Origin of the sequence: Pseudomonas sp. MYb2 (genome assembly GCF_002979955.1) — a bacterium.
In the GTDB taxonomy this organism is placed as follows: domain Bacteria; phylum Pseudomonadota; class Gammaproteobacteria; order Pseudomonadales; family Pseudomonadaceae; genus Aquipseudomonas.
Window position 1 is genome coordinate 1 of sequence record NZ_PCQC01000021.1, and the last position, 55334, is coordinate 55334.

Annotated in this window: 64 protein-coding genes and 4 tRNA genes (1 of these 68 running past the window's edge); 56 read left to right on the top strand and 12 right to left on the bottom strand. The window is 56.4% G+C overall.

The window, feature by feature from the left end; genetic code table 11:
- Positions 1-198 precede the first annotated feature (198 nt).
- The 50 genes from birA to bfr all read left to right on the top strand — a co-directional run bounded on the left by birA (position 199) and on the right by bfr (position 36774).
- Entirely contained in the window at positions 199-1152 is a 954-nt protein-coding gene (gene birA, locus CQ009_RS25200) for a bifunctional biotin--[acetyl-CoA-carboxylase] ligase/biotin operon repressor BirA (protein WP_105709064.1), read from the top strand.
- Positions 1142-1894, top strand: coding sequence for a pantothenate kinase (locus tag CQ009_RS25205; protein WP_105709065.1), 753 nt, complete (start codon positions 1142-1144; stop codon positions 1892-1894). Before birA ends, CQ009_RS25205 begins: the two co-directional genes overlap by 11 nt.
- 7 nt (positions 1895-1901) lie before the next feature.
- Positions 1902-2333: a hypothetical protein gene (locus CQ009_RS25210; RefSeq protein WP_064392271.1), complete on the top strand. Its 432-nt coding sequence runs from the start codon at positions 1902-1904 to the stop codon at positions 2331-2333.
- A gap of 143 nt (positions 2334-2476) precedes the next feature.
- Positions 2477-2561: transfer RNA gene (locus CQ009_RS25215), tRNA-Tyr, on the top strand.
- A 25-nt stretch (positions 2562-2586) separates the two neighbouring features.
- Positions 2587-2660 (top strand) — tRNA-Gly (locus CQ009_RS25220).
- Positions 2661-2686: 26 nt separating this feature from the next.
- Positions 2687-2762, top strand: a tRNA-Thr gene (locus CQ009_RS25225).
- A gap of 84 nt (positions 2763-2846) precedes the next feature.
- Positions 2847-4040, top strand: coding sequence for an elongation factor Tu (gene tuf, locus CQ009_RS25230; protein WP_064392265.1), 1194 nt, complete (start codon positions 2847-2849; stop codon positions 4038-4040).
- Positions 4041-4093: 53 nt separating this feature from the next.
- Positions 4094-4169, top strand: a tRNA-Trp gene (locus tag CQ009_RS25235).
- A 45-nt stretch (positions 4170-4214) separates the two neighbouring features.
- Positions 4215-4583 (top strand): preprotein translocase subunit SecE, encoded by a 369-nt coding sequence (gene secE / locus CQ009_RS25240; protein WP_007916493.1) that lies wholly within the window; start codon positions 4215-4217, stop codon positions 4581-4583.
- A gap of 9 nt (positions 4584-4592) precedes the next feature.
- Positions 4593-5126 (top strand): transcription termination/antitermination protein NusG, encoded by a 534-nt coding sequence (gene nusG / locus CQ009_RS25245; RefSeq protein ID WP_007916492.1) that lies wholly within the window; start codon positions 4593-4595, stop codon positions 5124-5126.
- A gap of 117 nt (positions 5127-5243) precedes the next feature.
- Positions 5244-5675 carry a 50S ribosomal protein L11 gene (rplK, locus tag CQ009_RS25250; protein ID WP_003228756.1) on the top strand — a complete coding sequence of 144 codons (432 nt, stop codon included), beginning with the start codon at positions 5244-5246 and terminating at the stop codon, positions 5673-5675.
- Positions 5675-6370: a 50S ribosomal protein L1 gene (gene rplA, locus CQ009_RS25255; protein WP_007916481.1), complete on the top strand. Its 696-nt coding sequence runs from the start codon at positions 5675-5677 to the stop codon at positions 6368-6370. Before rplK ends, rplA begins: the two co-directional genes overlap by 1 nt.
- A gap of 200 nt (positions 6371-6570) precedes the next feature.
- Positions 6571-7071, top strand: coding sequence for a 50S ribosomal protein L10 (gene rplJ, locus CQ009_RS25260; RefSeq protein WP_007916479.1), 501 nt, complete (start codon positions 6571-6573; stop codon positions 7069-7071).
- Between the two features lie 78 nt (positions 7072-7149).
- Positions 7150-7515 carry a 50S ribosomal protein L7/L12 gene (rplL, locus tag CQ009_RS25265; protein ID WP_007916477.1) on the top strand — a complete coding sequence of 122 codons (366 nt, stop codon included), beginning with the start codon at positions 7150-7152 and terminating at the stop codon, positions 7513-7515.
- A gap of 221 nt (positions 7516-7736) precedes the next feature.
- Positions 7737-11810, top strand: a complete 4074-nt coding sequence (rpoB, locus tag CQ009_RS25270) for a DNA-directed RNA polymerase subunit beta (RefSeq protein ID WP_064392269.1) — start codon at positions 7737-7739, stop codon at positions 11808-11810.
- Between the two features lie 64 nt (positions 11811-11874).
- Positions 11875-16074: a DNA-directed RNA polymerase subunit beta' gene (rpoC, locus tag CQ009_RS25275; protein WP_016984189.1), complete on the top strand. Its 4200-nt coding sequence runs from the start codon at positions 11875-11877 to the stop codon at positions 16072-16074.
- Positions 16075-16290: 216 nt separating this feature from the next.
- Positions 16291-16662, top strand: coding sequence for a 30S ribosomal protein S12 (gene rpsL / locus CQ009_RS25280; protein WP_003186084.1), 372 nt, complete (start codon positions 16291-16293; stop codon positions 16660-16662).
- Positions 16663-16769: 107 nt separating this feature from the next.
- Positions 16770-17243 carry a 30S ribosomal protein S7 gene (gene rpsG, locus CQ009_RS25285; RefSeq protein ID WP_007916467.1) on the top strand — a complete coding sequence of 158 codons (474 nt, stop codon included), beginning with the start codon at positions 16770-16772 and terminating at the stop codon, positions 17241-17243.
- Between the two features lie 30 nt (positions 17244-17273).
- Positions 17274-19379, top strand: coding sequence for an elongation factor G (gene fusA / locus CQ009_RS25290; RefSeq protein ID WP_064392267.1), 2106 nt, complete (start codon positions 17274-17276; stop codon positions 19377-19379).
- Positions 19380-19410: 31 nt separating this feature from the next.
- Positions 19411-20604, top strand: a complete 1194-nt coding sequence (tuf, locus tag CQ009_RS25295) for an elongation factor Tu (protein WP_064392265.1) — start codon at positions 19411-19413, stop codon at positions 20602-20604.
- A 157-nt stretch (positions 20605-20761) separates the two neighbouring features.
- The gene (gene rpsJ / locus CQ009_RS25300) at positions 20762-21073 is read left to right on the top strand and encodes a 30S ribosomal protein S10 (RefSeq protein ID WP_003186070.1); all 312 of its coding nucleotides are present in this window, start codon (positions 20762-20764) and stop codon (positions 21071-21073) included.
- An 80-nt stretch (positions 21074-21153) separates the two neighbouring features.
- Positions 21154-21789 (top strand): 50S ribosomal protein L3, encoded by a 636-nt coding sequence (rplC, locus tag CQ009_RS25305; RefSeq protein WP_003228738.1) that lies wholly within the window; start codon positions 21154-21156, stop codon positions 21787-21789.
- A gap of 12 nt (positions 21790-21801) precedes the next feature.
- Entirely contained in the window at positions 21802-22404 is a 603-nt protein-coding gene (gene rplD / locus CQ009_RS25310; protein WP_007918468.1) for a 50S ribosomal protein L4, read from the top strand.
- Complete coding sequence (gene rplW / locus CQ009_RS25315) at positions 22401-22700, top strand: 50S ribosomal protein L23 (RefSeq protein ID WP_002555488.1); 300 nt, start codon at positions 22401-22403, stop codon at positions 22698-22700. Before rplD ends, rplW begins: the two co-directional genes overlap by 4 nt.
- 14 nt (positions 22701-22714) lie before the next feature.
- Complete coding sequence (gene rplB, locus CQ009_RS25320) at positions 22715-23539, top strand: 50S ribosomal protein L2 (protein WP_003228734.1); 825 nt, start codon at positions 22715-22717, stop codon at positions 23537-23539.
- Between the two features lie 16 nt (positions 23540-23555).
- The gene (gene rpsS, locus CQ009_RS25325; RefSeq protein ID WP_011336172.1) at positions 23556-23831 is read left to right on the top strand and encodes a 30S ribosomal protein S19; all 276 of its coding nucleotides are present in this window, start codon (positions 23556-23558) and stop codon (positions 23829-23831) included.
- A gap of 11 nt (positions 23832-23842) precedes the next feature.
- On the top strand, positions 23843-24175 hold the full coding sequence (gene rplV, locus CQ009_RS25330; RefSeq protein ID WP_003103908.1) for a 50S ribosomal protein L22: 333 nt from the start codon (positions 23843-23845) through the stop codon (positions 24173-24175).
- Between the two features lie 13 nt (positions 24176-24188).
- Positions 24189-24875 carry a 30S ribosomal protein S3 gene (rpsC, locus tag CQ009_RS25335; RefSeq protein WP_003176422.1) on the top strand — a complete coding sequence of 229 codons (687 nt, stop codon included), beginning with the start codon at positions 24189-24191 and terminating at the stop codon, positions 24873-24875.
- 12 nt (positions 24876-24887) lie between these two features.
- Positions 24888-25301 carry a 50S ribosomal protein L16 gene (gene rplP, locus CQ009_RS25340; protein WP_007896757.1) on the top strand — a complete coding sequence of 138 codons (414 nt, stop codon included), beginning with the start codon at positions 24888-24890 and terminating at the stop codon, positions 25299-25301.
- Positions 25301-25492 carry a 50S ribosomal protein L29 gene (rpmC, locus tag CQ009_RS25345; RefSeq protein WP_002555481.1) on the top strand — a complete coding sequence of 64 codons (192 nt, stop codon included), beginning with the start codon at positions 25301-25303 and terminating at the stop codon, positions 25490-25492. Before rplP ends, rpmC begins: the two co-directional genes overlap by 1 nt.
- Before the next feature lie 2 nt (positions 25493-25494).
- On the top strand, positions 25495-25761 hold the full coding sequence (rpsQ, locus tag CQ009_RS25350; protein ID WP_003176419.1) for a 30S ribosomal protein S17: 267 nt from the start codon (positions 25495-25497) through the stop codon (positions 25759-25761).
- Between the two features lie 23 nt (positions 25762-25784).
- Complete coding sequence (gene rplN / locus CQ009_RS25355) at positions 25785-26153, top strand: 50S ribosomal protein L14 (RefSeq protein WP_002555479.1); 369 nt, start codon at positions 25785-25787, stop codon at positions 26151-26153.
- Positions 26154-26164: 11 nt separating this feature from the next.
- Positions 26165-26479 carry a 50S ribosomal protein L24 gene (gene rplX / locus CQ009_RS25360; protein ID WP_003176416.1) on the top strand — a complete coding sequence of 105 codons (315 nt, stop codon included), beginning with the start codon at positions 26165-26167 and terminating at the stop codon, positions 26477-26479.
- A 20-nt stretch (positions 26480-26499) separates the two neighbouring features.
- The gene (rplE, locus tag CQ009_RS25365; RefSeq protein ID WP_003176415.1) at positions 26500-27039 is read left to right on the top strand and encodes a 50S ribosomal protein L5; all 540 of its coding nucleotides are present in this window, start codon (positions 26500-26502) and stop codon (positions 27037-27039) included.
- A 13-nt stretch (positions 27040-27052) separates the two neighbouring features.
- Entirely contained in the window at positions 27053-27358 is a 306-nt protein-coding gene (gene rpsN / locus CQ009_RS25370; protein ID WP_003228726.1) for a 30S ribosomal protein S14, read from the top strand.
- Between the two features lie 209 nt (positions 27359-27567).
- The gene (gene rpsH / locus CQ009_RS25375; protein WP_016772944.1) at positions 27568-27960 is read left to right on the top strand and encodes a 30S ribosomal protein S8; all 393 of its coding nucleotides are present in this window, start codon (positions 27568-27570) and stop codon (positions 27958-27960) included.
- Between the two features lie 12 nt (positions 27961-27972).
- A complete protein-coding gene (gene rplF / locus CQ009_RS25380; RefSeq protein WP_003176412.1) occupies positions 27973-28506 on the top strand; it encodes a 50S ribosomal protein L6 in 534 nt (177 codons plus the stop codon).
- Positions 28507-28516: 10 nt separating this feature from the next.
- The gene (gene rplR / locus CQ009_RS25385; protein ID WP_003186037.1) at positions 28517-28867 is read left to right on the top strand and encodes a 50S ribosomal protein L18; all 351 of its coding nucleotides are present in this window, start codon (positions 28517-28519) and stop codon (positions 28865-28867) included.
- A gap of 3 nt (positions 28868-28870) precedes the next feature.
- Entirely contained in the window at positions 28871-29371 is a 501-nt protein-coding gene (gene rpsE / locus CQ009_RS25390; protein WP_064392263.1) for a 30S ribosomal protein S5, read from the top strand.
- A 2-nt stretch (positions 29372-29373) separates the two neighbouring features.
- Positions 29374-29550, top strand: a complete 177-nt coding sequence (gene rpmD / locus CQ009_RS25395; protein ID WP_003176408.1) for a 50S ribosomal protein L30 — start codon at positions 29374-29376, stop codon at positions 29548-29550.
- Positions 29551-29553: 3 nt separating this feature from the next.
- Positions 29554-29991, top strand: a complete 438-nt coding sequence (gene rplO / locus CQ009_RS25400) for a 50S ribosomal protein L15 (RefSeq protein WP_011336169.1) — start codon at positions 29554-29556, stop codon at positions 29989-29991.
- Positions 29992-31320: a preprotein translocase subunit SecY gene (gene secY, locus CQ009_RS25405; RefSeq protein WP_003228718.1), complete on the top strand. Its 1329-nt coding sequence runs from the start codon at positions 29992-29994 to the stop codon at positions 31318-31320.
- Positions 31321-31347: 27 nt separating this feature from the next.
- Positions 31348-31464, top strand: a complete 117-nt coding sequence (gene rpmJ, locus CQ009_RS25410) for a 50S ribosomal protein L36 (RefSeq protein ID WP_002555468.1) — start codon at positions 31348-31350, stop codon at positions 31462-31464.
- A 129-nt stretch (positions 31465-31593) separates the two neighbouring features.
- A complete protein-coding gene (gene rpsM / locus CQ009_RS25415) occupies positions 31594-31950 on the top strand; it encodes a 30S ribosomal protein S13 (protein ID WP_009045849.1) in 357 nt (118 codons plus the stop codon).
- A 30-nt stretch (positions 31951-31980) separates the two neighbouring features.
- Positions 31981-32370, top strand: a complete 390-nt coding sequence (gene rpsK / locus CQ009_RS25420; RefSeq protein ID WP_002555466.1) for a 30S ribosomal protein S11 — start codon at positions 31981-31983, stop codon at positions 32368-32370.
- A gap of 18 nt (positions 32371-32388) precedes the next feature.
- Entirely contained in the window at positions 32389-33009 is a 621-nt protein-coding gene (gene rpsD / locus CQ009_RS25425; protein ID WP_003176404.1) for a 30S ribosomal protein S4, read from the top strand.
- Positions 33010-33031: 22 nt separating this feature from the next.
- Positions 33032-34033, top strand: coding sequence for a DNA-directed RNA polymerase subunit alpha (gene rpoA, locus CQ009_RS25430; RefSeq protein WP_003186012.1), 1002 nt, complete (start codon positions 33032-33034; stop codon positions 34031-34033).
- Positions 34034-34075: 42 nt separating this feature from the next.
- Positions 34076-34462: a 50S ribosomal protein L17 gene (gene rplQ / locus CQ009_RS25435; RefSeq protein WP_003176402.1), complete on the top strand. Its 387-nt coding sequence runs from the start codon at positions 34076-34078 to the stop codon at positions 34460-34462.
- 240 nt (positions 34463-34702) lie between these two features.
- Positions 34703-36157: a catalase gene (locus CQ009_RS25440; protein ID WP_105709066.1), complete on the top strand. Its 1455-nt coding sequence runs from the start codon at positions 34703-34705 to the stop codon at positions 36155-36157.
- Between the two features lie 149 nt (positions 36158-36306).
- A complete protein-coding gene (gene bfr / locus CQ009_RS25445) occupies positions 36307-36774 on the top strand; it encodes a bacterioferritin (RefSeq protein WP_007918444.1) in 468 nt (155 codons plus the stop codon).
- Between the two features lie 66 nt (positions 36775-36840).
- Here the strand turns inward: bfr and uvrA are convergent, their stop codons facing one another.
- Entirely contained in the window at positions 36841-39675 is a 2835-nt protein-coding gene (gene uvrA / locus CQ009_RS25450) for an excinuclease ABC subunit UvrA (RefSeq protein WP_105709067.1), read from the bottom strand.
- A gap of 191 nt (positions 39676-39866) precedes the next feature.
- Between uvrA and CQ009_RS25455 the strand changes: the two genes are divergently transcribed.
- Both CQ009_RS25455 and CQ009_RS25460 read left to right on the top strand, forming a co-directional pair.
- Complete coding sequence (locus tag CQ009_RS25455; protein ID WP_105709068.1) at positions 39867-41264, top strand: MFS transporter; 1398 nt, start codon at positions 39867-39869, stop codon at positions 41262-41264.
- Between the two features lie 9 nt (positions 41265-41273).
- Positions 41274-41798 carry a single-stranded DNA-binding protein gene (locus CQ009_RS25460; protein WP_008081898.1) on the top strand — a complete coding sequence of 175 codons (525 nt, stop codon included), beginning with the start codon at positions 41274-41276 and terminating at the stop codon, positions 41796-41798.
- A 106-nt stretch (positions 41799-41904) separates the two neighbouring features.
- On the opposite strand, the gene CQ009_RS25465 is transcribed toward CQ009_RS25460, so the two are convergent.
- The 7 genes from CQ009_RS25465 to CQ009_RS25500 form a co-directional block, all read right to left on the bottom strand.
- Positions 41905-43062: a glutathionylspermidine synthase family protein gene (locus CQ009_RS25465; RefSeq protein WP_064392249.1), complete on the bottom strand. Its 1158-nt coding sequence runs from the start codon at positions 43060-43062 to the stop codon at positions 41905-41907.
- Between the two features lie 2 nt (positions 43063-43064).
- Positions 43065-43760, bottom strand: coding sequence for a DUF1190 domain-containing protein (locus CQ009_RS25470; RefSeq protein WP_105709069.1), 696 nt, complete (start codon positions 43758-43760; stop codon positions 43065-43067).
- A 17-nt stretch (positions 43761-43777) separates the two neighbouring features.
- Positions 43778-44203 (bottom strand): DUF350 domain-containing protein, encoded by a 426-nt coding sequence (locus tag CQ009_RS25475; RefSeq protein ID WP_064392245.1) that lies wholly within the window; start codon positions 44201-44203, stop codon positions 43778-43780.
- A gap of 14 nt (positions 44204-44217) precedes the next feature.
- A complete protein-coding gene (locus CQ009_RS25480) occupies positions 44218-44868 on the bottom strand; it encodes a DUF2491 family protein (RefSeq protein ID WP_105709070.1) in 651 nt (216 codons plus the stop codon).
- A gap of 200 nt (positions 44869-45068) precedes the next feature.
- On the bottom strand, positions 45069-45767 hold the full coding sequence (locus tag CQ009_RS25490; RefSeq protein ID WP_064392241.1) for a PspA/IM30 family protein: 699 nt from the start codon (positions 45765-45767) through the stop codon (positions 45069-45071).
- Between the two features lie 17 nt (positions 45768-45784).
- Positions 45785-46453 carry a YjfI family protein gene (locus CQ009_RS25495; protein WP_105709071.1) on the bottom strand — a complete coding sequence of 223 codons (669 nt, stop codon included), beginning with the start codon at positions 46451-46453 and terminating at the stop codon, positions 45785-45787.
- A 145-nt stretch (positions 46454-46598) separates the two neighbouring features.
- Positions 46599-47153, bottom strand: a complete 555-nt coding sequence (locus CQ009_RS25500) for a cysteine hydrolase family protein (protein ID WP_064392236.1) — start codon at positions 47151-47153, stop codon at positions 46599-46601.
- Between the two features lie 101 nt (positions 47154-47254).
- Here CQ009_RS25500 and CQ009_RS25505 point away from each other — a divergent pair, with 101 nt between their 5' ends.
- The 3 genes from CQ009_RS25505 (at position 47255) to CQ009_RS25515 (ending at position 50389) form a co-directional block, all read left to right on the top strand.
- Positions 47255-48235: a GlxA family transcriptional regulator gene (locus CQ009_RS25505; protein ID WP_105709072.1), complete on the top strand. Its 981-nt coding sequence runs from the start codon at positions 47255-47257 to the stop codon at positions 48233-48235.
- 299 nt (positions 48236-48534) lie between these two features.
- A complete protein-coding gene (locus CQ009_RS25510) occupies positions 48535-49644 on the top strand; it encodes a DUF3182 family protein (protein WP_105709073.1) in 1110 nt (369 codons plus the stop codon).
- Positions 49634-50389, top strand: a complete 756-nt coding sequence (locus CQ009_RS25515) for a S9 family peptidase (RefSeq protein ID WP_064392230.1) — start codon at positions 49634-49636, stop codon at positions 50387-50389. Before CQ009_RS25510 ends, CQ009_RS25515 begins: the two co-directional genes overlap by 11 nt.
- Positions 50390-50476: 87 nt before the next feature.
- Here CQ009_RS25515 and CQ009_RS25520 read toward each other — a convergent pair whose 3' ends face one another.
- The 4 genes from CQ009_RS25520 to CQ009_RS25535 are packed head-to-tail and all read right to left on the bottom strand — an operon-like array spanning position 50477 to position 54454.
- Positions 50477-51466, bottom strand: coding sequence for a lysylphosphatidylglycerol synthase domain-containing protein (locus CQ009_RS25520; RefSeq protein ID WP_105709074.1), 990 nt, complete (start codon positions 51464-51466; stop codon positions 50477-50479).
- Positions 51463-52737 carry a cardiolipin synthase ClsB gene (gene clsB, locus CQ009_RS25525; protein WP_064392227.1) on the bottom strand — a complete coding sequence of 425 codons (1275 nt, stop codon included), beginning with the start codon at positions 52735-52737 and terminating at the stop codon, positions 51463-51465. The genes CQ009_RS25520 and clsB overlap by 4 nt, the downstream gene beginning before the upstream one ends.
- Entirely contained in the window at positions 52734-53531 is a 798-nt protein-coding gene (locus CQ009_RS25530; RefSeq protein WP_105709075.1) for an endonuclease/exonuclease/phosphatase family protein, read from the bottom strand. Before CQ009_RS25530 ends, clsB begins: the two co-directional genes overlap by 4 nt.
- Entirely contained in the window at positions 53528-54454 is a 927-nt protein-coding gene (locus tag CQ009_RS25535; protein ID WP_105709076.1) for a DUF72 domain-containing protein, read from the bottom strand. Before CQ009_RS25535 ends, CQ009_RS25530 begins: the two co-directional genes overlap by 4 nt.
- 411 nt (positions 54455-54865) lie before the next feature.
- On the opposite strand from CQ009_RS25535, the gene CQ009_RS25545 reads away from it, so the two are divergent.
- Positions 54866-55334, top strand: partial view of a mechanosensitive ion channel family protein gene (locus CQ009_RS25545; RefSeq protein ID WP_105709078.1) — the 5' end (the start) only. 1625 nt of this gene lie beyond the right edge of the window; only the first 469 of its 2094 coding nucleotides appear in the window; its start codon is at positions 54866-54868; its stop codon lies beyond the right edge, outside the window.

A 55334-nucleotide genomic window follows, 5' to 3' on the forward strand; every position in this document is an offset into this window, starting at 1 on the left:
AGTGAAACGATGCATCGCCGATGGTAGTGTGGGGTTTCCCCATGTGAGAGTAGGTCATCGTCAAGATTAAATTCCGAAACCCCAATTGCGAAAGCAGTTGGGGTTTTGTTTTGCTCGTTAGAAAAGCGCTTGCTTGATTTCTATGCAACGGCGCGGGGCATGGCTATTATTCGGGCCTCATTGTGAGGCGAGACCTGCATGCTGACGTTGTTGAATCTTCTGAAGGATGGGCGTTTCCATTCTGGTCAGGATCTGGGCGAGGCCCTGGGAATAAGTCGAAGTGCAGTATGGAAGCAGCTTCAGCATCTAGAGGCTGAGCTGGGTTTGTCTATCCATAAAGTCCGGGGGCGGGGCTATCAACTGGCATCGCCATTAATGCTGCTCGACTCTCTAAAGATATCGACAATGGCACCGGATTGGCCGGTGACCGTTCTGGATTCGGTCGACTCGACTAATGCCGAAGCATTGCGTTCTATTGGTCAAGGCAGTCTGGCGCCGTTTTTGGTGCTTGCAGAGCGGCAAGTTTCTGGCCGCGGCCGCAGAGGTCGTAAGTGGGTCAGTCCGTTTGCTGAAAATCTATATTACAGCCTTGTCCTTCGAATCGATGGTGGAATGCGCCAGCTCGAAGGGTTGAGTCTTGTTGTAGGGTTGGCTGTGATGCAGGCGCTGCGAAGATTTGGCGTGGTAAATGCCGGTTTGAAATGGCCCAATGATGTTCTGGTGGGTAACAAGAAAATTGCCGGCATTCTGCTTGAACTCGTTGGCGACCCCGCCGATGTCTGTCATGTGGTGCTGGGTATCGGTATCAATGTGAATATGCAGGTTGCTGATGAGGTCGATCAGCAGTGGACATCTATTCGACTTGAGTCTGGCAGTAGCTGCGATCGTAATGCTTTGGTGGCTGAGCTGAGTAATCAGTTGGACGCCTACATTCGGTGTCATCAGGTGAGTGGTTTTTCGGTCCTTCGGGCGGAATGGGAGGCGAATCACTTGTGGCAGGAGCGATCGGTATCGTTGATTGCCGGTGCCAGTCACATAGATGGTGTGGTGCTCGGAATTGATAATCAAGGTGCTCTGCGCTTGAGGGTGAACGGCGTGGAAAGAGTATTTAGTGGTGGTGAGCTCAGCCTGAGGTTGCGTGATGATTCTTGAGCTCGACTGCGGAAACAGCTTTATAAAATGGCGCGTGCTGAATGCCACGGTCGGCGGCCTGGTCTCGGAAGGGGTCGTCGACTCTGATTTGGCGCTGCTTGAGAGTTTGCGGGCGTTTGACCGGCTTTGTCTGCGTAAATGTCGACTGGTCAGTGTAAGGACCAGTGAAGAAACCGGCGCTCTGATCGAAATTATTGAGCGGGAATTCGGTATTTCGGTGGTGTGCGCGAAATCTGCTCGCGAAATGTCAGGCGTTAGAAATGGTTACGAAGACTATGAGCGCCTTGGGCTTGATCGATGGCTGGCGATGCTGGGTGGGTTTCACCTGTCTTCGGGAAGTGCTTGCCTGGTACTGGATTTCGGTACGGCGGTAACTGCTGATTTTATCGCGGCTGATGGCGAGCATCTGGGCGGCTTTATTTGTCCTGGAATGCCGCTGATGCGAAACCAGTTGCGTACTCATACCCGAAAGATTCGTTATGGGGATTTGGCTGCTGAACGGGCGCTGTCCAGTAACGCGCCGGGGCGGACTACCGTTGAGGCGGTAGAGCGTGGGTGTTCATTGATGTTGCGAGGCTTCGTATTGACGCAGCTGGAAATGGCGCGCTCCTATTGGGGGGCTGACTTCGCTGTCTTTATAACCGGTGGTGATGCTGATCTGGTTGCAGGTGTTGTTCCTGAGGCCAGAATCGTTCCGGACCTGGTGTTTGTGGGGCTGGCTATGGCTTGTCCTTTGTCCTGAGGTTTGTATGCGTTGGTTGTTCCTCCTGCTTCTGGTTCTCAATGTTTTCTATTATGTCTGGCATCAGCAGGAGGCGCCCTTGCGGGCAAAGGATGTGACGCCTCTTAGTTTGTATCGGGGTTCGCAGCAGGATATTCGCCTACTGAGTGAGACGACCGGTGATGTACGGGAGGTGCAGGGGGCGCGGCGCCAAGAGTGCCTCTTTCTCGGGGGCTTTACTCGACAGGAGTCGATTTCAGCTCTTCAGCAGCGTTTGGCTGAAATGGGGGTTAATGGGCAGTCCTCGTCGAAGGGGGCTTTGGGGGCGGGTTATTGGCTGTCTGTTGCGCCTGAGAGCCAGCGTTTGTTGGGGAGTGTGCAATTGCAAAACCTTTCCAAGGAATTCAATGAGTTAAAACATAAAATAATGCTGTGTGAGGGGGTTGCACCTGCCGAATAGTTTGCATAGAATGGCGCCCGCTCCACAGTGAAGACCCAGACGGGGTTTCAAAGTGAAGCGGTGTCAATGCAGCTAAGCTCAGGTTTTTAAATGAGAAAATGCTTGACAGGGGCTTGGCATGATATAGAATGCCGGCCTGATTAGGAGGGGTTCCCGAGCGGCCAAAGGGATCAGACTGTAAATCTGACGTCTACGACTTCGAAGGTTCGAATCCTTCTCCCTCCACCAGATTTAAGCGTGAGCTGCAGGCTCCGCGGGTATAGTTTAGTGGTAGAACCTCAGCCTTCCAAGCTGATGATGCGGGTTCGATTCCCGCTACCCGCTCCAAGTTTGCAGGTTGTGCAAAGTGTTTCGCTCTTGTAGCTCAGTTGGTAGAGCACACCCTTGGTAAGGGTGAGGTCAGCGGTTCAAATCCGCTCAAGAGCTCCATATAACAAGGCAGATATGAAAATATCTGCCTTTGTTTTAATGGCTAATGTTGTTTGCTCAATTCTTCTGTTAAGGGTGATATCGATGGCTAAGGAAAAATTTGATCGTTCCCTGCCGCACGTCAACGTTGGGACCATTGGTCACGTTGACCACGGTAAAACCACTTTGACTGCTGCTCTGACTCGCGTTTGCTCCGAGGTTTTCGGTTCGGCAATCGTTGACTTCGACAAGATCGACAGCGCTCCGGAAGAAAAAGCACGCGGCATTACCATCAATACCGCACACGTTGAGTACAACTCGAAGATCCGTCACTACGCTCACGTTGACTGCCCAGGTCACGCTGACTATGTGAAGAACATGATCACCGGTGCTGCTCAAATGGACGGCGCTATTCTGGTTTGCTCGGCCGCTGATGGTCCGATGCCTCAAACCCGTGAGCACATCCTGCTGTCCCGTCAGGTTGGCGTTCCGTACATCGTGGTTTTCCTGAACAAGGCTGACCTGGTAGACGACGCTGAGCTGCTGGAACTGGTTGAGATGGAGGTTCGCGACCTGCTGTCCACCTACGACTTCCCGGGCGATGACACTCCAATCATCATCGGTTCGGCTCGTATGGCTCTGGAAGGCAAAGACGACAACGAGATGGGCACCACTGCCGTCAAGAAGCTGGTTGAAACTCTGGACAGCTACATCCCAGAACCAGTACGTCTGACCGACAAGCCGTTCCTGATGCCAATCGAAGACGTGTTCTCGATCTCTGGTCGCGGTACTGTTGTGACTGGTCGTATCGAGCGCGGTATCGTTCGCGTTCAGGATCCTCTGGAAATTGTTGGTCTGCGTGACACCACCGTGACTACTTGCACTGGTGTTGAAATGTTCCGCAAGCTGCTCGACGAAGGTCGTGCTGGCGAGAACTGCGGCGTACTGCTGCGTGGCACCAAGCGTGACGACGTTGAGCGTGGTCAGGTTCTGGTTAAGCCGGGTACCGTTAAGCCGCACACCAAGTTCACCGCAGAAGTTTACGTTCTGAGCAAGGAAGAAGGCGGTCGTCATACTCCGTTCTTCAAAGGCTACCGTCCACAGTTCTACTTCCGTACTACTGACGTGACTGGTAACTGCGAGCTGCCAGAAGGCGTTGAAATGGTAATGCCAGGTGACAACATTCAGATGACTGTTACCCTGATCAAAACCATCGCGATGGAAGATGGTCTGCGTTTCGCTATCCGTGAAGGCGGTCGTACCGTCGGCGCTGGCGTCGTAGCTAAAATCATCGAGTAAGTTGTTGTAATGTCTTTTTCGGGCCGGCATAATGGTCGGCCTGATTTTGTTTTAGGTCAGTAGCTCAATTGGCAGAGCGACGGTCTCCAAAACCGTAGGTTGGGGGTTCGATTCCCTCCTGACCTGCCAGATTCACTTCGTGTGTCTGGCTTTCTTTTCACAGGATCTTCATAGATGACTCCTAAAGCTGAAGCTCAAGGCTCTCGCTTCGATCTGCTCAAGTGGCTTGTAGTAGTCGCTTTGGTGGTTGTTGGCGTTGTTGGCAATCAGTATTACTCTGCTTCGCCGATCCTGTACCGTGTACTCGCATTGCTTGTCATTGCTGCTGTAGCTGCCTTTGTAGGCTTGCAAACGGCGAAGGGCAAGTCTTTCTTTGTACTGGTTAAGGAAGCTCGCACCGAAATTCGTAAAGTCGTGTGGCCAACTCGCCAAGAAACCACGCAGACCACCCTTATCGTGGTGGCTGTTGTTCTGGTTATGGCGTTGCTGTTGTGGGGTCTTGATTCCCTGCTCGGCTGGCTTGTTTCCTTGATTGTCGGCTAAGGGTGTCCCGTGGCTAAGCGTTGGTACGTTGTGCATGCTTACTCGGGTTACGAGAAGCATGTAATGCGCTCGCTCGTCGAGCGCGTAAAGCTGGCTGGCATGGAAGATGGCTTCGGCGAGATTCTGGTTCCCACTGAAGAAGTGGTTGAAATGCGTAATGGCCAGAAACGCAAAAGCGAACGAAAGTTCTTTCCAGGCTATGTGCTGGTTCAGATGGATATGAATGAGGGTACTTGGCACTTGGTCAAGGATACTCCTCGGGTGATGGGTTTTATCGGCGGTACTGCTGATAAGCCTGCGCCAATCACCGATAAAGAGGCGGAAGCAATTCTGCGTCGTGTTGCTGATGGTAGCGACAAGCCTAAGCCGAAGACTCTCTTCGAGCCAGGTGAAACGGTGCGAGTCAATGATGGTCCATTTGCTGATTTCAATGGCGTCGTTGAAGAAGTTAACTACGAAAAGAGCCGGATCCAAGTGGCAGTGCTCATTTTCGGTCGCTCTACCCCGGTAGAGTTGGAGTTCAGTCAGGTCGAAAAGGTCTAACTGGACAAGCATCCCAACCCCGCAGCCCTAGGCTGTGGGGTTTTGTCGTCACTGGGATAAACGCGCAAGTAACCGGGGAGCCTTTCGAGGCGTTCGAACCCGTAATTGGAGTGCCTCATGGCCAAGAAAATTACCGCTTACATCAAGCTGCAAGTGAAGGCCGCTCAGGCTAACCCAAGCCCACCTGTTGGTCCTGCTCTGGGTCAGCACGGCGTGAACATCATGGAATTCTGCAAGGCTTTCAACGCCCGTACTCAGGGTCTTGAAGCAGGTCTGCCGACTCCAGTGATCATCACTGTCTACAGCGACCGTAGCTTCACTTTTGAAACCAAATCCACCCCTGCTTCGGTTCTGCTGAAGAAGGCGGCCGGTCTGACCAGCGGTTCCGCTCGTCCGAACACCGTTAAGGTTGGCACTGTTACCCGTGCTCAGCTGGAAGAAATCGCGAAAACCAAAAACGCGGATCTGACTGCAGCTGATATGGATGCAGCCGTGCGTACTATCGCCGGTTCTGCTCGTAGCATGGGCCTTAACGTGGAGGGTGTGTAATGGCTAAGCTGACCAAGCGTCAAAAGGCTATCGCCGGCAAAATCGAAGCAGGCAAGGCCTACAATATTGTAGACGCTGCTGCCCTGCTGGCTGAGCTGTCGACTGTCAAGTTCAGCGAGTCGTTCGACGTTGCTGTAAATCTGGGTGTAGACCCGCGTAAATCCGACCAGGTCGTTCGTAGCGCTACTGTGCTGCCGCACGGCACTGGCAAGACTGTTCGCGTTGCTGTGTTCACCCAGGGTCCGGCTGCTGAAGCCGCTCTGGCTGCCGGCGCTGATCGCGTAGGTATGGACGACCTGGCTGCCGAAATGAAAGGCGGCGACCTGAACTATGACGTAGTGATCGCATCCCCGGATGCCATGCGCGTTGTAGGTCAGCTGGGTCAGATCCTCGGCCCACGTGGTCTGATGCCTAACCCTAAGGTTGGTACCGTAACTCCAGACGTAGCTACCGCGGTTAAAAACGCTAAAGCTGGTCAGGTTCGTTATCGCACCGACAAAAACGGCATCATTCACACTTCCGTTGGCAAGATGGGCTTCGACGCCGTCAAACTGAAGGAAAACGTTGAAGCCCTGATCGCTGATCTGAAGCGTATCAAGCCAGCTTCCTCGAAAGGTATTTACGTCAAGCGCGTTACCCTGAGCACCACTATGGGCCCAGGTCTGGTTATCGACCAGAGCTCGCTGGACGCGTAAGACAAAGGTTGGCGCGATTGTTTTCGCGCCAATTGAAAGATTGGGGTCCCTGCCTGGCGGGGGCTATCCAAGACCGTAGGCGACGCAAGTCTTAAACCATCAGCCTACGCAGATGGTGCTCCCGGTTCCTTACCGAATCAGACACCAAAACGACATTCGGTTCCGATCGAATGAAACGGTAACAAGCAGGAGTTAAACCCGTGGCAATTAATCTCGAAGACAAGAAGGCCATCGTCGCTGAAGTCAACGAGGCTGCCAAAGTCGCTCTGTCCGCTGTCGTGGTTGATGCACGTGGCGTAACAGTAGGCGCAATGACCGGACTCCGTAAAGAGGCTCGTGAAGCTGGCGTTTACGTACGTGTTGTACGTAACACCCTGCTCAAGCGCGCTGTTGCTGACACTGAATACAGTGTTCTCAACGACGTGTTCACCGGCCCGACCTTGATCGCATTCTCCAACGAACACCCGGGCGCTGCTGCTCGTCTGTTCAAAGAGTTCGCTAAAGGTCAGGACAAGTTCGAGATCAAGGCAGCTGCGTTCGAGGGCAAGTTCCTCGCAGCTAATCAGATCGACGTTCTGGCAAGCCTGCCGACCCGTGACGAAGCAATTTCCCAGCTGATGAGCGTGATTCAAGGCGCTACCAGCAAATTGGCTCGTACTCTGGCGGCACTTCGCGACCAGAAAGAAGCTGCTGCAGCCTGAGGCTGAGCGTTTCCTCTCTCGCGTATTTTTGTTTATTTCGATGGCCTCCAGGCTATCCCCCAATTCAGGAAATAAGTCATGTCTCTGACTAACGAACAAATCATCGACGCAATCGGCGAAAAATCGGTTCTGGAAATCGTTGAGCTGATCAAGGCAATGGAAGAGAAGTTCGGCGTATCCGCTGCCGCTGCTTCGGCTGGTCCAGCTGCTGCTGCCGCTGTTGTTGAAGAGCAAACCGAGTTCAACGTTGTTCTGCTGGAAGCCGGCGAGAAGAAGGTTAACGTGATCAAGGCAGTTCGTGAACTGACCGGTCTGGGCCTGAAAGAAGCCAAAGAGAAAGTAGACGGCGCTCCTCAGGTTGTAGCTGAAGGCGTTTCGAAAGAAGCTGCTGAAGACGCCAAGAAGAAGCTGGAAGAAGCAGGCGCTAAAGTCGAGCTGAAATAAGTATCGACTTTGCTCCTCCAGCCCGAGCGTCAAGCGACAGGCTGATGGCTGGTGGCTCTTGCCACCGGCCTTTTTCCGTTATTGGCAGCCGACTGGGTCGGTGCTGATAAAGGCGCTGTAACCACCCGATGCGGTGGCGCAAACCATGGGGTTTGCACGATTTTCTGGCTGCTCCCGTCGGGAGGGGCCAAACAAGCAGGTGACCAAGCTGGGGAACGCTGATGGCTTACTCATATACTGAGAAAAAACGTATCCGCAAGGACTTTAGCAAGTTGCCGGACGTCATGGATGTGCCTTACCTCCTGGCCATCCAGCTGGATTCGTATCGTGAATTCTTGCAAGCGGGAGCGACTAAAGATCAGTTCCGCGACGTGGGCCTGCATGCGGCCTTCAAATCCGTTTTCCCGATCATCAGCTACTCCGGCAATGCTGCGCTGGAGTACGTCGGTTATCGCTTGGGCGAACCGGCATTTGATGTCAAAGAATGCGTATTGCGCGGTGTAACTTTCGCCGTACCTTTGCGGGTAAAAGTGCGCCTGATCATTTTCGACAAAGAATCGTCGAACAAAGCGATCAAGGACATCAAAGAGCAAGAAGTCTACATGGGTGAAATCCCCCTGATGACTGAGAACGGTACCTTCGTAATCAACGGTACCGAGCGTGTAATCGTTTCCCAGCTGCACCGTTCCCCGGGCGTGTTCTTTGACCACGACCGCGGCAAGACGCATAGCTCCGGCAAACTGCTGTACTCCGCGCGCATCATTCCTTACCGCGGTTCGTGGCTGGACTTCGAGTTCGACCCGAAAGACTGCGTGTTCGTGCGTATCGACCGTCGTCGCAAGCTGCCGGCATCGGTACTGCTGCGCGCGCTCGGCTACACCACTGAAGAAGTGCTGGACGCTTTCTACACCACCAACGTTTTCCACCTGAGCGGCGAAACCCTCAGCCTGGAACTGATTGCTTCGCGTCTGCGTGGTGAAATTGCGGTTCTGGACATTCAGGACGAGAAGGGCAAGGTCATTGTTGAAGCGGGCCGCCGTATTACCGCGCGCCACATCAACCAGATCGAAAAAGCCGGTATCAAGACTCTGGAAGTACCTCTGGACTACGTCCTGGGCCGTACTACCGCCAAGGTCATCGTGCACCCGGCTACCGGCGAAATCCTGGCAGAGTGCAACACCGAGCTGAACACCGAGGTCCTGGCAAAAATTGCCAAGTCCGGCGTTGTTCGCATCGAAACTCTGTACACCAACGACATCGACTGCGGTCCGTTCGTTTCCGACACGCTGAAGATCGACTCCACCAGCAACCAATTGGAAGCGCTGGTCGAGATCTATCGCATGATGCGTCCAGGCGAGCCGCCAACCAAGGACGCTGCCGAAACCCTGTTCAACAACCTGTTCTTCAGCCCTGAGCGCTATGACCTGTCTGCGGTCGGCCGGATGAAGTTCAACCGTCGTATCGGTCGTACCGAGATCGAAGGTTCGGGCGTGCTGTGCAAGGAAGACATCGTCGCGGTACTGAAGACTCTGGTCGACATCCGTAACGGTAAAGGCATCGTCGATGACATCGACCACTTGGGTAACCGTCGTGTTCGCTGCGTAGGCGAAATGGCCGAGAACCAGTTCCGCGTTGGCCTGGTACGTGTTGAGCGTGCGGTCAAAGAGCGTCTGTCGATGGCTGAAAGCGAAGGCCTGATGCCGCAAGACCTGATCAACGCCAAGCCAGTGGCTGCGGCGGTGAAAGAGTTCTTCGGTTCCAGTCAGCTCTCGCAGTTCATGGACCAGAACAACCCGCTGTCCGAGATCACCCACAAGCGTCGTGTTTCTGCACTCGGCCCTGGCGGTTTGACTCGTGAGCGCGCAGGCTTTGAAGTTCGTGACGTACACCCGACTCACTACGGTCGCGTATGCCCGATTGAAACGCCGGAAGGTCCGAACATCGGCCTGATCAACTCCCTGGCTGCGTACGCTCGCACCAACCAGTACGGCTTCCTGGAAAGCCCGTACCGCGTGGTGAAAGAGGGTGTGGTCACCGACGAGATCGTGTTCCTGTCCGCCATTGAAGAAGCCGATCACGTGATCGCGCAGGCTTCGGCGACCATGAATGACCAGAAAGTCCTGATCGACGAACTGGTAGCCGTACGTCACCTGAACGAATTCACCGTCAAGGCGCCTGAAGAAGTCACCCTGATGGACGTTTCGCCGAAGCAGGTAGTTTCGGTTGCGGCGTCGCTGATTCCGTTCCTCGAGCACGACGACGCCAACCGTGCGTTGATGGGTTCGAACATGCAGCGTCAAGCTGTACCGACCCTGCGTGCTGACAAGCCGCTGGTAGGTACCGGCATGGAGCGTAACGTAGCCCGTGACTCCGGCGTTTGCGTCGTGGCTCGTCGTGGCGGCGTGATCGACTCCGTCGACGCCAGCCGTATCGTGGTTCGTGTTGCTGATGACGAAGTTGAAACCGGCGAAGCTGGTGTCGACATCTACAACCTGACCAAATACACCCGCTCGAACCAGAACACCTGCATCAACCAGCGTCCGCTGGTGAGCAAGGGTGATCGCGTTCAGCGTAGTGACATCATGGCCGACGGCCCGTCCACCGACATGGGTGAACTGGCGCTGGGTCAGAACATGCGCATCGCGTTCATGGCATGGAACGGCTTCAACTTCGAAGACTCCATCTGCCTGTCCGAGCGTGTGGTTCAGGAAGACCGTTTCACCACGATCCACATTCAGGAACTGACCTGTGTGGCGCGTGACACCAAGCTTGGGCCTGAAGAGATCACTGCAGACATCCCGAACGTGGGTGAAGCTGCACTGAACAAACTGGACGAAGCCGGTATCGTTTACGTAGGTGCTGAAGTCGGCGCAGGCGACATCCTGGTCGGTAAGGTCACTCCGAAAGGCGAGACCCAACTGACTCCGGAAGAAAAACTGCTGCGCGCAATCTTCGGTGAAAAAGCCAGCGACGTTAAAGACACCTCCCTGCGTGTACCTACCGGTACCAAAGGTACTGTCATCGACGTACAGGTCTTCACCCGCGACGGCGTTGAGCGTGATGCTCGTGCACTGTCGATCGAGAAGTCCCAGCTGGACGAGATCCGCAAGGATCTGAACGAAGAGTTCCGTATCGTTGAAGGCGCTACTTTCGAACGTCTGCGCTCTGCTCTGGTAGGCCACAAGGCTGAAGGCGGCGCTGGTCTGAAGAAAGGTCAGGACATCACCGACGAAGTTCTCGACGGTCTTGAGCATGGTCAGTGGTTCAAACTGCGCATGGCTGAAGATGCTCTGAACGAGCAGCTCGAGAAGGCTCAGGCCTATATCGTTGATCGTCGCCGTCTGCTGGACGACAAGTTCGAAGACAAGAAGCGCAAACTGCAGCAGGGCGATGACCTGGCTCCAGGCGTGCTGAAAATCGTCAAGGTTTACCTGGCAATCCGTCGTCGCATCCAGCCGGGCGACAAGATGGCCGGTCGTCACGGTAACAAAGGTGTGGTCTCCGTGATCATGCCGGTTGAAGACATGCCGCACGATGCCAATGGCACCCCGGTCGACGTCGTTCTCAACCCACTGGGCGTACCTTCGCGTATGAACGTTGGTCAGATCCTTGAAACCCACCTGGGCCTCGCGGCCAAAGGTCTGGGCGAGAAGATCAACCGGATGGTCGAAGAGCAGCGTAAAGTTGCTGAGCTGCGCACCTTCCTGGACGAGATCTACAACCAGATCGGCGGTCGCAACGAAGATCTGGACAGCTTCTCCGATCAGGAAATCCTGGATCTGGCGAAGAACCTGCGTGGCGGTGTTCCAATGGCCACCCCAGTGTTCGACGGCGCCAAGGAAAGCGAAATCAAGGCCATGCTGAAACTGGCAGACCTGCCGGAAAGCGGCCAGATGCAGCTGACTGACGGCCGTACCGGCAACAAGTTCGAGCGTCCAGTTACCGTTGGCTACATGTACATGCTGAAGCTGAACCACTTGGTAGACGACAAGATGCACGCGCGTTCTACCGGTTCGTACAGCCTGGTTACCCAGCAGCCGCTGGGTGGTAAGGCGCAGTTCGGTGGTCAGCGTTTCGGGGAGATGGAGGTCTGGGCACTGGAAGCATACGGTGCTGCTTACACTCTGCAAGAAATGCTCACAGTGAAGTCGGACGATGTGAACGGCCGTACCAAGATGTACAAAAACATCGTGGATGGCGATCACCGTATGGAGCCGGGCATGCCCGAGTCCTTCAACGTGTTGATCAAGGAAATTCGTTCCCTCGGCATCGATATCGATCTGGAAACCGAATAACACGTGACGCGAATCGAGAGCGGGGCAGGATTGCCCGCTCTCTGCTCCGCCAGGAGGAAAGGCCTTGAAAGACCTACTGAATTTGCTGAAAAACCAGGGTCAAGTCGAAGAGTTCGACGCCATCCGTATCGGATTGGCCTCGCCTGAGATGATCCGCTCATGGTCGTTCGGTGAAGTTAAAAAGCCGGAAACCATCAACTACCGTACGTTCAAACCTGAGCGTGACGGCCTGTTCTGCGCCAAGATCTTTGGCCCGGTAAAGGATTACGAGTGCCTGTGCGGTAAGTACAAGCGCTTGAAGCACCGTGGTGTGATCTGCGAGAAGTGCGGCGTTGAAGTTGCACTGGCCAAGGTTCGTCGTGAGCGCATGGCGCACATCGAACTGGCTTCGCCAGTTGCCCACATCTGGTTCCTGAAATCGCTGCCGTCCCGTATCGGCTTGCTGATGGACATGACCCTGCGTGATATCGAACGCGTTCTCTACTTCGAGAGCTATGTCGTTATCGATCCAGGCATGACCACCCTTGAAAAAGGTCAGCTGCTGAACGACGAGCAGTACTTCGAAGCGCTGGAAGAGTTCGGTGACGACTTCGACGCCCGCATGGGTGCTGAAGCTGTCCGTGAACTGCTGCACGCTATCGACCTGGAACACGAGATTGGCCGTCTGCGCGAAGAAATTCCGCAAACCAACTCCGAAACCAAGATCAAGAAGCTGTCCAAGCGTCTGAAGTTGATGGAAGCCTTCCAGGGTTCCGGCAACCTGCCGGAGTGGATGGTGCTGACCGTTCTGCCGGTTCTGCCGCCAGATCTGCGTCCACTGGTCCCGCTGGACGGCGGTCGCTTCGCGACTTCCGACCTCAACGATCTGTATCGTCGAGTGATCAACCGTAACAACCGTTTGAAGCGCCTGCTGGATCTGTCCGCTCCGGACATCATCGTGCGCAACGAAAAGCGTATGTTGCAGGAAGCTGTCGATGCTCTGCTCGACAACGGTCGTCGTGGCCGCGCTATCACCGGTTCGAACAAGCGTCCTCTGAAATCCCTGGCCGACATGATCAAGGGTAAGCAAGGTCGTTTCCGTCAGAACTTGCTCGGTAAGCGTGTTGACTACTCCGGTCGTTCGGTAATTACCGTAGGCCCGACCCTGCGTCTGCACCAGTGCGGTCTGCCGAAGAAGATGGCTCTCGAGCTGTTCAAACCGTTCATTTTCGGCAAGCTGGAAATGCGTGGTCTCGCGACCACCATCAAAGCGGCCAAGAAAATGGTCGAGCGCGAACTGCCAGAGGTTTGGGACGTTCTCGCTGAAGTGATTCGCGAACACCCGGTTCTTCTCAACCGTGCACCGACCCTTCACCGTCTGGGTATCCAGGCGTTTGAACCGGTACTGATCGAAGGTAAGGCTATCCAGCTGCACCCGCTGGTCTGCGCCGCGTACAACGCCGACTTCGACGGCGACCAAATGGCCGTGCACGTACCGCTGACACTGGAAGCCCAGTTGGAAGCGCGCGCGTTGATGATGTCGACCAACAACATTCTGTCGCCAGCCAACGGTGAGCCAATCATCGTTCCGTCGCAGGACGTTGTATTGGGTCTGTACTACATGACTCGTGAAGCGATCAACGCCAAAGGCGAAGGCCGTGTGTTCGCGGATCTGCAGGAAGTTGACCGTGTGTTCCGTGCCGGCGAAGCCGCACTGCACGCCAAGGTTAAGGTTCGTATCAACGAAACCGTCAATGACCGTGACGGCAACAGCGTGAGCGGTACCCGTATCGTCGACACCACTGTCGGCCGTGCGCTGCTGTTCCAGGTTGTGCCAAAAGGTCTGTCGTACGACGTCGTCAACCTGCCGATGAAGAAAAAGGCGATCTCCAAGCTGATCAACCAGTGCTACCGCGTGGTTGGTTTGAAAGAGACCGTGATCTTCGCTGACCAGTTGATGTACACCGGTTTCGCTTACTCGACCATCTCCGGCGTTTCCATCGGTGTTAACGACTTCGTTATCCCGGATGAGAAAGCCCGCATCATCGGTGCTGCCACCGACGAAGTGAAAGAGATCGAGAGCCAGTACGCCTCCGGCCTGGTAACCCAGGGCGAGAAGTACAACAAAGTGATCGACCTTTGGTCGAAAGCGAACGACGAAGTTTCCAAGGCAATGATGGCCAACCTCTCGAAAGAGAAGGTTATCGACCGTCACGGCGTTGAAGTCGATCAAGAGTCTTTCAACTCGATGTACATGATGGCTGACTCGGGTGCGCGGGGTTCCGCAGCACAGATTCGTCAGCTGGCCGGTATGCGTGGTCTGATGGCCAAGCCGGACGGTTCCATCATTGAAACGCCGATTACTGCGAACTTCCGTGAAGGTTTGAGCGTACTTCAGTACTTCATCTCCACTCACGGTGCTCGTAAAGGTCTGGCGGATACCGCGTTGAAAACTGCGAACTCCGGTTACTTGACTCGTCGTCTGGTAGACGTGGCGCAGGATCTGGTTGTAACCGAGATCGATTGCGGCACCGAACACGGTCTGCTGATGACTCCGCACATTGAAGGCGGTGACGTTGTAGAGCCGTTGGGTGAACGCGTATTGGGTCGTGTTATTGCCCGTGACGTATTCAAGCCAGGTACCGAGGACGTTATCGTTCCTGCCGGCACTCTGGTAGACGAGAAGTGGGTCGAGTTCATCGAGCTGAACAGCATCGACGAAGTGATCGTGCGTTCGCCGATCAGCTGCGAAACCCGCTATGGCATTTGCGCCAAGTGCTACGGTCGTGACTTGGCTCGTGGTCACCAGGTGAACATCGGTGAAGCGGTCGGCGTTATCGCTGCCCAGTCCATCGGTGAGCCTGGTACCCAGCTGACGATGCGTACGTTCCACATCGGTGGTGCGGCAAGCCGTACTTCCGCAGCCGACAGCGTTCAGGTGAAGAATGGCGGTACCGTCCGTCTGCACAACCTGAAACACGTTGAGCGAGTGGATGGTCACCTGGTGGCTGTGTCCCGTTCCGGTGAGCTGGCCATCGCTGATGACTTCGGTCGTGAGCGCGAGCGTTACAAGCTGCCGTACGGTGCTGTGATTTCGGTTAAAGAGGGTGACAAGGTCGACGCTGGCGCAATCGTGGCCAAGTGGGATCCGCACACTCACCCGATCGTTACCGAAATGAAAGGTACCGTGACCTACGTGGGCATGGAAGAAGGCATCACGATCAAGCGTCAGACTGACGAATTGACCGGTATGACCAACATTGAAGTACTCGACGCGAAAGATCGTCCAGCTGCGGGCAAGGAAATCCGTCCAGCAGTGAAGATGGTCGACGACAACGGCAAGGATCTGTTGCTGCCAGGCACTGACGTTATCGCTCAGTACTTCCTGCCAGCCAACGCCCTGGTCGGTGTTGCGGACGGTGCGAAGATCGCGATCGGTGATGTTATCGCGCGTATCCCGCAAGAAACTTCGAAGACCCGCGACATCACCGGTGGTCTGCCGCGTGTTGCCGACTTGTTCGAAGCTCGTCGTCCGAAAGAAGCGTCGATTCTGGCTGAAGTCAGCGGCACCATCGCGTTCGGTAAAGAAACCAAAGGCAAGCGCCGTCTGGTTATTACCCCGAACGATGGTAGCGATCCGTATGAAGAGCTGATTCCGAAGTGGCGTCACCTGAACGTGTTCGAGGGTGAGCAGGTCAACCGCGGCGAAGTTATCTCCGACGGCCCGAGCGATCCGCACGACATCCTGCGTCTGCTGGGTGTGAGCGCGCTGGCCAAGTACATCGTTAACGAGATCCAGGACGTTTACCGTCTGCAAGGCGTGAAGATCAACGACAAGCACATCGAGACCATCCTGCGTCAGATGTTGCGTAAAGTTGAAATCGCTGAATCCGGCGATTCCAGTTTCATCAAGGGCGACCAGATGGAACTGACTCACGTACTGGTAGAGAACGAGCGTCTGGGCGGCGAAGACAAGTTCGTCTCCAAGTACACTCGCGTTCTGCTGGGTATCACCAAGGCGTCGTTGTCCACCGAATCGTTCATCTCGGCGGCTTCCTTCCAGGAAACCACCCGCGTACTGACCGAAGCGGCAGTCACCGGCAAGCGCGATTACCTGCGCGGCCTGAAAGAAAACGTTGTCGTGGGTCGTCTGATCCCGGCAGGTACCGGCCTGGCATATCACAGCGAGCGCAAGCGTCGTCGTGAAGCAGACAAGCCGTTGCGCGTAAGCGCCAGTGAAGTGGAAGCTGCACTGACCGAAGCGCTGAACTCGAGCGGTAACTGAGTTCTGCGATAAATGAGCGTAAGGCCCTGATCGCTCCGTTCATCGAATCGAGACAATTTGTCGAGGTTCGGGGGGCGGGGAGGTCGGGGCCTTGCCTTGACTGGGGACAAGATCCTCTTTAGACTCTTGATCCCCTAAATTTGGCGGGAATTCGTTCCTGCCATTTTGCTTTTCTTGCAAGACAATAGCGTCGCAAGACAACAGTGGAGCTAGTAGATGGCAACTATCAACCAGCTGGTACGTCAGCCGCGTAAGCGTATCGTCGAGAAATCCGACGTACCTGCGCTGCAGAACTGCCCGCAACGTCGTGGCGTGTGCACCCGTGTGTACACCACTACGCCGAAAAAACCTAACTCGGCACTGCGTAAAGTATGCCGTGTGCGCCTGACCAACGGTTTCGAGGTTTCCTCGTACATCGGTGGTGAAGGTCACAACCTGCAAGAGCACAGCGTGGTACTGATTCGTGGCGGTCGTGTAAAAGACTTGCCAGGTGTTCGTTACCACACCGTTCGCGGCTCCTTGGATACTTCCGGCGTTAAAGGTCGTAACCAGGGTCGTTCGAAGTACGGTACCAAGCGTCCGAAGTAATCGGCCGTTTTGCAGATTTTCATTTTATTGAGTCGATAAGAGTAAGGTCGGGCACGCATCCATTGGATCTGTCCCGAGCTAACCTGAAGACCGCTTGAGGGCTTATCATGCCAAGACGTCGCGTAGCAGCAAAGCGTGAGATTCTGGACGATCCGAAATACGGAAGCCAGATCCTCGCCAAATTCATGAACCACGTTATGGAAAGCGGCAAGAAAGCCGTTGCCGAGCGTATCGTTTATGGTGCCCTGGAAACCGTTGCGACCCGTAAGGCTGGCACCGATCCCCTGGAACTCTTCGAAAAAGCACTCGACGCCATCGCTCCGCTGGTCGAAGTGAAGTCGCGCCGCGTTGGTGGTGCTACTTACCAGGTTCCGGTCGAGGTTCGTCCTTCCCGTCGTAACGCTCTGGCAATGCGCTGGTTGGTAGACTTCGCACGTAAGCGTGGCGAGAAGTCTATGGCTCTGCGTTTGGCTGGCGAACTGCTGGATGCTGCTGAAGGTAAAGGTGCTGCTGTTAAGAAGCGTGAAGACGTGCACCGTATGGCTGAAGCTAACAAAGCTTTCTCGCACTACCGCTTCTAATTTTAGCTTCACTAATTTTGCGAGGGCTTTATGGCTCGTACTACTCCGATTAGCCGCTACCGTAACATCGGTATCGTCGCTCACGTGGATGCTGGCAAAACCACCACCACCGAGCGCGTCCTTTTTTACACCGGCAAAAGTCACAAAATGGGCGAGGTGCATGATGGCGCCGCGACCACAGACTGGATGGTGCAGGAGCAGGAGCGTGGTATTACCATTACTTCTGCTGCTATCACCGCCTTCTGGAAAGGTTCCGAGAAGCAGTACAAGGACGAGCATCGCTTTAACGTAATCGATACCCCGGGCCACGTTGACTTCACTATTGAAGTTGAGCGTTCCCTGCGCGTACTCGACGGCGCTGTCGTTGTGTTCTGCGGTACTTCGGGTGTTGAGCCTCAGTCGGAAACCGTATGGCGTCAAGCCAACAAATACGGCGTTCCACGTCTTGTTTATGTAAACAAGATGGACCGTGCTGGTGCCAACTTCCTGCGCGTGATCGGCCAGATCAAGCAACGTCTGGGTCACACTCCGGTGCCGATCCAGTTGGCTATCGGTTCCGAAGACAACTTCCAGGGTCAGATCGATCTGATCAACATGGAAGCTGTGTACTGGAACGATGCTGACAAAGGTATGGTGCCTGTTCGCAAGCCTATCCCTGCAGAACTGCAGGAGCTGGCTGACGAGTGGCGTAACAACATGGTTGAGGCTGCTGCCGAAGCCAGTGAAGAGCTGATGAACAAGTACCTCGAAGGTGAAGAGCTCACCAACGTGGAAATCAAGGCTGCTCTGCGTCAGCGTACTATCGCTGGTGAGATCGTCTTGGCTGTTTGCGGTTCCTCCTTCAAGAACAAGGGTGTTCCCTTGGTTCTCGACGCCGTTATCGACTACCTGCCTGCTCCAACCGACATTCCTGCTATCAAGGGTACCAACCCTGATAACGAGGAAGAAGAGATGGAGCGTCATGCAGACGACAATGAGCCGTTCTCGGCTCTGGCGTTCAAGATCGCTACCGACCCATTCGTGGGTACTTTGACTTTCGTCCGCGTTTACTCGGGCGTGTTGGCCTCCGGCGACGGCGTGATCAACTCGGTTAAAGGCAAAAAAGAGCGCGTGGGTCGTATGGTGCAAATGCACGCAAACGCCCGTGAAGAGATCAAGGAAGTACGCGCTGGCGACATCGCGGCCCTGATCGGCATGAAGGACGTCACCACTGGTGAAACCCTCTGCAACGCTGACAAGCCAATCATTCTGGTTCGCATGGACTTCCCGGAGCCGGTTATTTCGGTTGCCGTAGAGCCTAAGACCAAGGATGACCAGGAAAAAATGGGTATCGCACTGGGCAAGCTGGCCCAGGAAGACCCGTCTTTCCGCGTTAAAACTGATGAAGAGACTGGTCAAACGATCATCTCCGGCATGGGCGAGCTGCACCTGGACATCCTGGTTGACCGGATGCGCCGTGAGTTCAACGTCGAAGCCAACATCGGCAAGCCTCAGGTTTCGTATCGTGAGCGCATCACGAAGAACTGTGAAATCGAAGGCAAGTTCGTTCGTCAGTCCGGCGGTCGTGGTCAGTTCGGTCACTGCTGGATCCGTTTTGCTCCTGCTGACGAAGGTCAGGAAGGTCTGCAATTCGTGAACGAAGTAGTAGGTGGTGTGGTTCCTAAGGAATACATCCCGGCTATCCAGAAGGGTATCGAAGAGCAGATGAAGAACGGCGTTGTTGCCGGCTATCCGCTGATCGGCCTGAAGGCTACCGTGTTCGATGGTTCTTACCACGACGTCGACTCCAACGAGATGGCGTTTAAAGTGGCTGCCTCCATGGCGACCAAGCAACTGGCCCAGAAGGGCGGTGGTGAGTTGCTTGAGCCGATCATGGCTGTAGAGGTTGTTACGCCTGAAGACTATATGGGTGATGTGATGGGCGACCTTAACCGTCGTCGCGGCATGATCCAGGGTATGGAAGACACAGTGTCCGGCAAGGTTATCCGTGCCGAGGTTCCACTGGGTGAGATGTTCGGTTATGCGACCGACGTTCGTTCCATGTCTCAGGGTCGCGCAAGCTACTCTATGGAATTCAAAAAATACGATACGGCTCCGTCGCACATCGTCGAATCCGTAACCAAAAAACAAGGCTGATTCAGCCCCTTTAGGCTAGGAGTTAATTGTCGTGGCTAAAGAAAAATTTGATCGTTCCCTACCGCACGTCAACGTTGGCACCATCGGTCACGTTGACCACGGTAAAACCACTCTGACTGCTGCTCTGACTCGCGTTTGCTCCGAAGTTTTCGGTTCGGCAATCGTTGACTTCGACAAGATCGACAGCGCACCGGAAGAGAAAGCTCGCGGTATCACCATCAACACCGCACACGTTGAGTACAACTCGAAGATCCGTCACTACGCTCACGTTGACTGCCCAGGTCACGCTGACTATGTGAAGAACATGATCACCGGTGCTGCTCAAATGGACGGCGCTATTCTGGTTTGCTCGGCCGCTGATGGTCCGATGCCTCAAACCCGTGAGCACATCCTGCTGTCCCGTCAGGTTGGCGTTCCGTACATCGTGGTTTTCCTGAACAAGGCTGACCTGGTAGACGACGCTGAGCTGCTGGAACTGGTTGAGATGGAAGTTCGCGACCTGCTGTCCACCTACGACTTCCCGGGCGATGACACTCCAATCATCATCGGTTCGGCTCGTATGGCTCTGGAAGGCAAAGACGACAACGAGATGGGCACCACTGCCGTCAAGAAGCTGGTTGAAACTCTGGACAGCTACATCCCAGAACCAGTACGTCTGACCGACAAGCCGTTCCTGATGCCAATCGAAGACGTATTCTCGATCTCTGGTCGCGGTACTGTTGTGACTGGTCGTATCGAGCGCGGTATCGTTCGTGTTCAGGATCCTCTGGAAATCGTTGGTCTGCGTGACACCACCGTGACTACTTGCACCGGTGTTGAAATGTTCCGCAAGCTGCTCGACGAAGGTCGTGCTGGCGAGAACTGCGGCGTACTGCTGCGTGGCACCAAGCGTGACGACGTTGAGCGTGGTCAGGTTCTGGTTAAGCCGGGTACCGTTAAGCCGCACACCAAGTTCACCGCAGAAGTTTACGTTCTGAGCAAGGAAGAAGGCGGTCGTCATACTCCGTTCTTCAAAGGCTACCGTCCACAGTTCTACTTCCGTACTACTGACGTGACTGGTAACTGCGAGCTGCCAGAAGGCGTTGAAATGGTAATGCCAGGTGACAACATTCAGATGACTGTTACCCTGATCAAAACCATCGCGATGGAAGATGGTCTGCGTTTCGCTATCCGTGAAGGCGGTCGTACCGTCGGCGCTGGCGTCGTAGCCAAAATCATCGAGTAATCTCTTTTATAGAGTTTGCTTGTTGACTTGAGAAAGCCCCCGCTCAGCGGGGGCTTTTTTATTGGGTTGACACCTATCTGGGGCGTCTATAGAATTGCGCCTCCTTTTAACGGGCGTATTGCGCTCGGTGGGAATAGCAGCCGGAGTCTGAAATCCAATGCAAAATCAGCAAATCCGTATCAGGTTGAAGGCTTTTGACCATCGCCTGATCGACCAATCAACCCAGGAAATCGTGGAAACCGCGAAACGTACTGGTGCTCAAGTGCGTGGTCCAATTCCACTGCCTACCCGTAAAGAGCGGTTCACCGTTCTGGTTTCTCCGCACGTCAACAAAGACGCGCGCGACCAGTACGAAATCCGCACTCATAAGCGCGTTCTGGACATCGTCCAGCCAACGGATAAAACCGTTGATGCTCTTATGAAGCTTGATCTTGCGGCCGGTGTGGAAGTGCAGATCAGCCTCGGCTAAGACTCGGTCTTAGTCGTGTAACGCTCTGAAATGGGCGGCCATAGCGGGTGAAAGCCCCGTACACTCATGAGGTTTACAACATGACTATTGGTGTAGTCGGTCGTAAATGCGGTATGACCCGTATTTTCACCGAAGAAGGTGTCTCCATTCCGGTCACGGTCATTGAGATCGAACCGAATCGCGTCACCCAGTTCAAAACTGAAGAGACCGATGGCTATCGTGCAGTGCAAGTCACTGTCGGCGAGCGTCGTGCTTCGCGTGTAACAGCAGCTCAGGCTGGCCACTTCGCTAAAGCGAACGTTGCCGCTGGTCGCACCACCATGGAATTCCGTCTTGAAGAAGGCGAGTACCAGGCTGGCGATCTGATCAACGCTGAAATCTTCGCCGCTGGTCAACTGGTTGATGTAACCGGTCAGTCCAAGGGTAAGGGCTTTCAGGGTACGATCAAGCGTTGGAATTTCCGCGGGCAAGATAACACCCACGGTAACTCCGTATCCCACCGCGTCCCAGGCTCTATCGGCCAGTGCCAGACTCCTGGTCGTGTATTCAAGGGCAAAAAAATGTCCGGTCATATGGGCGCTGAGCGCGTGACCGTGCAGTCCCTGGAAGTAGTGCGCGTGGACGCTGAACGCAATCTGTTGTTGGTCAAGGGTGCTGTTCCTGGCGCTACTGGCGGCAACCTGGTTGTACGTCCAGCAGCCAAGGCTCGCGGTTAAGGGGAAGCTGACATGCAATTAAATGTAAATGACGCTCAAGCGATCGAAGTTTCCGAACTGACATTTGGCGGCGAATTCAACGAGACGCTGGTTCACCAAGCAGTCGTGGCCTACATGGCCGGCGGCCGTCAAGGTACCAAGCAGCAAAAGACCCGTTCCGACGTTCGTGGTGGCGGTAAGCGCCCATGGCGTCAGAAAGGTACTGGCCGTGCTCGTGCCGGTACTATCCGTAGCCCAATCTGGCGTGGCGGCGGTACCACTTTTGCAGCGCGTCCACAGGATCACTCCCAGAAGCTGAACAAGAAGATGTATCGCGCAGCGATGCGCTCCATTCTTGCTGAGCTGGTGCGTACTGATCGTCTGGTCGTGGTTCAGGATTTCGCTGTTGAAACTCCGAAAACCAAAGATCTGCTGGGCAAGCTGAACAACATGAGCCTGACCGACGTTTTGATCGTGTCGGACGCTGTTGATCAGAACCTGTACCTGGCTGCTCGTAACCTGCCGCACGTTGATGTACGTGACGTTCAAGGTTCCGATCCAGTTAGTCTGATCGCATACGACAAGGTGTTGATCACCGTGTCGGCCGTGAAGAAATTCGAGGAGCTGCTGGGATGAACCAGGAACGCGTATTTAAAGTTCTGCTTGGCCCGCACGTTTCCGAGAAGGCTACGGTTCTGGCAGACAAGAAAGGCCAGTTCGTTTTCAAGGTTGCTACTGATGCAACCAAGCTGGAAATCAAGAAGGCCGTCGAAAGCCTGTTCAGCGTGAAAGTAGAGCGCGTCACTACCCTGAACGTTCTGGGTAAGAGCAAGCGCACTGCTCGCGGTCTGGGCAAGCGTAATGACTGGAAGAAGGCAGTTATCTCCCTTCAGCCAGGCCAAGATCTCGATTTCAGCAGCAGTGCTGAGTAAGGAAGGGGTGCATCATGGCAATCGTTAAATGCAAACCGACTTCCCCTGGCCGCCGTTTTGTGGTCAAGGTGGTCAACCAGGAGCTGCATAAAGGCGCTCCTCACGCACCGCTGCTCGAGAAAAAATCGAAGACTGGTGGTCGTAACAACAATGGCCGTATTACCACGCGTCACATCGGTGGTGGTCATAAGCAGCATTATCGTATGGTCGATTTCCGTCGCAACGACAAAGATGGCATCGTCGCCACTGTCGAGCGTATCGAATACGATCCAAACCGTACTGCTCACATCGCACTGCTCTGCTACGCAGACGGCGAGCGCCGCTACATCATCGCCCCTAAAGGCGTGAGTGCTGGCGACCAGCTGATCGCAGGCGCTCTGGCTCCAATCAAGCCAGGCAACGCTCTGCAACTGCGCAACATTCCAGTCGGTTCTACCGTACACGGCATCGAACTGAAGCCAGGTAAAGGCGCACAGATCGCTCGTTCCGCTGGTGCTTCGGCTCAGTTGATCGCTCGTGAAGGCGTGTACGTTACCCTGCGTCTGCGTTCCGGTGAAATGCGTAAAGTCCTGGCTGAATGCCGTGCGACCCTGGGCGAAGTCTCGAACTCCGAGCACAGCCTGCGTTCGCTGGGTAAAGCTGGTGCCAAGCGCTGGCGTGGCGTTCGCCCAACCGTTCGTGGTGTTGCCATGAACCCGGTTGACCACCCACATGGTGGTGGTGAAGGTCGTACCTCTGGTGGTCGTCATCCGGTATCGCCATGGGGCTTCCCGACTAAGGGCGCGAAGACTCGTGGTAATAAGCGTACCGACAAAATGATCGTCCGTCGTCGCAAGTAAATAGAGGGATACGACAGTGCCACGTTCTCTGAAAAAAGGTCCTTTTATTGATCTTCACCTACTGAAGAAGATCGAAGTGGCGGCGGAAAAGAACGATCGCAAACCAATTAAGACTTGGTCGCGTCGTTCGATGATCCTGCCACAAATGGTCGGTCTGACCATCGCAGTACACAACGGTCGTCAGCACGTCCCGGTTCTCGTTAACGAAGACATGGTCGGCCACAAACTGGGCGAGTTCGCCGGTACCCGCAACTATCGCGGGCACGTGGCTGACAAGAAAGCCAAGCGTTAAGGGGTAAGGAAATGGAAGTAGCCGCTAAGTTGTCGGGCGCTCGAATCTCCGCCCAGAAAGCCCGCTTGGTCGCCGACCAGATCCGCGGGAAGAAGGTGGGCGAAGCGCTCAACTTGTTGGCTTTCAGCAGTAAGAAAGCCGCCGAGATCATGAAGAAAGTGCTGGAGTCGGCCGTAGCCAACGCCGAGCATAACGAAGGCGCAGACGTTGATGACCTTAAGGTCAGCACCGTTTTCGTCAACGAAGGGCGTTCGCTGAAGCGCATCATGCCACGTGCCAAAGGCCGTGCTGATCGCATCGTCAAGCGGTCTTGCCATATCACTGTCAAGGTTGCTGACAAGTAACGGAGTCGAAGAGATGGGTCAGAAAGTACATCCCATTGGCATTCGCCTGGGAATCGTCAAGGAGCACACCTCCGTCTGGTACGCAGACGGTCGGACTTATGCGGACTACTTGTTCGCAGATCTGAAAGTGCGTGAGTATCTCCAAGACAAACTAAAAAGCGCGTCCGTAAGCCGTATCGATATCCATCGTCCGGCCCAAACTGCACGTATCACCATCCACACCGCTCGTCCAGGTATCGTTATCGGGAAGAAAGGTGAAGATGTTGAGAAACTGCGTCAGGACCTGACCAAGCAAATGGGTGTGCCTGTGCACATCAATATCGAAGAGATCCGCAAGCCGGAACTCGACGGTATGCTGGTTGCGCAGAGCGTAGCTCAGCAGCTGGAGCGTCGTGTAATGTTCCGTCGCGCTATGAAGCGCGCCGTTCAGAACGCCATGCGCATTGGTGCCAAAGGCATCAAAATCCAAGTGAGCGGTCGTCTCGGCGGTGCTGAAATCGCACGTACTGAATGGTATCGCGAAGGTCGTGTGCCATTGCACACCCTGCGTGCCGACATCGACTATGCCAACTACGAAGCTCACACCACTTACGGTGTGATCGGTGTAAAGGTTTGGATCTTCAAAGGCGAAGTAATTGGTGGTCGCCAAGAAGAGCTGAAACCACAAGCACCAGCGCCTCGTAAAAAAGCTGCTAAGTAAGGGGTACGCCAAATGTTGCAACCTAAGCGTACGAAGTTCCGCAAGCAGATGACAGGCCACAACCGTGGTCTGGCTCAGCGCGGTAGCAAAGTCAGCTTCGGCGAGTTCGCGCTGAAGTCTGTAGCTCGTGGTCGTCTCACCGCTCGTCAGATCGAGTCAGCGCGTCGTGCTCTGACCCGTCACGTTAAACGTGGCGGCAAGATCTGGATCCGTGTATTCCCGGACAAGCCTATTTCCAAGAAGCCACTCGAAGTTCGGATGGGTAAAGGTAAGGGTAGTGTGGAGTACTGGGTTGCCCAGATTCAGCCAGGTAAAGTCCTGTATGAAATCGAGGGTGTTTCTGAAGAGCTGGCGCGTGAGGCTTTTGCCCTGGCTGCTGCAAAGCTGCCGCTCGCCACCGCCTTTGTTAAACGGACGGTGATGTGATGAAAGCGAATGAACTTCGTGAAAAATCCGCACAGCAGCTGAACGAGCAACTGCTCGGCTTGCTGCGCGACCAGTTCAATCTGCGTATGCAGAAAGCAACTGGCCAGTTGGGGCAGTCTCATCTGCTCTCGCAAGTTAAGCGTGACATCGCTCGCGTGAAGACTGTGCTCAACCAGCAGGCAGGTAAGTGATCATGGCTGAAGCCGAAAAAACTGTCCGTACGCTGACTGGCCGTGTTGTCAGCGACAAGATGGACAAAACCATCACCGTACTGATCGAGCGTCGCGTAAAGCACCCGATCTACGGTAAATACGTTAAGCGTTCGACTAAGCTGCACGCGCACGACGAAACCAATCAGTGCCACATCGGCGACAAAGTCACTATTCGTGAAACTCGTCCTTTGGCCAAGACCAAGTCTTGGGCGCTGGTTGATGTTCTCGAACGCGCTGTGGAAGTCTAAGGACTAGGGGTCGGAGAAATTATATGATTCAGACTCAATCCATGCTCGATGTGGCCGATAACAGCGGCGCTCGCCGTGTTATGTGCATCAAGGTGCTGGGTGGCTCCCATCGTCGTTACGCTGGTATCGGTGACATCATCAAAGTTACCGTGAAGGAAGCAATTCCTCGCGGTAAAGTGAAAAAAGGCCAAGTGATGACTGCTGTTGTGGTCCGCACTCGTCACGGCGTACGTCGTGCTGATGGCTCCATTATCCGCTTTGATGGCAACGCTGCTGTTCTTCTGAACAACAAGCAAGAGCCGATCGGCACCCGTATCTTTGGGCCAGTGACCCGTGAACTTCGTACTGAGAAGTTCATGAAGATCGTCTCGCTCGCCCCAGAAGTGCTGTAAGGAGATCCGACATGCAAAAGATTCGTCGTGACGACGAGATCATCGTGATCGCCGGCAAAGACAAAGGTAAGCGCGGTAAGGTGCTTAAGGTTCTCGCAAATAACCGTCTGGTTATTGGCGGTCTGAACCTGGTTAAGCGTCATACCAAGCCTAACCCGATGTCGGGCGTACAAGGCGGTATCGTCGAAAAAGAAGCTCCACTGGACGCTTCTAACGTCGCCATTTTCAACGGCGAAACCAACAAGGCTGACCGCGTTGGTTTCAAAGTAGAAGACGGCAAGAAAATTCGTGTCTTCAAGTCGACCCAAAAAGCGGTTGATGCTTGAACACTGCTAGGTAGAAGACCATGGCACGACTAAAAGAGATTTACTGGAAGGAAATCGCACCGAAACTTAAGGAAGAACTTAAGCTTTCGAACGTGATGGAAGTTCCACGCGTTACAAAAATCACCCTGAACATGGGTCTGGGCGAAGCTGTCGGTGACAAAAAAGTCATCGAGCATGCTGTTGCTGACCTGGAAAAGATCACCGGCCAAAAAGTCGTTGTGACCTACGCTCGTAAATCCATCGCTGGCTTCAAAGTCCGTGAAGGATGGCCGATCGGCGTCAAGGTGACTCTGCGCCGTGAGCGTATGTATGAGTTCCTGGATCGTCTGCTGTCGATCTCCCTGCCTCGGGTTCGCGACTTCCGCGGCCTGAATGCCAAGTCCTTCGATGGTCGTGGTAACTACAGCATGGGCGTGAAAGAGCAGATCATTTTCCCGGAAATCGACTACGACAAGATCGATGCTCTCCGCGGTCTGGACATTACCCTGACCACCACTGCCAAGAACGATGATGAAGGCCGCGCTCTGCTGCGTGCTTTCAAATTCCCGTTCCGCAACTGATTGGAGTAGGAAAATGGCCAAGAAGAGCATGAAAAACCGTGAGCTGAAACGTCAGCTCACCGTTGCCAAGTACGCCACCAAGCGTGCAGCGCTGAAAGCTATCATCGTCGATCTGAACGCAAGTCCAGAAGCGCGTTGGGAAGCTACCGTAGCTCTGCAGAAGCAACCACGTGACGCAAGTGCTTCGCGCATGCGTAACCGTTGCCGCCTGACTGGTCGTCCGCACGGCGTTTACCGCAAGTTCGGCCTTGGCCGTAACAAGCTGCGTGAAGCTGCAATGCGTGGTGACGTACCAGGTCTGGTTAAAGCCAGCTGGTAATTGCTGTCAAAGTCTCGATGTTCGGGTTCGCAAGAACCTGACCATCGGTGGCCTTGAATCTGAATCAAGCCCCTTTTGGGGCTTGATTCATTTCTGGGGTGTGTCTAGAATGACCGGCTCGCCTGAGCCCGTGTTTTTCATGCCCGGAAGTTCTCGGCGACAAGTAGTAGCCGCAAGGCTAATTTTTCTGTATTAGGAGCGTCTAGCCCATGAGTATGCAGGACCCGTTAGCGGACATGCTAACTCGAATCCGTAATGCCCAGATGGCTGAAAAGTCTGTCGTAAGCATGCCGTCTTCCACGTTGAAGGCTGCTGTAGCAAAAGTCCTGAAGGACGAAGGTTACATCGCGGATTTTCAGATCACCACCGACGCTAAGCCGTCGCTGTCCATCTCGCTGAAGTACTTCGAAGGCCGTCCGGTTATCGAAGAAGTGAAGCGCGTTAGTCGTCCAGGCCTGCGTCAGTACAAGTCCGTTGAAGATCTGCCGAAAGTTCGTGGCGGTCTTGGCGTGTCTATCGTCTCCACCAACAAAGGTGTGATGACGGATCGTGCTGCGCGCGCTGCCGGTGTCGGCGGCGAAGTTCTTTGCACTGTGTTCTAAGGGGGGATAAGCATGTCTCGCGTCGCTAAGAACCCCGTTAAGCTGCCAGCCGGTGTCGAAGTAAAATTCGCAGGCCAACAGCTTTCGGTGAAGGGTGCCAAGGGCACTCTTGAACTGAACATCCATTCGTCCGTTGAGATTGTTGAAGAAGCTGGTGAGCTGCGTTTCGCTGCTCGCAATGGCGATCAACAAACTCGCGCAATGGCCGGTACCACGCGTGCGTTGGTAAACAACATGGTCCAAGGCGTAAGCCAAGGCTTCGAGCGCAAGCTCCAGCTGGTCGGTGTTGGTTACAAAGCGCAAGCAAAAGGCACGGTTCTGAACCTTGCCCTTGGCTTCTCGCACCCAGTGGATTACGAACTGCCGGAAGGCATCACCGCTGAGACCCCTAGCCAGACCGATATCCTGATCAAGGGCATCGACAAGCAGCTGGTAGGTCAAGTGGCCGCTGAGATCCGCGACTTCCGTCCACCAGAGCCGTACAAAGGCAAAGGTGTGCGCTACGCGGACGAAGTCGTCCGTCGTAAAGAAGCCAAGAAGAAGTAGGGCATAGCAAATGACCGACAAAAAAGTTACTCGACTGCGTCGCGCTCGCAAAGCACGCCTGAAAATGCACGAACTCGAAGTCGTGCGTCTCTGCGTGTTCCGCTCGTCGCAGCACATCTACGCCCAGGTCATCTCGGCCGACGGCAACAAAGTCCTGGCAAGTGCCTCGACTTTGGATAAAGAACTGCGTGATGGCGCCACTGGCAACATCGACGCGGCCACAAAGGTTGGCCAGCTGGTCGCTACGCGTGCTAAGGCCGCTGGCGTCTCGCAAGTGGCTTTCGACCGCTCTGGCTTCAAGTACCACGGCCGCGTTAAAGCGCTGGCTGATGCTGCTCGTGAAGCTGGGCTGGAGTTCTAAGTTATGTCAAATAACGACCAAAAGCGCGACGAAGGCTACATTGAGAAGCTGGTTCAAGTTAACCGCGTAGCCAAAACCGTTAAAGGCGGCCGTATCTTCACTTTCACCGCGTTGACCGTGGTTGGTGATGGTAAAGGGCGTGTTGGCTTCGGCCGTGGCAAGTCACGTGAAGTGCCTGCTGCGATCCAGAAGGCAATGGAAGCTGCTCGCCGTAACATGATTCAAGTTGACCTGAACGGCACCACCCTGCAGTACGCAATGAAGTCCGGTCACGGCGCTTCGAAGGTGTACATGCAGCCTGCCTCTGAAGGTACCGGTATCATCGCTGGCGGCGCTATGCGTGCTGTCCTCGAAGTTGCTGGCGTTCAGAACGTTCTGGCCAAGTGCTACGGCTCGACTAACCCGGTAAACGTGGTTCACGCCACTTTCAAGGGTCTGAAGGCTATGCAATCTCCTGAGTCCATCGCTGCCAAGCGTGGTCTGACTGTCAAGGAGATCTTCTGATCATGGCTACCGTTAAAGTAACGCTGATCAAAAGCATGACCGGCCGCATCCCTAACCACAAATTGTGCGTTAAGGGTCTGGGTCTGCGTCGCATCGGTCACACTGTAGAAGTCCAGGATACTCCCGAGAATCGCGGGATGATCAATAAGGCTTACTACATGCTGCGTGTCGAGGGTTAATCGATGAAACTCAATGATCTGAGTCCAGCGCCGGGTTCCCGTCGCGAAAAGCATCGTCCGGGCCGTGGTATCGGTAGCGGTTTGGGTAAGACTGGTGGCCGTGGTCACAAAGGTCAGACCTCCCGTTCCGGTGGCACCATCGCTCCAGGCTTTGAAGGCGGTCAACAGCCGCTGCATCGTCGCCTGCCGAAGTTCGGTTTCGTTTCCCTGAAAGCCATGGACCGCGCAGAAGTGCGTCTGTCCGAGCTGGCTAAAGTGGAAGGCGACATCGTCACCGTGCAGTCCCTGAAAGATGCCAACGTGATCAACGTCAACGTACAGCGTGTGAAAATCATGCTGTCCGGTGAAGTGGCTCGCGCTGTCACTATCGGCAAGGGAATCGGCGCCACCAAAGGTGCGCGTGCGGCTATCGAAGCAGCTGGCGGCAAGTTCGAGGAATAAATGGCTAAGCAAGGTGCTCTCTCTGCGCTCGGCAAAGGCGGTATGTCTGAACTCTGGGCTCGTCTGCGTTTTCTGTTCCTGGCGATTATCGTCTACCGAATAGGCGCACACATCCCGGTTCCAGGTATCAACCCGGACCGACTCGCAGACCTGTTTCGACAGAATGAGGGGACCATTCTTAGCTTGTTCAACATGTTCTCCGGCGGTGCGCTGGAACGGATGAGCATCTTTGCGTTGGGGATCATGCCGTACATTTCGGCATCGATCATCATGCAACTGATGACCGCCGTCAGCCCGCAGCTGGAGCAGTTGAAGAAGGAAGGTGAAGCTGGCCGTCGCAAGATCAGCCAGTACACCCGCTACGGCACCGTCGTCCTCGCTCTCGTTCAGGCTATTGGCATGTCCATTGGCCTGGCGGGGCAGGGCGTTGCGTTCACTGGTGACTTTGGCTTCCATTTCGTCGCGGTATCCACTTTTGTGGCTGGTGCGATGTTCATGATGTGGCTGGGTGAGCAGATTACTGAGCGTGGTGTAGGTAACGGTATCTCGATGTTGATTTTTTCGGGTATCGTCGCCGGTCTTCCGAGAGCAATCGGGCAGTCTTTCGAGTCTGCGCGTCAGGGTGATATCAACATCTTCGCCTTGGTTGCCATCGGTTTGCTGGCAGTAGCGATTATCGGTTTTGTGGTGTTCATTGAGCGTGGTCAGCGTCGTATCGCTGTTCACTACGCCAAGCGTCAGCAGGGCCGCAAGGTTTTTGCTGCGCAGACAAGCCACTTGCCGCTGAAAGTGAACATGGCTGGTGTTATTCCGGCTATTTTCGCGAGCAGCATTTTGCTGTTCCCGGCTTCGCTGGGTGCCTGGTTCGGTCAGTCTGAAGGTATGGGCTGGTTGCAGGACATCTCGCAGTCGATCGCTCCTGGTCAGCCGTTGAATATTCTGCTGTTTAGTGCAGGGATTATTTTCTTCTGCTTCTTCTATACGGCGTTGATGTTCAATCCGAAAGACGTAGCGGAAAACCTGAAGAAGTCCGGTGCCTTTATTCCGGGCATCCGTCCAGGTGAGCAGTCTGCGCGCTACATTGATGGCGTTCTGACCCGCTTGACCATGTTCGGTGCTCTATACATGACGGCCGTATGCCTGTTGCCCCAGTTCCTGGTGGTTGCAGCAAACGTTCCGTTCTACCTTGGCGGGACCTCGTTGCTGATCGTGGTCGTGGTTGTGATGGACTTCATGTCCCAAGTACAATCGCACCTCGTTTCGCACCAGTACGAATCCCTGATGAAGAAAGCCAACCTGAAGGGTTACGGCAGCGGCATGTTGCGCTGAGTACCCATAAGGTTCGAGGAGTTGGTGATGAAAGTTCGTGCATCGGTGAAAAAGCTGTGCCGTAACTGCAAGATTATTCGCCGCGAAGGTGTTGTTCGAGTAATTTGCAGCGCGGAACCGCGTCACAAACAGCGCCAAGGCTGAGTGTGATCCGCTTGAAGCCCGGCAGCTAGTGCGCTGCCGGGTTGATTATTTGTTATTACAGCGATATTATCTCGCGCCCTATTTCTTGGCTTCCGGGGCGTAGGTAGCTGTCAATTGGAGTCCCACTGAATGGCCCGTATTGCAGGCGTTAACATTCCAGATAACAAGCACACTGTTATCTCGCTGACCTACATCTATGGTGTTGGTCGCACTACTGCGCAGAAAATTTGCGCAGAGACTGGGGTAAACCCAGCCGCAAAGATCAAAGATCTGAGCGACGAGCAGATTGAGCAATTGCGTGGCGAAGTGGCGAAGTTCACCACTGAAGGTGACCTGCGTCGCGAAATCAACATGAAAATCAAGCGTTTGATGGACCTCGGTTGCTACCGTGGTCTGCGTCATCGTCGTGGTCTTCCAGTACGCGGTCAGCGTACCAAGACTAACGCGCGTACCCGTAAAGGTCCGCGTAAGCCGATCCGCAAGTAATCGCCCACGCGAATCGACAGGAAATTAATCATGGCAAAACCTGCTGCTCGTCCTCGTAAAAAAGTTAAAAAGACAGTGGTTGATGGCATCGCCCACATCCATGCTTCTTTTAACAACACCATCGTGACCATCACCGACCGTCAAGGTAACGCGCTTTCTTGGGCTACCTCCGGTGGTTCGGGTTTCCGCGGTTCCCGCAAGTCCACTCCGTTTGCTGCTCAAGTAGCTGCTGAACGTGCTGGTCAAGCTGCGCTGGAATATGGCCTGAAAAACCTCGACGTTAACGTCAAAGGTCCAGGTCCAGGTCGTGAGTCCGCTGTCCGTGCATTGAACGGCTGTGGCTATAAGATCGCCAGCATCACCGACGTGACGCCAATCCCGCACAACGGGTGCCGTCCGCCGAAGAAGCGCCGCGTGTAATCCAGGAGATTGTAAAGAATGGCTCGTTACATTGGTCCAAAATGCAAACTCGCTCGTCGCGAAGGCACCGATCTCTTCCTGAAGAGCGGCGTGCGCGCGATCGAATCGAAGTGCAACATTGAAGCAGCACCTGGTATCCACGGCCAACGCCGCGGTCGCCAGTCCGACTACGGCACCCAACTGCGTGAAAAGCAGAAGGTCCGTCGTATCTACGGCGTTCTCGAGCGTCAGTTCAGCGGCTACTACAAAGAAGCTGCTGGCAAGAAAGGTGCAACCGGTGAAAACCTGCTGCAACTGCTCGAATGCCGTCTGGACAACGTTGTATACCGTATGGGCTTTGGTTCGACTCGTGCCGAATCCCGCCAGCTGGTATCGCACAAGTCGATCAGCGTTAACGGTCAGACCGTAAACGTTCCGTCGTATCAGGTTCGTGCTGGTGACGTGGTTGCAGTTCGCGAGAAAGCAAAAAACCAACTTCGCATTGTCCAAGCTCTCGATCTGTGTGCCCAACGTGGCCGCGTAGAATGGGTAGAAGTAGACACTGAGAAGAAGTCGGGCGTTTTCAAGAACGTTCCTGCTCGCAGTGATCTGTCCGCCGACATCAACGAAAGCCTGATTGTCGAGCTCTACTCCAAGTAAGGGCTAGAAAATAGGTGCATCCATGCAGATTTCGGTAAATGAGTTCCTGACACCCCGCCATATTGATGTGCAGGTTGTCAGTCCAACCCGCGCCAAGATCACTCTCGAGCCTCTCGAGCGTGGTTTTGGCCACACCCTGGGCAACGCGCTGCGCCGCATCCTGTTGTCCTCAATGCCCGGCTGCGCAGTAGTCGAGGCCGAGATTGACGGTGTGCTCCACGAGTACAGCGCCATCGAAGGTGTACAGGAAGACGTAATTGAAATCCTGTTGAACCTTAAAGGTCTGGCCATCAAGCTGCACGGTCGTGACGAAGTTACGCTGACCTTGTCGAAGAAGGGTTCGGGGGTGGTTACCGCTGCCGATATTCAGCTGGATCATGATGTCGAGATCGTTAATCCCGATCACGTAATCGCTAACCTGGCGTCTAACGGCGCCCTGAACATGAAGCTCACCGTAGCTCGTGGTCGTGGTTATGAACCAGCCGACTCGCGTCAGAGCGATGAAGACGAAAGCCGCAGCATCGGTCGCTTGCAGCTTGACTCTTCGTTCAGCCCGGTTCGCCGTATCGCATACGTGGTGGAAAACGCCCGTGTCGAGCAGCGTACTAACCTGGACAAGCTGGTTATTGATCTGGAAACCAACGGTACTCTGGATCCTGAAGAGGCTATTCGCCGCGCTGCAACCATTCTGCAACAGCAGTTGGCTGCGTTCGTCGACCTCAAAGGTGACAGTGAGCCAGTGGTTGTCGAGCAGGAAGACGAGATCGATCCGATCCTGCTTCGCCCGGTTGACGATCTGGAACTGACTGTACGTTCGGCTAACTGCCTTAAGGCGGAAAACATCTACTACATCGGTGACCTGATTCAGCGTACCGAAGTAGAGCTGTTGAAGACTCCGAACCTGGGCAAGAAATCCTTGACTGAAATCAAGGACGTTCTGGCCTCCCGCGGTCTGTCCCTCGGCATGCGCCTCGACAACTGGCCGCCTGCAAGTCTTAAGAAGGACGACAAGGCGACTGCCTGATCGTCGTAATCACCGAACGTAGTGTTTGGTAAGGAATGAACCATGCGTCATCGTAAAAGTGGTCGTCACCTGAGCCGCACCAGCTCGCACCGCAAGGCCATGTTTCAAAACATGGCGGTGTCGCTGTTCGAGCACGAGCTGATCAAAACTACTCTGCCAAAAGCCAAAGAACTGCGTCGCGTTGCTGAGCCGCTGATCACTCTGGCCAAGACAGACAGCCTGGCTAACCGCCGTCTGGCTTTCGACCGTACTCGTTCGAAAGCTATCGTTGGTAAGCTCTTCAACGACCTGGGCAAGCGTTACGCTACCCGTGAGGGTGGCTACCTGCGCATCCTCAAGTGCGGTTTCCGCGCTGGCGACAACGCGCCTATGGCGTACGTCGAGTTGGTTGATCGTGCTACTGCTGGCGAAGCTGTATCCGCCGAGTAAGACGTCAGTCTGAAACAAAGAACCGGGCCTAGTGCCCGGTTTTTTGTGCCTGCAAGAAAATTCGCTTTACGTACAAGCTTCTGACACAGGTCAGCTGGCACTATGGCTTGGGAATCATAATTAGTAATTTTCTATCGATAAGCACAAGTTAATGAATTTGTGGCTGTCACATTGATGATCAATACTTCCTAGCAAGCCGATTAGCCGGCAGTTTCAAGACTGACAGAGGAAGAAGACCGTATGAGCCAGATCAAAACGCTTACGACCGCCAGTGGCGCACCTGTCGCTGACAACCAGAATTCTCGTTCCGCCGGCCCCCGTGGCCCGCTGCTGCTCGACGACTTTCATCTGATCGAGAAGCTCGCTCACTTCAACCGTGAAAACATTCCGGAGCGTCGCGTGCACGCTAAAGGCTCGGGCGCCTACGGGACATTCACCGTGACCCGTGACATCACCGAGTACACCAGCGCCAAATTGTTTGCCGCGGTCGGTAAACAAACCCCGACGTTTCTGCGCTTTTCTACCGTGGGTGGCGAGCGTGGTTCGGCCGATACCGAACGTGATCCGCGCGGTTTTGCTCTGAAGTTTTATACCGAAGAAGGTAATTGGGACATCGTTGGCAACAACACGCCCGTGTTCTTCATTCGCGATCCACTGAAATTCCCTGACTTTATCCATACGCAAAAACGCCTGCCGCAAAGCAACCTGAAAAGCGCGCAGATGATGTGGGACTTCTGGTCACATTCGCCTGAAGCGCTGCATCAAGTGACCATTCTGTTCTCCGATCGCGGTATTCCTGACGGCTACCGTCACATGCACGGCTTCGGCAGCCACACTTACAGCCTTGTCAGCGCAAAAGGTGAGCGTCACTGGGTGAAGTGGCACTACAAAACCAAGCAAGGCATCAAGAATCTTTCGCCCTCCGACGCTGCACGCCTGGCGGGTACTGATCCGGACTACGCCCAGCGCGATCTGTTCGAGGCGATCGAGCGCGGTGACTTCCCGAAATGGCGCGTGTGCATTCAGATCATGACCGAAGCGCAAGCGGCGGCGCACTGCGAGAACCCGTTCGACGTGACCAAAACCTGGTCGCAGAAAGAATTCCCGTTGATCGAAGTCGGTGAGTTGGAACTGAACCGCAACCCGCTCAACTATTTCGCCGAAGTCGAACAGGCAGCTTTCGGCCCGAGCAACATGGTGCCAGGCGTTGGTCTGTCGCCGGATCGCATGCTGCAAGGTCGCGTCTTCGCTTACGCCGACGCCCATCGCTACCGTGTTGGTACCAATCACCAGCAATTGCCGGTGAACGCGCCACGCAGCCCGGTCAACACCTATCAGCGTGATGGCTCGATGGCGTTCGGCAACAACGGCGGCGCAGCGCCCAACTACGAGCCGAACAGCTACATCGAATCGCCCAAACAAGCTCCGCATTATGCTGAGCCTGCGCTGGCCTTGAGCGGCGCGGCTGATCGTTACGATCACCGCGAAGACACCGATTACTACAGCCATGCCGGTGCGCTGTTCCGCTTGATGAGCGACGAACAGAAGGCGCTGCTGGTGAATAACATCGCCGGCGCCATGGCTGGCGTTTCGAGCGATGTGATTGACCGTCAGTTGCAGCATTTCTACAAAGCCGATCCGGCGTATGGAGAAGCAATCGCAAAGCTGCTCAACGTACAGCTTAACGAAGTCTAAACGAGAAGCAGAACCGCCCTCATTTGGGCGGTTTTTGCGTTATTTAGGCTGCTTTTCTAAGAATATCTTCGCTTTTATTGCGTGTGACGGGTGACCTTCCAGTCAGGTTGGTTCAAACTACAGACTTTCAAGTAGGGAGATGTAGGGCGATGCAAGGCCACCCAGACGTAATCGATTACCTCAACACGTTGCTGACCGGCGAACTGGCCGCGCGTGATCAATATTTCGTTCATTCGCGGATGTATGAGGACTGGGGGTTCACCAAACTCTACGAGCGAATCAACCACGAGATGGAAGAAGAAGCAGGTCACGCTGATGCATTGATGCGTCGGATTCTGATGCTCGAAGGCACCCCGCGCATGCGCCCGGATGATCTGGATGTCGGCACCACTGTGCCGGAGATGCTCGAAGCCGATCTGCGCCTTGAGTACAAAGTACGCGCCGCACTGTGCAAAGGCATCGAGCTGTGCGAGCAGCACAAAGACTATGTCAGCCGCGAGATCCTGCGCGTGCAGTTGAACGACACCGAAGAAGATCACACCTACTGGCTGGAAAAGCAGTTGGGTCTGATCAAGCTGATCGGTCTCGAGAATTACCTGCAATCTCACACTTCCTGATTGCAAAACGATACAAAAAAGCCCCTGTCACTGATGAAGTGACAGGGGCTTTTTCATGTCCGGCATTTAAGCCCGATCACGGATCAGCAATGGCTTGAGGTAATGGCCGGTGTGAGATTGCTTCATGTCGGCGACTTCCTCTGGCGTACCTGTGGCAATGATTTGCCCACCCTTTGAACCGCCCTCAGGGCCGAGATCCACCAGCCAGTCGGCCGTCTTGATCACGTCGAGGTTGTGTTCGATCACCACCACGGTGTTGCCGTGGTCGCGCAGGCGATGCAATACATCGAGCAATTGCTGGATATCCGCAAAATGCAGGCCGGTGGTCGGCTCATCGAGGATGTACAGGGTCTTGCCGGTGTCACGCTTGGACAGTTCACGAGACAACTTGACCCGCTGTGCTTCACCACCGGACAACGTCGTCGCCGACTGCCCGAGCTTGATGTACGACAGGCCGACGTCCATCAACGTTTGCAGCTTGCGCGCCAGCGCCGGCACCGCGTCGAAGAACACCCGGGCTTCCTCGATGGTCATTTCGAGGGTTTCGTGGATGCTCTTGCCCTTGTATTTGATTTCAAGGGTTTCGCGGTTGTAACGCTTGCTCTTGCACACGTCGCACGGCACGTAGATGTCCGGCAGGAAGTGCATCTCGACTTTGATCAGGCCATCGCCCTGACACGCTTCGCAACGGCCACCCTTGACGTTGAACGAGAAACGCCCCGGGCCGTAGCCGCGGGAGCGTGATTCCGGTACGCCAGCGAACAGCTCGCGGATGGGGGTGAACAGACCGGTATATGTCGCAGGGTTGGAGCGCGGTGTACGACCGATAGGGCTCTGGTCGATGTCGACGACTTTGTCGAGATGTTCCAGGCCTTTGATGCTGTCGTGTGCTGCCGCTTCCAGTGTCGTCGCGCCATTGAGTGCGGTGGCGCTCAGCGGGAACAGCGTATTGTTGATCAGCGTCGATTTGCCCGAGCCGGACACGCCGGTCACGCATGTGAGCAAGCCAATCGGGATTTCCAGATCGACATTGCGCAGGTTGTTGCCGCGTGCGCCCTTGAGCGACAGCGTCAGCTTCTTGTTGCGCGGCGTGCGTTTGGCCGGCACTTCAATCTTCACCCGACCTGACAGGTATTTACCGGTCAGGGAGTCCGGGTGTGCCATGACTTCGGCCGGCGTACCTTCGGCAACGATCTGCCCGCCATGCACACCGGCACCCGGACCGATATCCACCACGTAGTCGGCCAGGCGAATCGCGTCCTCGTCGTGCTCGACCACAATCACCGTGTTGCCGATATCGCGAAGGTGCTTGAGCGTGCCGAGCAACCGGTCGTTGTCACGTTGGTGCAAGCCAATGGACGGCTCGTCGAGGATGTACAAGACACCGACAAGACCCGCACCGATCTGGCTGGCCAGACGAATCCGCTGCGCCTCGCCACCGGACAGCGTGTCAGCGCTGCGATCCAGCGACAGGTAATCCAGACCAACGTTGACCAGGAACTGCAGACGCTCGCGGATTTCCTTGAGGATCTTGTCGGCAATTTCACCGCGACGACCAGTCATCTTCAGCTCGCCGAAGTAAACGCAGGCATCGCCGATCGGCAGGTTGGTTACCGCAGGCAGGGTCTTCTCGCCTACCCATACATGTCGCGCTTCACGACGCAAACGCGTACCACGGCAATCCGGGCACGACTGAGTGCTGAGGAACTTGGCCAACTCTTCACGCACGCTCGCCGATTCGGTTTCGCGGTAGCGACGCTCCAGGTTCGGCACGATGCCTTCGAACGGGTGCGAGCGTTTGACGATATCGCCACGGTCGTTCAAATACTTGAAGTCGACATTCTGTGAACCGCTGCCGTGCAGGATCTGTTTCTGCTGCTCGGCGGTCAGTTCATTGAACGGTTTTTCCAGGCTGAACTTGTAGTGCGATGCCAGCGAGCCGAGCATCTGGAAGTAATAGACGTTGCGCCTGTCCCAGCCACGTATCGCGCCCTCGGCCAGGGTCAGCTCGCCGTTGACCAGACGTTTGATGTCGAAGAACTGCTTCACGCCCAGGCCATCGCACGTCGGGCAGGCGCCGGCCGGGTTGTTGAAGGAAAACAGCTTGGGTTCCAGCTCGCTGATCGCGTGGCCGCAAATCGGGCAGGCGAAGCGCGCGGAGAAGATCATTTCTTCGCCCGGCTCATCGTCCATCGGTGCGACCAGGGCGATGCCGTCCGCCAGTTTCAGCGCGGTCTCGAAAGACTCGGCCAGACGCTGCTGCAGATCGGCGCGCACTTTGAAGCGGTCGACGATCACGTCAATCGAGTGCTTCTTCTGTTTATCCAGTTTCGGCAGCTCGTCGAGCTCGCAGATGCGGCCATTGATCCGGGCGCGGACGAAACCTTGCGCGCGCAACTCTTCGAAGACCGACAGGTGTTCGCCTTTACGCTCGCGGATCACCGGGGCCAGCAACATCAGTTTGCTGCCTTCGGGCTGCGCCAGCACCAGGTCGACCATCTGGCTGACGGTCTGCGCCTCCAGTGGAATGTCGTGATCCGGGCAGCGCGGCGTGCCGACGCGAGCATAGAGCAGGCGCAGGTAGTCGTAGATTTCGGTGATGGTGCCGACCGTGGAGCGCGGGTTGTGCGAGGTCGACTTCTGTTCGATGGAGATTGCCGGCGACAGGCCTTCGATGGTGTCGACGTCGGGCTTTTCCATCATCGACAGGAACTGGCGGGCATAGGCCGACAGCGATTCGACATAGCGGCGCTGACCTTCGGCGTACAGTGTGTCGAAAGCCAGGGACGACTTGCCGGATCCGGACAGGCCGGTGATGACGATCAGTTTGTCCCGTGGCAGGGTCAGGTCGATGTTCTTCAGGTTGTGGGTACGGGCCCCACGTATCAGGATCTTGTCCAAAGTGGCCTCGCTCGGCGGGCGTCGAAAACGTAGGAGTATACGGGCAAATACTGGATGGATGCACACTATCAAACGAAGGGTTTTTTGCCTTGGATGAAGAGAGTTTCATCTATACGCGTCAAAGCGTCGCGATCTACCCCGTCTTTCGATGGGACTGGTAGAATCGCCGCCGGTTCACACGAGGTTTTTCCATGCACGATCCCCACAGCGAACGCATGAGTGGCAGCGAGACCCGCGCGGCGAGCGGTCTGGCCCTGGTGTTCGCCTTCCGTATGCTGGGCATGTTCATGGTGTTGCCGGTGCTGGCGACCTACGGCATGGATCTGGCGGGAGCGACCCCGGCCCTGATCGGCTTGGCCATCGGCGCCTACGGCCTGACCCAGGCAATTTTCCAGATTCCGTTCGGGGTTATTTCCGACCGCATCGGCCGTCGTCCGGTGATTTACCTCGGGCTGATCGTCTTCGCTCTGGGCAGTGTTCTGGCTTCACAGGCTGATTCTATCTGGGGCGTGATCGCCGGACGGATCCTGCAAGGTGCCGGCGCCATTTCCGCGGCGGTGATGGCTCTGCTTTCCGACCTTACCCGCGAGCAGCACCGCACCAAAGCCATGGCGATGATCGGCATGACCATTGGCCTGTCGTTCGCCGTGGCCATGGTCGTCGGACCATTGCTGACCCGCGCGTTTGGTCTGTCGGGGTTGTTCCTTGCCACCGGTGGCATGGCGCTGGTGGGCATCGTCATTGTGATGTTCATGGTGCCGAAATCGACCGGTCCGCTGACTCACCGTGAATCTGGTGTAGCGCGTCAGGCCTTGATGCCGACGCTCAAGCACCCCGATCTGCTGCGCCTCGATTTAGGTATCTTTGTGTTGCACGCGATGCTGATGTCGAGCTTCGTCGCGCTGCCTCTGGCACTGGTGGAAAAAGCCGGTTTGCCCAAGGAACAGCACTGGTGGGTCTATCTCACCGCGCTGCTGATTTCGTTCTTCGCCATGATCCCGTTCATCATCTATGGCGAGAAGAAACGCAAAATGAAACGAGTTTTGCTCGGCGCCGTGACGACGCTGATGCTGACTGAGCTATTCTTCTGGCAGTTCGGCGACAGCCTGCGGGCTCTGGTGATCGGTACGGTGGTGTTCTTCACCGCGTTCAATCTGCTGGAGGCCTCATTGCCGTCGCTGATCAGCAAGGTTTCACCGGCAGGCGGGAAGGGCACGGCCATGGGCGTGTATTCCACCAGCCAGTTCCTCGGTTCGGCACTCGGCGGGATACTCGGCGGCTGGCTGTTTCAGCATGGCGGTCTGTCGGTTGTGTTCCTTGGATGCGCGGGTCTGGCTGCCATCTGGCTGGCCTTTGCTGTTACCATGCGTGAACCTCCCTACGTGACGAGCCTGCGCTTGCCGTTGTCGCCCGAGGCGATCCGCGAAGCGGGTCTGGTCGAGCGCCTCAAGGCCCTCGTAGGGGTAACCGATGCAGTGATAGTTGCTGACGAAGCGGCTGTTTACATCAAACTGGACAAAGAATTAGTGGATCGCGACACCCTCGAACGCCTGGTGAACAACCCGGCCGGGGCTGCTTGCGAAGCCTAGGAGAACGTTATGGCCCGTGGGGTTAACAAAGTCATATTGGTCGGCACTTGCGGCCAGGATCCCGAAGTTCGCTACCTGCCTAACGGTAACGCCGTGACCAACCTGAGTCTGGCAACCAGCGAACAGTGGACCGACAAGCAAACCGGTCAGAAGGTCGAGAAGACCGAGTGGCACCGTGTTTCGATGTTCGGCAAAGTCGCCGAAATCGCCGGCGAATACCTGCGTAAAGGTTCGCAGGTCTACATCGAAGGCAAGCTGCAGACCCGCGAGTGGGAAAAAGACGGTATCAAGCGTTACACCACCGAAATCGTGGTCGACATGCAAGGCACCATGCAACTGCTCGGCGGCCGTCCACAACAGGGCGACCAACAAGGTGGCGGCAACAACTATCAGCAGTCGGCTCCGGCTCCGCGCCAGCAGGCTCCGCGTCCTCAGCAGTCGGCTCCACAACAGCGTTCGGCCCCGGCTCCACAGCAGGCCGCACCGCAACCGGCTCCGGATTTCGACAGCTTCGATGACGATATTCCGTTCTGATTCGCTGTTGTAACCGCCGCAAATAAAAAGGCCCGTCGCTTAAACGACGGGCCTTTTTTGTATGCAAAAATCTGTTGTTACCTCAAATCCCTGTGGGAGCTGTGGTTCAGTCGAGGATCAGGTGCGGCAGGAAGCGGCTCGAATCCTTGGTGATCAGACTGTTGTCTTCCCGCACCCCAATCCCCGCCGCCTGATCGCCAATCACCCATGAGCCGATCAGCGTGTAGCTGTCGCCAAACTTCGGCAGCGGCGCAAACTTCTGCAGGATAAACGGCGCGTCGGTGTACGGCCCGTCCTCTTTGACGATCAGACCGTCAGCCGTCTGCAGTTCAATGTTGGCGCCCTCGCGGGAAAAGTACGGCTTGCGTACCCAGCCCTTTGGCACTGCACTGGCCGGATCTGGATCAAGATGCGCCGCCAGCAGATTCGGATGCCCCTTGTGCATTTCCCACAGTAACGGCAACACGCCTTTGTTCGACAGGATCGCCTTCCATGCCGGTTCGAAAAACTGCGTGTCGCACTCGGCAATCGCCGCGCCGAACGGTTCGTGGAAAATGAATTCCCAGGCATGCAGCTTGAACAGATGCGGGATCCATCGATCTTGCAGATCAACAAAGCGACCTTCAGCCGTAAGGCCGATGTCTTCAATGTCGATGTGTCGCGATTCGATACCGACTTTTTCGGCGATCAAGCGCAGGTAATCCGTGGTGCCTTTGTCCTCGACCGAGTCTTTCATCGACGCAAAGTAAAACGGCCGCTTCAGTTGCAACTCGGCAAAGGCCTGGTGCAGTTTGGTGTCGATGCTGTTGAACTGGTCGGCATGGCGCGGCAGCGTGCCGCGTTCGATGCATTGCTCAAGCCAACCCCACTGGAACGCCGCCGCTTCGTAGAGGCTGGTCGGCGTGTCGTAGTTGAGCTCCAGCAGTTTCGCCGGGCCGTTACCGCTGTAGGAAAAGTCCATGCGCCCGTACAGATGCGGATGACCTTCCAGCCAGGAGGTGCGGATCATGTCGTAGTACGACGCCGGGATGCTCAAGCGGTCGAGCAACTCTTCGCTGCGCACGACGCGGTCGACCAGGTCCATGCACATCTCGTGCAGTTCGGTGGTCGGATCCTCGAGATCGTTTTCGATCTGCGCCAGCGAGAACTGGTAGTAGGCGCTTTCGTCCCAGTACGGTTCGTCATCGATGGTATGGAACATGAAGCCGAGACTCTCGGCGGTGTGTTTCCAGTCGGGGCGCTCGGCGCAGTGGATCTTTTTCATGATCAGCTGCTCGAACGGCCGGAACTGCTGCCCCAGCCACCCCATCCGCTGCGGGCAATGGACTGGCTGCCGAAACCGCCACGGGAAGTCGAGGAGGCGACGTTCACCGGTTTGCTCTTGCTGCTCTCATAGTCAGGCTGGCTGCGCGTGACCGGAGCAGATTCGACTTTGCGGTACTGCGTCGAGGTGTTGTAGGTCTGGCGTGTGTCGCGATCACGATAAACCGTGCGATTGGAGTTGTTACTCATCGCGTTGCCGATCAGCCATCCCGTGAGCAGGCCGCTGGTCGAGCTAGCGGAAGAATGAGTCGTGGCCTGTGCGGCTTGTGCGGCGTTGACGTCACCGGCGGGCATCTGCGCATCGGCAATCGCATCGAGATTCTGTGGCGCTTCAGCGTTCTGGCTGATTTTGAAGCCACCCAGTTTCGGCACGAATTTGCCGGACGAATTTTTCTGGCACCAGTCGGCGGCAAAGTCTGCGTCGCACTCGGCCTTGTCATCGTACGCCGGGGCGATACGACGGTGCTCGGTCAGGGCGGCGACGTAGGCGTTCGAGCAGACATCGGCGGCGACTTCGGCATCGACACACTGCTCGACACTCTGGAAGCTGCGTGGCTGATCGACTGCTACCGCTTCGCCGGAGATGGCCAGGGCCACCGAGGCGGCGAGGGACAACTGAACGTATTTACTGCGTTTCATCGAGGGCTTCCTGCCGGTCAGTTGGACGGTGTCATGCAGGCGGCATTGAGCATGCCGACGCTGATCGCCACCGCAGCGACATAAATGCCGGAAGCCACTTCACCGTTGGCGATGCGCTGGGACGTGCCTTTGAGGACCAAGCCTGTGGCGAGAAATGCCAGCAGTTGTACAACGGCCGCAATCACCGCCCAAAGCACGAAGTCGACGACATTGACCGAGAAGGCGATCACGTTACTGGCCGGAATCGCAAAACCGATGATCGCGCCGGACAGCGCAATCGCCGCGGCGCTGTTGCCGGAACGGATCAGCTCGAATTCCTTGTGCGGGGTGATGCGTGTGTAGACGAATTGAAACAGCATGAACAGCAGCACGGCGCCGATCAGGTAAACGACGAAACCGACCAGTGCGGTCTTGTTCAGGGAAACGGCCAGCACTTCCAGCATGAAAAACTTCCTTTTTAAATGGTGCTCAAATCAGTCGTGTACAGCGAGATACCCAGAGAGGTGCTCAAGCTGACGGTGCCTTCTTCGTCCTGTTCGACGGAGAACAGCAGCAATTCGCGGCGATCGGTCAGGCCAGTGTCGCGGGCGTAAAGCATCGAGTGGTGTTCGATGGTGTAGCTTTCGTCCGGGTTGACCACTTGCTCGGTCATCGGTACGAGTTCGGTCTGACCTTGCTCGGTGCCCCATTCGCGGGTGAACCCGACACCGTCGTGGGTGTAAGCCGGGAGGCCGATCGGGCTGCTTGGACCCGCCAGGCGCTGCAGTTCGGCGTCACTGTTGACGGTCACGTAACTGAGGTAGTTGAACAGGGTGACCGATTCGATCTGGTCGTCGCCGGTGACGTGGATCTGCAGCCAGAAATCCTCGTCGTTCATGTAATAGCGGTGCAGTTTGTTGGACTGGCCGAGGTCGACCCAGCCGTGGCTCCAGATCGCCTGATCGAAGGGCACGCGCACCGTGGTCGAACCGTCGAGCAACAGCGCCAGCGTTGTATCGAACCTGACGGCCTTGCCTTGGGCCATGCCGAGTGGACCGCTGACAACGGTCGGTGTTGGCGCAGCGGTCTGCCAGTTGCTGGTGCCCAGCAAGTCTTTAAACCATCCCATGGGTACGTTCCTTGAAGCGGGTGGAAGTGTTCGTTGGCGAAAAAGCGTGGCTAGTGTACCGGGCTGCGCGATCAACAACACGCCACAAAACAAGTAGGAGTGAGCCTGCTCGCGATTGCGCCGGTTCAGACAACACTGAGGTTGAATGTTCCGGCCTCATCGCGAGCAGGCTCACTCCTACAAGGGTTTTGTGCAAACGCTTACTGAGCAGACTTTTGCTTCAGGCGCTCAAGAATCGCATTGGCGCTGCCTTCGTTCGGCGTGATGCCGGCGTCGCGCAGTTTGCGATCCAGGTCGTTGCCGGTCGAGGCGTCGGCCAGTTCATCAGCTGCACTCAGCTCGGCGGCGCGTTGCTGCTGCTTGGCCTGCAGGCGATTCAGAGTGCCGACGGCGGTTTCCAGTTTGCCATTGGCGCCGCCGCTGGCAATCGATGCGCTGACCTGGGCTTTCTGCACGCTTTCACGGGCCTTGGCCATGTCCACTTGCTGGCGCAGGCTCTTGATCCGCGCCTCGGCCTTGCTGATGTCTTTGCGCATGTTTTCGGCGTAGGTGCCGAACTCGTCGCTCTGTTTTTTCTCGGCGTCGAGGTCGTTGGTCAGGGTAGAAATCGCTTCGGCCACTTCCAGCGCGAGGTCTTCACGACCGGCGTTCAGGGCCGAAACAGCCTTGGCTTCGAGATCCTTGATCTTGGCGTCGTACTCGCTCACGCGGTCAGCAGCCAGTTTGTGCTTGGCCATGATGGTGACCAGTTCACGGCGGGCGTTCGACAGTGCGGTATCGGCGTCGCGGATTTCCTGGTCGAGGATGCGCAGGGCCTGTTGGTCGACGATTGCTTCGCCGACTTCATTGGCGCCGCCGCGCAGTGCGGTGAACAACTTGCTCCAGATGGACTGAGTCATTGGATATTCCCTGTTGATTACTTGAAGAAGTGTTCGAAGGCTTCACTCGCGCGCTGCACGTTGTCGACCAGGGTTTTCACCTCGGTGACGACGTTGGTCAGGCTCGAGTCGGCGCTGAGGGCGCCAAACATGTTGTAAACGGTCTGCCCGTTCGGCATCGACTCGATACCGATCGAGGACAGCGGGAACATTTCCCGGCTGCGCAACACGGCGTCGTTGAAAGTCGCTACGTCCGAGATCGAATCGATGTCCACCAGCACGGTGTCGACGATGATCTGCTGGCCAGCCAAGGCGATGTGAATCGGCAGACCGCCGAATTCGTTCATTTCCAGCTTGATGCTGGGTTCGGAGCTCTGGATCAGCGACAGCGTGATCTCTTGCGAAGCCACCTCGTCCAGGGCCTTGAGGGCGTTGAAGAGGCTATCGATGGTCCAGTTGTTGCCTGCGCTCATGTAATTCTCCGACATGAAAGAGCCAGCCAGAATCGGTTGGCGTAGCTGTTGCTCCATTTGCTTGAGCAAGCTTCGGTTTTCGGGAAGCACCCAAGTTTCGTGTTTCACATAACCGGCAGCGGCCAGGCCTGCGCGCATCTGCTTCATATAGAAGCTCGACGGTTTTTTCGCCGACGGTTTCGCGCGCTCTCCCTTCGGGCTTTCTGATTTCGATGTGGGGGAACGGCTTTTCATGGCAATGGCTCGGTTATGAACATCTCACGCGTGAGCCACACTACAACCAAATCAAAGTGCCATCAATGGCTCACGCGTGAGATTTTTATGACAGACGAAAAAAGGCCCGCTGGAAGGCGGGCCCGGATAGTTTGCAAGGTATGACTCAGTGAGGTTTTGCGAGGAATTCGTCGGTGGACACCACGCTGGCGTAGGCAAAACCCAAGGCTGACATGAACGCTGCGTGAACATGCGCCGCCGGCACGGTAAGGCCATTGAACTCCAGGTCGCGGCTGGCGCAGGCGTCGTGAATCACCGTAACGCTGTAGCCCAGATCCGCCGCTGCACGGGTGATACCGTCGACGCACATGTGGCTCATGCTGCCGACCACCACCAGTTCCTTGATGCCTTTCTCGTTGAGGATCGCTTGTAGTTCGGTTTCGCGGAATGAATTGACGAAGTGTTTGAGCACGACAGGTTCATCGGCGCGGTTGAGCACTTTGGGATGCAGCTTGGCGCCTTCAGAACCCGGGGTGAAAAACGGTGCGTCGGGGGAGGTGAATTCGTGGCGGATATGCACCACCGAATCGCCTGACTCACGAAACGCTGCGATCAGCCGCGCGGCGTTGTCGGCGGCGGCATCAGCACCGGCCAGCGGCCACTTGCCTTGGGGGAAGTAGTCGTTCTGGATATCGACTACGATGAGCGCTTGCTTGGCCATGGGTGTGTCCTCGATGGATTGGCTGGAAGTGGCTTCAGTATTGACGCTGACCAGCGAATCGAGGATTGGCCGCACCGACAATAAGCAGGGGAAAACTGACAATGGGCGTAGAAAGGGCCGCTGTCGCTGAACTGGGCATATTGATTTACCCCGGTGCGCAGATGGCGGCGGTGCATGGCCTGACCGATCTGTTCGCGGTGGCCAACCGGATTGCCGCCGAGTATCAGGCTGCGCAACTGCCGCTGCTGCGGGTCAGTCACTGGCAGATCGAAGGGGTTCAATCGCCCGAGCGGATTTATGACAGTCGTCCGGGCAGTGACAGCCATCTGCTCGCGGTGCTGATTCCGCCGTCTATCGGTGGTTTTTCTGCGGCGCAAATGCCGAGCGGTCTGTTGCAGTGGCTGCGCGATCAGCATGCTCGTGGGGCGACGCTTGGTGGCGTCTGCGTAGGCTCGCTGATGTTGGCTGAAAGCGGTCTGCTCGACGGCCGTAGCGCCACTACGCACTGGACGTCGGCCAAGGCTTTTGCCGAGCGTTATCCGAAGATCAAACTCAAGGCTGATACGCCCATTGTCGATGACGGGGATCTGATCACCACCGCTGGATTGATGGCGTGGTCAGAATTGGGCTTGCGTCTGGTTGATCGTCTGCTTGGGCCGAGCATCGCCACCGCCACTGCGCGATTTCTGGTGATCGAGCACAGCGACAGCGCGAGCGAGTGCGGGAGTAATTTCGCACCGATTCTGAGCCATGGTGACGCGCCGATACTCAAGGTTCAACATTGGCTGCAAAGCACTGGCGCGACGGATGTTTCGCTGACGACAATGGCCGAGCGGGCGGGGCTGGAGGAGCGCACATTCCTGCGCCGTTTTCGCGCGGCGACGGGGTTGAAGCCGACCGAGTATTGTCAGCACTTGCGGGTGGGCAAGGCGCGGGAAATGCTCGAGTTCTCCAATGGCACCATCGATCACATTGCCTGGACGGTCGGCTATCAGGATCCAGGAGCGTTTCGCGCGATCTTCAAGAAAATCACCGGGCTGGCGCCGAGTGATTATCGGGCGCGGTTTGGATTATCCCGTTAGTCAGAAACAACCCAGTACCTGTGGGAGCGGGCTTGCCCGCGATTCGATCTCACAGTCGGACGAGTCGGTGACTGAACCACCGCTATCGCTGGCAAGCCAGCTCCCACAAGGTTCTCCGGCGGTTTATGGATCGTGCAATTTGCCGGGGTTTTGCGGGCCGTCGTGCAGTTTGAAACAGGCGTGATGCCAGCACCTTTCGGGCAAGTTTCTGATTGGTCTATGATTTTCCTAGAGCAGTCGTTGGCCTGATCTCTGCACCTCTCACCGCTACAGTCATCGAACCGATGGAAGGGGGACGCATGACCCCGACACCCCGCAAAAAAATCGTCGTCGCCCACTCGGTGCGTGCCGACGCGCCGCAGCATGAAGTGCAAACCAACAAGGCGCTGGCCCGCTGGCTGGCGCAGATTATCGGGTTGAAATTCGGTGGCAGTTACGACCCGGAAAAACATCGCGGCCGTGATCTGTATCTGCTGCCCACGCAAACCATCGTCGGCGCTGCCCAGGCCCAGGCGCTGGGCATCAAGGGCCCGGAAGATCTGTGGGGCGGCTTTGTCGAACATGACTTCATTTGCACCAAAGCCATCAGCCACGGTCTGCGCAGCCATTTGGCCACAGCGCCACAAGGCTGGTCGCCGCTGTTCAGCGAACGCACGCGCAATGTGGTCCTCGACGGTCTCAGCGTGTTTGCTCTGGAAGATGCACGGCCCGCTGCCGAGCACTTGCTGTACAGCGGGCCGATTCGTCTGAAGCCGATTCACGCCTGCGCCGGTCGCGGTCAGGAAGTTATAAAGAGTCTGGACGCCTTCGACGAAGTCCTCGCCCGTCCCGACATTGAAAAATACTTCAGTGAGGGCGTAGTGCTGGAGCAGGACTTGAGCGACGTGGTCACTCACAGCGTCGGCCAGTCATTCATCGGCGACAAAGTGTTGAGTTATTGTGGTGATCAATACTTGACCAAAGACGCCCACGATGAAGAGGTTTATGGCGGCTCGAACCTGCTGGTGGTGCAGGGTGGCTATGACGATCTGCTGGCGCTGGATTTACCGGACGATGTGCGCCTGGCCATCGAACAGGCGCAGATTTTCGACAGTGCCGCCGACGAAGCCTACCCACGTTTCTACGCCTCGCGCCGCAACTACGACATCGCCCAAGGGCTGGACAACAACGGCAAAACCCGCAGCGGTGTACTCGAACAATCCTGGCGCATGGGTGGCGCCAGCAGCGCTGAAGTCGCCGCGCTGCAAAGTTTCGTCAACGACCCGGGGATGCGCGCGATTCGCGTGTCTTCGGTGGAAACCTACATCGATCAACCGCTGCCGGCGAATGCCATCGAGGTGTATCGCGGCCCGGCCGAAAACAGTGAATTTCTCCTCAAATACGTAACGGTCAAATCCTATGACGGCTAGAAGCGAAAGCATTCAAATCGACATTGATGATGAACAGATGAGCGGGACCTTTCTCAGTCCCAAATCGAAAGTCCCGGGAGTGTTGTTTGTCCACGGTTGGGGCGGTAGCCAGGAGCGCGATCTGGAGCGAGCCAAAGGTATCGCCGGTCTCGGTTGTGTATGTCTGACGTTCGACTTGCGCGGGCATACCGGCGGCACCGGAATTCCGCTGACCCGCGTCACCCGCGAAGACAACTTGCGCGATCTGCTCGCGGCGTACGACCGCTTGCTGGCGCATCCGGCGCTCGATACCTCGGCAATCGCCGTGGTCGGCACCAGTTATGGCGGTTACCTGGCATCGATCCTTACGTCATTGCGCCCGGTGCGCTGGCTGGCGTTGCGCGTGCCAGCGCTGTATCGCGATGAGCAATGGCACACGCCCAAACGTGAGCTGGACAAGGCCGATTTGCGTGATTATCGAAGCACGCTGGTGCGCGCCGACAGCAACCGTGCGCTGCATGCGTGTTCGCAGTTCACCGGGGATGTGTTGCTGGTGGAGTCGGAAACCGATGACTACGTGCCCCACGCGGCGATCATGAGTTACCGCGCGGCATGCCAGCAGACCCATTCACTGACGCACCGGATTATCGACGGCGCCGATCATGCGCTGAGCGAGCCGGTGTCGCAGCAGGCGTATACCTCGATTCTGGTGGACTGGATTACCGAGATGGTTGTTGGTGAGCGGTTGAGCATTATCCAATCCTGAAGATCAAGAGATCGCAGCCTGCGGCAGCTCCTACAGGGAAAATGCATTCCAACTGTAGGAGCTGCCGCAGGCTGCGATCTTTTGATCTTAATGCCTCGGTTTCTTCTCTATTCGCAGCGCCTTGGCCTTGGCCTCAACCACCAAATACATCACCACTGTTATCAACAACGGCAATAGAAAATAAATCGCCCGATACGCCAGTAACCCCGCCACCAGACTGCCGCGCGAAGCTTCGTGTTGCAGCAACGCCACAAACACCGCTTCCAGCACGCCAAGACCTGCCGGAATGTGGGTGATGACCCCGGCAATCGCACTGATCAACAGCACCCCCAGCACCAACGGGTAGTCGAGCTTGCTCGGCAGCAAGGTGAAAATCACCGCCGCCATCAACGACCAGTTCAATGCGCCCAGCAACAGTTGCAATACCGCCATGCGCAGCGACGGCAGATTGATCTCCACACCGCGAATCGACCATTCGCGGCGCTTGGAAAACTGGCACGCCGCAAGATAGCCCGCGCTGATCAGCAGCAGTAAAACGCCGATGCCTTGCAGCGCGGTGCTGCTGACTTTCCACCCCGGCGGCATGCTCACCAGACCGCTGCTGAACACCACGCCGGCAATGGTCATGTAGCCAAACCAATTGGTCGCCAGGCTCAGGCCGAGGATCTTGGCGATGTTGCTTTTGCTCACCCCAAGGCGCGAGTAGAGCCGATAACGCATGGCAATGCCGCCGACCCACGCGCTCAGGTTCAAATTGAATGCGTAGCTGATGATCCCCACCGGCAGGATCTGTTTCCAGGTCAGATCCTGGCGAATGTAGGTGCGTCCGATCAGGTCGAAGCTGGCGTACACCAGAAAGCTCAACAACGTCAGGCTGGCCGCGATGATCAGCGTGCGCACTTTTAAGTCGGCGAGGGTCTGCAGCACTTCGGCCCATTCAATGCGCGTGGCGAACATCGTCAGCAACACGATCAGTGCGAGAAAAAACAGCAGCGTCAGCGGGCGTTTCCAGCGACTCCATTTCGAGTGCGTCGCAGGCGTCGAATGCTGGGCGGAATGCACCTCGGAATGGCTCATGAGCGGTCACCTCGAAACGGCTTGAGCCTTGGTTTGTGCGCCGGCAGCCAACCGGCCATTGCCGGGAAGTGCCGCAGAAAGTGGAAGACCAGAAACCCCACGGTCATGTGCCAGATCCGCCCGCGTGGCGACTTGCTCGCATCCATGGCCTTGCAGTGATTCTGGCTGAGGTCTTCGAGGCGCTCGAACAAGTGCTGATTGAAGGCGCGGTCGCGAATCAGCACGTTGGCTTCCAGGTTCAGCGACAAGCTCAACGGGTCGAGGTTGCTCGAACCGACGGTGCTCCATTCGTCATCGACAAGCGCGACTTTGCCGTGCAGCGGGCGCGCACAATATTCGTCAATCTGCACTCCGGCCTTGAGCAAATAATCGTAGGTCATGCGCGCCGCGAGTTTGGCCACCAGCATGTCTGGCTGCCCTTGCAGAATCAGTCGCACCTCGACACCACGTCGCGCCGCATTGCGGATTTCCCGCAGCAAGCGGTAACCGGGGAAGAAATACGCGTTGGCGATCACCACGCGGCGTTTGGCGCGGCGCAGCACTTGCAGATAAACGTCTTCGATATCGGTGCTGTGCTGGTCGTTGTCGCGGAACACCAGACGTACCTGACCGTCATGGTCGTCGAAAGCCATTTCGGCGCGGCGCTGGCGGCGGCGCTGCCACCAGAACCGCGCGCGGCCCGGGCGACCACTTTGCAGCAGGGCGAAATGGTGGATGTCGGCCACCGCCGGGCCCTGAACTTCCACCGAGTAATCCTGCTTGGCTTCGGGGCCGAAATCGGCCAGGTGATCGCCGGAAAAATTGATTCCACCGATGAACGCGACCATGCCATCGACCACGACGATTTTACGATGCAGACGGCGAAACCAATTGGTGCGGATGCCCAGCCGTTTGGGGGCCGGATCGAAGATCTGCAAATGCACGCCGGCCGCACTCAGCGCGGTGAGATAGCCGGTGGTCAGCTCGCCGCAGCCAAAGCCGTCGAGGCTGACGGTGGTGCGCACGCCGCGCTTCGCCGCATCAATCAGAATCTCCTGCAGTTCGGCGCCGACCTTGTCTTCGAAAACGATGAAGGTCTCCAGGAGGATTTCACTTTTCGCCGCGCGCATGGCCTCGAACACGCGAGGGAAATACTCCTCACCGTTTTCCAGCAGCTGCACATGATTGTTGCCCTGCCAGCGATATTCGACATCGACTTGGCCGGGCTCGCGTATCGGTGGGGTGATAGCTATCGGTTCCACGGCGGATTTCTCCAGCGGCGCGCTGTTCATAGTTCGATCTCCACCGATAACGGTGCGTGGTCGGAAAGGTGGGACCAGGGCCGGTTGGCAAGGACTTTCGGCTGACTGGCTTTAAGGTTGCGCACGTAGATGCGGTCGAGGCGCAGGGTCGGCAAACGTGCGGGGAAACTGCGTGCCGGTTTGCCGTGATGCTCGGCGAAGACTTCGCGCAGGCCACAAGGTGTGAGCAGCGCATCGGCGCGTTGGCGCCAGTCGTTGAAGTCGCCAGCGACGATCACTGGCGCGTCGTCCGGCAACTCGGCGAGGCGTTCGCCGAGCAGCTTCAATTGGGCGTTGCGATGGCTTTCGCGCAGGCCCAGATGCACGCAGATCGCATGGATTTCTGTGCCGTCACCGGGCAAGCGCAGCACGCAATGCAACAGGCCACGGTTCTCGTGGCCGCTGATCGACACGTCGAGGTTGTCGTGGCGGATGATCTGGAATTTTGACAGCAAGGCATTGCCGTGATCGCCCTCCGGGTACACCGCGTTGCGCCCGTAAGCGAACTGCGGCCAGAGGCTGTCGGCAAGGAATTCGTACTGCGGCATCGTCGGCCAGTTGCTGTAGCGCTTGGGATGGTGCTCGTGGGTGCCGTGAACTTCCTGTAAAAACACCACGTCGGCGGCGACGCTGCGCACCGCTTCGCGCAATTCCGGAAGAATGAAGCGCCGGTTTAGCGCAGTGAAGCCCTTGTGGGTGTTGACCGTCAGCACGGTGAACGTACGTACCGAAGGCGCGACCACCGAGCCTTCATCAGTGAAACCGACCGGTTCCGGAATACTCATGCCAGCACTCCTTGCGCAGCGGGTTCGCCGGGGACGGTGGCGAGGTCTCTGTCCAGTTCGAAACGTTGCAAAAGATCGCGGGCGTCGTACGGCGCGCGGACTTTGATGTCGTTGTCGAAATAGCAGAATACTTCGCGGGATTTGCGTGGGCGCGGCTTCAGGCGTGGCGCAATCAAATGCGCATCTTTCGGTTGTTCGCCGTGATGCCAGGCGTCGATGCGCTCGGCCCAGCGTTTAAGGGCTGGCGCGGTGTAGCCGCTGGCGTAAAGCTCTTCGGCACCGTGCAAGCGCAGGTAGACGAAGTCGCTGGTGAGGTCTTCGCGGTAGGGCCATTTGTTTGCGGTGTCGGCGATTACCAGTGCGGTGTTGTAGCGCTTCAGCAGTCGGACGAAATCGGGATCAAGGAAGCTGTCATTGCGGATCTCTACGGCATGGCGCAGCGGCTTTTTGCGCCAGGCTTTCATGCTCGCGTGACCGTGCAGGTGCGAGTCATGTTGATGGGCGAGGGCAGCGGCCGCTTCGGTGTCGTGGGGCAATAGCGCGAGGAAATGCTCAAAGCGCTCAGGCTCGAATTTGAAGTTTGGCGGGAATTGCCAAAGGATCGGCCCGAGCTTTTCCTTGAGTTCCAGAATCCCCGAGGCGAAGAAATTCGCCAGCGGTTTCTCGATGTCACGCAAGCGGCGGATGTGGGTGATGAAGCGCGGCGCCTTGACGCTGAAGACGAAGTCGTCAGGCGTTTCGGCGTACCACTGTGCATAACGTTCGGGTCGTTGCAGGGCGTAGAACGATCCATTGATTTCGATGCTGTTGACCGCCCGCGACGCAAATTGCAATTCGCGCTTTTGCGCCAGTCCCTTGGGGTAAAAGTCCCCGCGCCACGGTGCGTAGCGCCAGCCGGAAATACCGATGTGAATCGTCGCCATGCCGCCCTCCCGTCGAAAGTCCTCGTGTTGCCGGTATCTTTTGATGACTGCGGGCGGGCCGGGAAAGTTTCGATGGCGTTACGGACGGTCACGTCCAAGGCGAAGATCAAAAGCGCTCCCCCTCACCCCAACCCTCTCCCCCAAGGGGGCGAGGGGGAAGGGAGCAGATCTTCAGTGTATTCAGGACTTGAGTTCGACTCCGGATTTGTTGATCGTTCCCACGCTCCGCGTGGGAACGCCTCAATGGACGCTCCGCGTCCGCTTTTGGGGCGCAGAGCGTCCCTAGTCGCATTCCCACGCAGAGCGTGGGAATGATCTGGGTTCGCGGTGGTGCTCTGTGAGGGTGCTCTTGAACTTGCTGGGCAATTACCGATCAGTTCCTTACAGGTTCAGCCACGGGAGATCGGAGTTTTGCTCAAGTTCAGGATCGCCATTCTGCTGGGAGCACTGTTGTTTCTCGGCGCCAGTGAAATCGACGCCGCCGCATTGCCGGGCATCCCGGCCGCCACCGAGGAGGCGGCAAAGCCTGAGCCCATCGTGCAGGGCGGTCTGCTCGGTGCGATCAGTTCGAGCATCGACGACGTCCAGGACAAACTCGACATCAACGAACACCTGGTCGACGCCTGGCGCCTGCGCGCCGATCGCGCCGCCGATGAAGTCGACAAACTGGTCAATCAACCGTCGAACCGCTCGGGCTGGAGCGTCGCCGGGGATTTCCTTAGTCTCTCTGGAACTTGGCTCGGCAGTTTTGCGCTGCTCACCGTACTCGGCAGTTTGTTGGCCAACCGTATGCGTGGAGGTCGCTGGTTGCGCACCCGTCAGCGCAGTCAGGATCTGATCGGCTACTTGTTGCCGTACACCGTGCCGGCGCTGATCTGCC

Coding starts and splice junctions, on each gene's coding strand:
- CQ009_RS25440 (WP_105709066.1), top strand. CDS start 34,703: ATGAGCCAGATCAAAACGCTTACGACCGCCAGTGGCGCACCTGTCGCT.
- rplB (WP_003228734.1), top strand. CDS start 22,715: ATGGCAATCGTTAAATGCAAACCGACTTCCCCTGGCCGCCGTTTTGTG.
- CQ009_RS25210 (WP_064392271.1), top strand. CDS start 1,902: ATGCGTTGGTTGTTCCTCCTGCTTCTGGTTCTCAATGTTTTCTATTAT.
- rplF (WP_003176412.1), top strand. CDS start 27,973: ATGTCTCGCGTCGCTAAGAACCCCGTTAAGCTGCCAGCCGGTGTCGAA.
- rpsN (WP_003228726.1), top strand. CDS start 27,053: ATGGCCAAGAAGAGCATGAAAAACCGTGAGCTGAAACGTCAGCTCACC.
- rplO (WP_011336169.1), top strand. CDS start 29,554: ATGAAACTCAATGATCTGAGTCCAGCGCCGGGTTCCCGTCGCGAAAAG.
- CQ009_RS25495 (WP_105709071.1), bottom strand. CDS start 46,453: ATGAAAAGCCGTTCCCCCACATCGAAATCAGAAAGCCCGAAGGGAGAG.
- clsB (WP_064392227.1), bottom strand. CDS start 52,737: ATGAACAGCGCGCCGCTGGAGAAATCCGCCGTGGAACCGATAGCTATC.
- rpsC (WP_003176422.1), top strand. CDS start 24,189: ATGGGTCAGAAAGTACATCCCATTGGCATTCGCCTGGGAATCGTCAAG.
- CQ009_RS25490 (WP_064392241.1), bottom strand. CDS start 45,767: ATGACTCAGTCCATCTGGAGCAAGTTGTTCACCGCACTGCGCGGCGGC.
- rpsQ (WP_003176419.1), top strand. CDS start 25,495: ATGGCTGAAGCCGAAAAAACTGTCCGTACGCTGACTGGCCGTGTTGTC.
- CQ009_RS25475 (WP_064392245.1), bottom strand. CDS start 44,203: ATGCTGGAAGTGCTGGCCGTTTCCCTGAACAAGACCGCACTGGTCGGT.
- CQ009_RS25205 (WP_105709065.1), top strand. CDS start 1,142: ATGATTCTTGAGCTCGACTGCGGAAACAGCTTTATAAAATGGCGCGTG.
- rpsH (WP_016772944.1), top strand. CDS start 27,568: ATGAGTATGCAGGACCCGTTAGCGGACATGCTAACTCGAATCCGTAAT.
- rpmC (WP_002555481.1), top strand. CDS start 25,301: ATGAAAGCGAATGAACTTCGTGAAAAATCCGCACAGCAGCTGAACGAG.
- rplA (WP_007916481.1), top strand. CDS start 5,675: ATGGCTAAGCTGACCAAGCGTCAAAAGGCTATCGCCGGCAAAATCGAA.
- rplC (WP_003228738.1), top strand. CDS start 21,154: ATGACTATTGGTGTAGTCGGTCGTAAATGCGGTATGACCCGTATTTTC.
- CQ009_RS25535 (WP_105709076.1), bottom strand. CDS start 54,454: ATGGCGACGATTCACATCGGTATTTCCGGCTGGCGCTACGCACCGTGG.
- CQ009_RS25530 (WP_105709075.1), bottom strand. CDS start 53,531: ATGAGTATTCCGGAACCGGTCGGTTTCACTGATGAAGGCTCGGTGGTC.
- rplD (WP_007918468.1), top strand. CDS start 21,802: ATGCAATTAAATGTAAATGACGCTCAAGCGATCGAAGTTTCCGAACTG.
- rplK (WP_003228756.1), top strand. CDS start 5,244: ATGGCCAAGAAAATTACCGCTTACATCAAGCTGCAAGTGAAGGCCGCT.
- CQ009_RS25510 (WP_105709073.1), top strand. CDS start 48,535: ATGACCCCGACACCCCGCAAAAAAATCGTCGTCGCCCACTCGGTGCGT.
- CQ009_RS25500 (WP_064392236.1), bottom strand. CDS start 47,153: ATGGCCAAGCAAGCGCTCATCGTAGTCGATATCCAGAACGACTACTTC.
- rpoA (WP_003186012.1), top strand. CDS start 33,032: ATGCAGATTTCGGTAAATGAGTTCCTGACACCCCGCCATATTGATGTG.
- rplX (WP_003176416.1), top strand. CDS start 26,165: ATGCAAAAGATTCGTCGTGACGACGAGATCATCGTGATCGCCGGCAAA.
- rplW (WP_002555488.1), top strand. CDS start 22,401: ATGAACCAGGAACGCGTATTTAAAGTTCTGCTTGGCCCGCACGTTTCC.
- CQ009_RS25520 (WP_105709074.1), bottom strand. CDS start 51,466: ATGAGCCATTCCGAGGTGCATTCCGCCCAGCATTCGACGCCTGCGACG.
- CQ009_RS25480 (WP_105709070.1), bottom strand. CDS start 44,868: ATGGGATGGTTTAAAGACTTGCTGGGCACCAGCAACTGGCAGACCGCT.
- rpsJ (WP_003186070.1), top strand. CDS start 20,762: ATGCAAAATCAGCAAATCCGTATCAGGTTGAAGGCTTTTGACCATCGC.
- rpsM (WP_009045849.1), top strand. CDS start 31,594: ATGGCCCGTATTGCAGGCGTTAACATTCCAGATAACAAGCACACTGTT.
- rpoB (WP_064392269.1), top strand. CDS start 7,737: ATGGCTTACTCATATACTGAGAAAAAACGTATCCGCAAGGACTTTAGC.
- CQ009_RS25460 (WP_008081898.1), top strand. CDS start 41,274: ATGGCCCGTGGGGTTAACAAAGTCATATTGGTCGGCACTTGCGGCCAG.
- rpsK (WP_002555466.1), top strand. CDS start 31,981: ATGGCAAAACCTGCTGCTCGTCCTCGTAAAAAAGTTAAAAAGACAGTG.
- rpsG (WP_007916467.1), top strand. CDS start 16,770: ATGCCAAGACGTCGCGTAGCAGCAAAGCGTGAGATTCTGGACGATCCG.
- rplE (WP_003176415.1), top strand. CDS start 26,500: ATGGCACGACTAAAAGAGATTTACTGGAAGGAAATCGCACCGAAACTT.
- rplQ (WP_003176402.1), top strand. CDS start 34,076: ATGCGTCATCGTAAAAGTGGTCGTCACCTGAGCCGCACCAGCTCGCAC.
- rplN (WP_002555479.1), top strand. CDS start 25,785: ATGATTCAGACTCAATCCATGCTCGATGTGGCCGATAACAGCGGCGCT.
- secE (WP_007916493.1), top strand. CDS start 4,215: ATGACTCCTAAAGCTGAAGCTCAAGGCTCTCGCTTCGATCTGCTCAAG.
- bfr (WP_007918444.1), top strand. CDS start 36,307: ATGCAAGGCCACCCAGACGTAATCGATTACCTCAACACGTTGCTGACC.
- birA (WP_105709064.1), top strand. CDS start 199: ATGCTGACGTTGTTGAATCTTCTGAAGGATGGGCGTTTCCATTCTGGT.
- CQ009_RS25505 (WP_105709072.1), top strand. CDS start 47,255: ATGGGCGTAGAAAGGGCCGCTGTCGCTGAACTGGGCATATTGATTTAC.
- CQ009_RS25515 (WP_064392230.1), top strand. CDS start 49,634: ATGACGGCTAGAAGCGAAAGCATTCAAATCGACATTGATGATGAACAG.
- rplL (WP_007916477.1), top strand. CDS start 7,150: ATGTCTCTGACTAACGAACAAATCATCGACGCAATCGGCGAAAAATCG.
- rpmJ (WP_002555468.1), top strand. CDS start 31,348: ATGAAAGTTCGTGCATCGGTGAAAAAGCTGTGCCGTAACTGCAAGATT.
- rpmD (WP_003176408.1), top strand. CDS start 29,374: ATGGCTACCGTTAAAGTAACGCTGATCAAAAGCATGACCGGCCGCATC.
- CQ009_RS25465 (WP_064392249.1), bottom strand. CDS start 43,062: ATGAAAAAGATCCACTGCGCCGAGCGCCCCGACTGGAAACACACCGCC.
- rplR (WP_003186037.1), top strand. CDS start 28,517: ATGACCGACAAAAAAGTTACTCGACTGCGTCGCGCTCGCAAAGCACGC.
- secY (WP_003228718.1), top strand. CDS start 29,992: ATGGCTAAGCAAGGTGCTCTCTCTGCGCTCGGCAAAGGCGGTATGTCT.
- rpsL (WP_003186084.1), top strand. CDS start 16,291: ATGGCAACTATCAACCAGCTGGTACGTCAGCCGCGTAAGCGTATCGTC.
- CQ009_RS25455 (WP_105709068.1), top strand. CDS start 39,867: ATGCACGATCCCCACAGCGAACGCATGAGTGGCAGCGAGACCCGCGCG.
- rpsD (WP_003176404.1), top strand. CDS start 32,389: ATGGCTCGTTACATTGGTCCAAAATGCAAACTCGCTCGTCGCGAAGGC.
- rpsE (WP_064392263.1), top strand. CDS start 28,871: ATGTCAAATAACGACCAAAAGCGCGACGAAGGCTACATTGAGAAGCTG.
- rplP (WP_007896757.1), top strand. CDS start 24,888: ATGTTGCAACCTAAGCGTACGAAGTTCCGCAAGCAGATGACAGGCCAC.
- rplV (WP_003103908.1), top strand. CDS start 23,843: ATGGAAGTAGCCGCTAAGTTGTCGGGCGCTCGAATCTCCGCCCAGAAA.
- fusA (WP_064392267.1), top strand. CDS start 17,274: ATGGCTCGTACTACTCCGATTAGCCGCTACCGTAACATCGGTATCGTC.
- CQ009_RS25470 (WP_105709069.1), bottom strand. CDS start 43,760: ATGAAACGCAGTAAATACGTTCAGTTGTCCCTCGCCGCCTCGGTGGCC.
- tuf (WP_064392265.1), top strand. CDS start 2,847: ATGGCTAAGGAAAAATTTGATCGTTCCCTGCCGCACGTCAACGTTGGG.